This window comes from Rothia mucilaginosa (genome assembly GCF_001061665.1).
GTDB classification, from domain to species: domain Bacteria; phylum Actinomycetota; class Actinomycetes; order Actinomycetales; family Micrococcaceae; genus Rothia; species Rothia mucilaginosa_A.
In genome coordinates, this window is sequence record NZ_JVSP01000016.1 from 230687 (window position 1) to 286841 (window position 56155).

The 56155-nt window shown below is 62.0% G+C and carries 60 protein-coding genes (2 of these 60 cut by a window edge); 5 read left to right on the forward strand and 55 right to left on the reverse strand.

What is annotated here, in order from left to right; translation table 11 throughout:
• The 4 genes from ybeY to dnaJ form a co-directional block, all read right to left on the reverse strand.
• Window positions 1-224 carry the 5' portion of an rRNA maturation RNase YbeY gene (gene ybeY / locus ADJ95_RS08525; RefSeq protein WP_049334204.1) on the reverse strand. The gene continues 298 nt to the left of window position 1, outside the view, so the window shows 224 of its 522 coding nt (coding positions 1-224); its start codon is at window positions 222-224; its stop codon lies off the left edge, out of view.
• A 3-nt stretch (window positions 225-227) separates the two neighbouring features.
• Entirely contained in the window at window positions 228-1355 is a 1128-nt protein-coding gene (locus ADJ95_RS08530) for a PhoH family protein (protein WP_049334205.1), read from the reverse strand.
• An 82-nt stretch (window positions 1356-1437) separates the two neighbouring features.
• On the reverse strand, window positions 1438-2205 hold the full coding sequence (locus tag ADJ95_RS08535) for a 16S rRNA (uracil(1498)-N(3))-methyltransferase (protein ID WP_049334206.1): 768 nt from the start codon (window positions 2203-2205) through the stop codon (window positions 1438-1440).
• A gap of 153 nt (window positions 2206-2358) precedes the next feature.
• Window positions 2359-3495 (reverse strand): molecular chaperone DnaJ, encoded by a 1137-nt coding sequence (gene dnaJ / locus ADJ95_RS08540; protein WP_049334207.1) that lies wholly within the window; start codon window positions 3493-3495, stop codon window positions 2359-2361.
• A 259-nt stretch (window positions 3496-3754) separates the two neighbouring features.
• On the opposite strand from dnaJ, the gene ADJ95_RS08545 reads away from it, so the two are divergent.
• Window positions 3755-4624: a DUF3097 domain-containing protein gene (locus ADJ95_RS08545; RefSeq protein ID WP_049334208.1), complete on the forward strand. Its 870-nt coding sequence runs from the start codon at window positions 3755-3757 to the stop codon at window positions 4622-4624.
• A gap of 234 nt (window positions 4625-4858) precedes the next feature.
• Window positions 4859-5257, forward strand: coding sequence for a DUF4870 domain-containing protein (locus tag ADJ95_RS08550; RefSeq protein ID WP_049334209.1), 399 nt, complete (start codon window positions 4859-4861; stop codon window positions 5255-5257).
• Between the two features lie 803 nt (window positions 5258-6060).
• Here ADJ95_RS08550 and hemW read toward each other — a convergent pair.
• The 40 genes from hemW to ADJ95_RS09625 form a co-directional block, all read right to left on the reverse strand.
• The gene (gene hemW / locus ADJ95_RS08555) at window positions 6061-7344 is read right to left on the reverse strand and encodes a radical SAM family heme chaperone HemW (protein WP_049334210.1); all 1284 of its coding nucleotides are present in this window, start codon (window positions 7342-7344) and stop codon (window positions 6061-6063) included.
• Between the two features lie 192 nt (window positions 7345-7536).
• Window positions 7537-9378, reverse strand: a complete 1842-nt coding sequence (gene lepA, locus ADJ95_RS08560) for a translation elongation factor 4 (RefSeq protein WP_399550398.1) — start codon at window positions 9376-9378, stop codon at window positions 7537-7539.
• Between the two features lie 96 nt (window positions 9379-9474).
• Window positions 9475-10497 carry a PAC2 family protein gene (locus ADJ95_RS08565; protein ID WP_049334212.1) on the reverse strand — a complete coding sequence of 341 codons (1023 nt, stop codon included), beginning with the start codon at window positions 10495-10497 and terminating at the stop codon, window positions 9475-9477.
• Between the two features lie 636 nt (window positions 10498-11133).
• Window positions 11134-11382 carry a hypothetical protein gene (locus ADJ95_RS08570; protein ID WP_049334213.1) on the reverse strand — a complete coding sequence of 83 codons (249 nt, stop codon included), beginning with the start codon at window positions 11380-11382 and terminating at the stop codon, window positions 11134-11136.
• Window positions 11375-11959 carry a peptidoglycan recognition protein family protein gene (locus ADJ95_RS08575; protein WP_049334214.1) on the reverse strand — a complete coding sequence of 195 codons (585 nt, stop codon included), beginning with the start codon at window positions 11957-11959 and terminating at the stop codon, window positions 11375-11377. The genes ADJ95_RS08570 and ADJ95_RS08575 overlap by 8 nt, the downstream gene beginning before the upstream one ends.
• A 9-nt stretch (window positions 11960-11968) precedes the next feature.
• Entirely contained in the window at window positions 11969-13294 is a 1326-nt protein-coding gene (locus ADJ95_RS08580) for a glycosyl hydrolase family 28-related protein (protein WP_049334215.1), read from the reverse strand.
• A gap of 78 nt (window positions 13295-13372) precedes the next feature.
• Entirely contained in the window at window positions 13373-13807 is a 435-nt protein-coding gene (locus tag ADJ95_RS08585; protein WP_049334216.1) for a hypothetical protein, read from the reverse strand.
• Window positions 13797-15101: a hypothetical protein gene (locus ADJ95_RS08590; protein ID WP_152691730.1), complete on the reverse strand. Its 1305-nt coding sequence runs from the start codon at window positions 15099-15101 to the stop codon at window positions 13797-13799. The genes ADJ95_RS08585 and ADJ95_RS08590 overlap by 11 nt, the downstream gene beginning before the upstream one ends.
• Window positions 15102-15157: 56 nt before the next feature.
• Window positions 15158-16192, reverse strand: a complete 1035-nt coding sequence (locus ADJ95_RS08595) for a hypothetical protein (protein ID WP_049334218.1) — start codon at window positions 16190-16192, stop codon at window positions 15158-15160.
• A 510-nt stretch (window positions 16193-16702) separates the two neighbouring features.
• Window positions 16703-16963, reverse strand: a complete 261-nt coding sequence (locus ADJ95_RS09340; protein WP_152691731.1) for a hypothetical protein — start codon at window positions 16961-16963, stop codon at window positions 16703-16705.
• 2 nt (window positions 16964-16965) lie between these two features.
• Window positions 16966-18927 (reverse strand): hypothetical protein, encoded by a 1962-nt coding sequence (locus tag ADJ95_RS08600; protein ID WP_152691732.1) that lies wholly within the window; start codon window positions 18925-18927, stop codon window positions 16966-16968.
• A 257-nt stretch (window positions 18928-19184) separates the two neighbouring features.
• Window positions 19185-19958 carry a hypothetical protein gene (locus ADJ95_RS08605; RefSeq protein WP_049334220.1) on the reverse strand — a complete coding sequence of 258 codons (774 nt, stop codon included), beginning with the start codon at window positions 19956-19958 and terminating at the stop codon, window positions 19185-19187.
• Window positions 19958-22987: a phage tail protein gene (locus ADJ95_RS08610; RefSeq protein WP_049334221.1), complete on the reverse strand. Its 3030-nt coding sequence runs from the start codon at window positions 22985-22987 to the stop codon at window positions 19958-19960. Before ADJ95_RS08610 ends, ADJ95_RS08605 begins: the two co-directional genes overlap by 1 nt.
• Window positions 22988-22999: 12 nt before the next feature.
• A complete protein-coding gene (locus tag ADJ95_RS08615; protein ID WP_152691733.1) occupies window positions 23000-23308 on the reverse strand; it encodes a hypothetical protein in 309 nt (102 codons plus the stop codon).
• A 41-nt stretch (window positions 23309-23349) separates the two neighbouring features.
• Window positions 23350-23709, reverse strand: coding sequence for a hypothetical protein (locus ADJ95_RS08620; protein ID WP_049334223.1), 360 nt, complete (start codon window positions 23707-23709; stop codon window positions 23350-23352).
• A gap of 97 nt (window positions 23710-23806) precedes the next feature.
• Complete coding sequence (locus ADJ95_RS08625) at window positions 23807-24397, reverse strand: hypothetical protein (protein WP_049334224.1); 591 nt, start codon at window positions 24395-24397, stop codon at window positions 23807-23809.
• A gap of 44 nt (window positions 24398-24441) precedes the next feature.
• The gene (locus ADJ95_RS08630) at window positions 24442-24852 is read right to left on the reverse strand and encodes a hypothetical protein (RefSeq protein ID WP_049334225.1); all 411 of its coding nucleotides are present in this window, start codon (window positions 24850-24852) and stop codon (window positions 24442-24444) included.
• Window positions 24852-25187, reverse strand: a complete 336-nt coding sequence (locus ADJ95_RS08635) for a DUF5403 family protein (RefSeq protein ID WP_049334226.1) — start codon at window positions 25185-25187, stop codon at window positions 24852-24854. Before ADJ95_RS08635 ends, ADJ95_RS08630 begins: the two co-directional genes overlap by 1 nt.
• 1 nt (window position 25188) lies before the next feature.
• Window positions 25189-25539: a phage head completion protein gene (locus ADJ95_RS09630; RefSeq protein WP_422662557.1), complete on the reverse strand. Its 351-nt coding sequence runs from the start codon at window positions 25537-25539 to the stop codon at window positions 25189-25191.
• Complete coding sequence (locus ADJ95_RS08645; protein WP_160310632.1) at window positions 25536-26042, reverse strand: Gp19/Gp15/Gp42 family protein; 507 nt, start codon at window positions 26040-26042, stop codon at window positions 25536-25538. Before ADJ95_RS08645 ends, ADJ95_RS09630 begins: the two co-directional genes overlap by 4 nt.
• A gap of 45 nt (window positions 26043-26087) precedes the next feature.
• Complete coding sequence (locus ADJ95_RS08650; protein WP_049334229.1) at window positions 26088-27032, reverse strand: phage major capsid protein; 945 nt, start codon at window positions 27030-27032, stop codon at window positions 26088-26090.
• A 76-nt stretch (window positions 27033-27108) separates the two neighbouring features.
• Entirely contained in the window at window positions 27109-27645 is a 537-nt protein-coding gene (locus ADJ95_RS08655; RefSeq protein ID WP_049334230.1) for a hypothetical protein, read from the reverse strand.
• 213 nt (window positions 27646-27858) lie between these two features.
• Window positions 27859-29244, reverse strand: a complete 1386-nt coding sequence (locus tag ADJ95_RS08660) for a hypothetical protein (protein WP_049334231.1) — start codon at window positions 29242-29244, stop codon at window positions 27859-27861.
• A gap of 12 nt (window positions 29245-29256) precedes the next feature.
• The gene (locus ADJ95_RS08665) at window positions 29257-30513 is read right to left on the reverse strand and encodes a phage portal protein (RefSeq protein WP_049334232.1); all 1257 of its coding nucleotides are present in this window, start codon (window positions 30511-30513) and stop codon (window positions 29257-29259) included.
• On the reverse strand, window positions 30498-31952 hold the full coding sequence (locus ADJ95_RS08670; RefSeq protein ID WP_049334233.1) for a terminase TerL endonuclease subunit: 1455 nt from the start codon (window positions 31950-31952) through the stop codon (window positions 30498-30500). Before ADJ95_RS08670 ends, ADJ95_RS08665 begins: the two co-directional genes overlap by 16 nt.
• A 17-nt stretch (window positions 31953-31969) precedes the next feature.
• Window positions 31970-32302 (reverse strand): hypothetical protein, encoded by a 333-nt coding sequence (locus tag ADJ95_RS08675; protein WP_152691734.1) that lies wholly within the window; start codon window positions 32300-32302, stop codon window positions 31970-31972.
• Window positions 32303-32647: 345 nt separating this feature from the next.
• The gene (locus tag ADJ95_RS09620; RefSeq protein ID WP_080974982.1) at window positions 32648-32938 is read right to left on the reverse strand and encodes an HNH endonuclease; all 291 of its coding nucleotides are present in this window, start codon (window positions 32936-32938) and stop codon (window positions 32648-32650) included.
• A gap of 365 nt (window positions 32939-33303) precedes the next feature.
• Window positions 33304-33867, reverse strand: a complete 564-nt coding sequence (locus tag ADJ95_RS08680; protein ID WP_049334235.1) for a DUF7340 domain-containing protein — start codon at window positions 33865-33867, stop codon at window positions 33304-33306.
• 14 nt (window positions 33868-33881) lie between these two features.
• Window positions 33882-34370, reverse strand: coding sequence for a hypothetical protein (locus ADJ95_RS08685; protein ID WP_049334236.1), 489 nt, complete (start codon window positions 34368-34370; stop codon window positions 33882-33884).
• The gene (locus tag ADJ95_RS09350; protein WP_152691735.1) at window positions 34351-34794 is read right to left on the reverse strand and encodes a hypothetical protein; all 444 of its coding nucleotides are present in this window, start codon (window positions 34792-34794) and stop codon (window positions 34351-34353) included. Before ADJ95_RS09350 ends, ADJ95_RS08685 begins: the two co-directional genes overlap by 20 nt.
• Window positions 34795-35049: 255 nt before the next feature.
• Window positions 35050-37620 (reverse strand): phage/plasmid primase, P4 family, encoded by a 2571-nt coding sequence (locus ADJ95_RS08695; protein ID WP_049334238.1) that lies wholly within the window; start codon window positions 37618-37620, stop codon window positions 35050-35052.
• Between the two features lie 118 nt (window positions 37621-37738).
• Entirely contained in the window at window positions 37739-38467 is a 729-nt protein-coding gene (locus ADJ95_RS09355; RefSeq protein WP_049334239.1) for a hypothetical protein, read from the reverse strand.
• 42 nt (window positions 38468-38509) lie between these two features.
• On the reverse strand, window positions 38510-39256 hold the full coding sequence (locus ADJ95_RS08705) for a hypothetical protein (RefSeq protein WP_053088824.1): 747 nt from the start codon (window positions 39254-39256) through the stop codon (window positions 38510-38512).
• A gap of 26 nt (window positions 39257-39282) precedes the next feature.
• On the reverse strand, window positions 39283-39633 hold the full coding sequence (locus tag ADJ95_RS08710) for a hypothetical protein (RefSeq protein ID WP_049334240.1): 351 nt from the start codon (window positions 39631-39633) through the stop codon (window positions 39283-39285).
• 400 nt (window positions 39634-40033) lie between these two features.
• Window positions 40034-40276 carry a hypothetical protein gene (locus tag ADJ95_RS08715; protein ID WP_049334241.1) on the reverse strand — a complete coding sequence of 81 codons (243 nt, stop codon included), beginning with the start codon at window positions 40274-40276 and terminating at the stop codon, window positions 40034-40036.
• A gap of 2 nt (window positions 40277-40278) precedes the next feature.
• Entirely contained in the window at window positions 40279-40617 is a 339-nt protein-coding gene (locus tag ADJ95_RS08720; RefSeq protein ID WP_049334242.1) for a hypothetical protein, read from the reverse strand.
• Window positions 40601-40816: a hypothetical protein gene (locus tag ADJ95_RS08725; RefSeq protein ID WP_049334243.1), complete on the reverse strand. Its 216-nt coding sequence runs from the start codon at window positions 40814-40816 to the stop codon at window positions 40601-40603. Before ADJ95_RS08725 ends, ADJ95_RS08720 begins: the two co-directional genes overlap by 17 nt.
• Window positions 40817-40829: 13 nt before the next feature.
• The gene (locus ADJ95_RS08730) at window positions 40830-41345 is read right to left on the reverse strand and encodes a hypothetical protein (protein WP_049334244.1); all 516 of its coding nucleotides are present in this window, start codon (window positions 41343-41345) and stop codon (window positions 40830-40832) included.
• Window positions 41346-41355: 10 nt separating this feature from the next.
• Window positions 41356-41577 carry a helix-turn-helix domain-containing protein gene (locus tag ADJ95_RS08735; RefSeq protein ID WP_049334245.1) on the reverse strand — a complete coding sequence of 74 codons (222 nt, stop codon included), beginning with the start codon at window positions 41575-41577 and terminating at the stop codon, window positions 41356-41358.
• 57 nt (window positions 41578-41634) lie between these two features.
• Window positions 41635-41877 (reverse strand): helix-turn-helix domain-containing protein, encoded by a 243-nt coding sequence (locus tag ADJ95_RS09625; protein WP_080974984.1) that lies wholly within the window; start codon window positions 41875-41877, stop codon window positions 41635-41637.
• 122 nt (window positions 41878-41999) lie between these two features.
• Between ADJ95_RS09625 and ADJ95_RS08740 the strand changes: the two genes are divergently transcribed.
• The 3 genes from ADJ95_RS08740 to ADJ95_RS08750 all read left to right on the forward strand — a co-directional run bounded on the left by ADJ95_RS08740 (window position 42000) and on the right by ADJ95_RS08750 (window position 44101).
• On the forward strand, window positions 42000-42425 hold the full coding sequence (locus ADJ95_RS08740; RefSeq protein ID WP_049334246.1) for a helix-turn-helix domain-containing protein: 426 nt from the start codon (window positions 42000-42002) through the stop codon (window positions 42423-42425).
• Between the two features lie 34 nt (window positions 42426-42459).
• Entirely contained in the window at window positions 42460-42852 is a 393-nt protein-coding gene (locus ADJ95_RS08745; RefSeq protein ID WP_065424003.1) for an ImmA/IrrE family metallo-endopeptidase, read from the forward strand.
• A 151-nt stretch (window positions 42853-43003) separates the two neighbouring features.
• Complete coding sequence (locus ADJ95_RS08750; protein WP_049334248.1) at window positions 43004-44101, forward strand: tyrosine-type recombinase/integrase; 1098 nt, start codon at window positions 43004-43006, stop codon at window positions 44099-44101.
• Window positions 44102-44263: 162 nt separating this feature from the next.
• Here the strand turns inward: ADJ95_RS08750 and rpsT are convergent, their stop codons facing one another.
• The 11 genes from rpsT to gmk form a co-directional block, all read right to left on the reverse strand.
• Window positions 44264-44527 carry a 30S ribosomal protein S20 gene (gene rpsT / locus ADJ95_RS08755; RefSeq protein ID WP_005508699.1) on the reverse strand — a complete coding sequence of 88 codons (264 nt, stop codon included), beginning with the start codon at window positions 44525-44527 and terminating at the stop codon, window positions 44264-44266.
• 266 nt (window positions 44528-44793) lie between these two features.
• Window positions 44794-45429: a type II toxin-antitoxin system PemK/MazF family toxin gene (locus ADJ95_RS08760; RefSeq protein WP_049334249.1), complete on the reverse strand. Its 636-nt coding sequence runs from the start codon at window positions 45427-45429 to the stop codon at window positions 44794-44796.
• Window positions 45430-45444: 15 nt separating this feature from the next.
• Window positions 45445-46473, reverse strand: coding sequence for a DNA polymerase III subunit delta (gene holA / locus ADJ95_RS08765; RefSeq protein WP_414706038.1), 1029 nt, complete (start codon window positions 46471-46473; stop codon window positions 45445-45447).
• A 54-nt stretch (window positions 46474-46527) separates the two neighbouring features.
• Window positions 46528-48552 (reverse strand): ComEC/Rec2 family competence protein, encoded by a 2025-nt coding sequence (locus ADJ95_RS08770; protein WP_053088825.1) that lies wholly within the window; start codon window positions 48550-48552, stop codon window positions 46528-46530.
• Complete coding sequence (locus ADJ95_RS08775) at window positions 48552-49721, reverse strand: ComEA family DNA-binding protein (RefSeq protein WP_065424004.1); 1170 nt, start codon at window positions 49719-49721, stop codon at window positions 48552-48554. The genes ADJ95_RS08770 and ADJ95_RS08775 overlap by 1 nt, the downstream gene beginning before the upstream one ends.
• 420 nt (window positions 49722-50141) lie before the next feature.
• Window positions 50142-51107: a DNA-binding protein WhiA gene (gene whiA / locus ADJ95_RS08780; RefSeq protein WP_049334251.1), complete on the reverse strand. Its 966-nt coding sequence runs from the start codon at window positions 51105-51107 to the stop codon at window positions 50142-50144.
• Between the two features lie 112 nt (window positions 51108-51219).
• Window positions 51220-52272 (reverse strand): gluconeogenesis factor YvcK family protein, encoded by a 1053-nt coding sequence (locus tag ADJ95_RS08785; protein ID WP_049334252.1) that lies wholly within the window; start codon window positions 52270-52272, stop codon window positions 51220-51222.
• A 97-nt stretch (window positions 52273-52369) separates the two neighbouring features.
• On the reverse strand, window positions 52370-53281 hold the full coding sequence (gene rapZ / locus ADJ95_RS08790) for an RNase adapter RapZ (protein ID WP_049334253.1): 912 nt from the start codon (window positions 53279-53281) through the stop codon (window positions 52370-52372).
• Window positions 53282-53555: 274 nt separating this feature from the next.
• The gene (locus ADJ95_RS08795; protein ID WP_049334254.1) at window positions 53556-54977 is read right to left on the reverse strand and encodes a bifunctional phosphopantothenoylcysteine decarboxylase/phosphopantothenate synthase; all 1422 of its coding nucleotides are present in this window, start codon (window positions 54975-54977) and stop codon (window positions 53556-53558) included.
• A gap of 38 nt (window positions 54978-55015) precedes the next feature.
• On the reverse strand, window positions 55016-55474 hold the full coding sequence (rpoZ, locus tag ADJ95_RS08800; RefSeq protein WP_049334255.1) for a DNA-directed RNA polymerase subunit omega: 459 nt from the start codon (window positions 55472-55474) through the stop codon (window positions 55016-55018).
• A 212-nt stretch (window positions 55475-55686) separates the two neighbouring features.
• On the reverse strand, window positions 55687-56155 hold the 3' portion of the coding sequence (gene gmk, locus ADJ95_RS08805) for a guanylate kinase (protein ID WP_049334256.1). 89 nt of this gene lie beyond the right edge of the window; the window shows 469 of its 558 coding nt (coding positions 90-558); the start codon falls outside the window, past its right edge; its stop codon occupies window positions 55687-55689.

Genomic DNA, 56155 nt, shown 5'->3' on the forward strand with positions numbered 1-56155 from the left:
GGCAGGTCCATCCACTCGATGTGCACGCGCTCCATCTCGTCTTCGTTCACGATGGCGATGGACAGGTAGGTGTCATCGGCAAGGTGCATGCGCTTGAAAGCGTGCTCGACGAGGCGGGTGAGCACCTCGGTGTCTACCGCATCGAAGGATTCGCGGACGAACGCGTCGGTTGCCGGGTCAGCACCGGTTGCGGGTTCTTCACAGTCGAATTCGATCTCTGCCACCGTTTAGCGTCCTTCCGGGGTGGTCTGTGCGTTATCGGCGTTCTTATCAGCGTTCTTTTCGGAGCCGCCGTTGATGCCCGCGCGGTCCAGCAGCTTCTCGGCTGCGGCCTCGATGGTGGCGCGCTTGACCTTGCGGTTGCGCTTGCGTTCCATCGCCTTCTGGTCTTCGCCCCACTGGTCGTAGGCGGACACAATGTTCGACACCAGGGTGTGACGAACCACGTCAGAGGATTCCAGGATGCTGAAGTGAATATCCTCCACGCCCTGCAGAATGTTGCGCACCTGCTTCAGGCCGGATGCGGCGCCACCGGGCAGGTCAACCTGCGTAATATCGCCGGTGATGACCATCTTCGAACCGAAGCCCAGGCGGGTCAGGAACATCTTCATCTGCTCGGCGGTGGTGTTCTGCGCCTCGTCGAGGATGATGAACGCGTCGTTGAGGGTGCGGCCGCGCATGTACGCCAGCGGTGCGACCTCGATGGTGCCCGCCTCCATGAGCTTGGGGATGGTTTCGGGCTCGAGCATGTCGTGCAGCGCGTCGTAGAGCGGTCGCAGGTACGGGTCAATCTTCTCGTTGAGGGTGCCGGGCAGGAAGCCCAGACGCTCGCCGGCCTCCACGGCGGGGCGGGTGAGGATAATGCGGTTCACCTCGTGGCTCTGCAGCGCCTGCACAGCCTTCGCCATGGCCAGGTAGGTCTTACCGGTACCCGCCGGGCCGATACCGAAGATGACGGTGTTCGCGTCGATAGCGTCCACGTACTTCTTCTGGTTAATGGTCTTGGGGCGAATCGTGGTACCGCGGGTGGAGAGGATGCTCGTGGACAGCGAGTGCGCCGGGTTGCTCAGTTCCTCGCCGAGCATGCCCATGAGGCGGTGAATGACCTGAACGGTAATCTGCGTGTCGTGGCTGGAGAGCACGCGCAGCTCGTTCAGTAGCTTAGCGGCGGTGTTGACGGCTTCGGAGGGGCCGGTGATGAGCACGTCCAGGTCCTTGGGGCGCAGGCTAATCTGCTCGAAGTAGTCCTCGATGATGCTCAGGTGCGCGTCCTGCGGGCCGAGCACGGCAATCATCTCTGCGGCGCTTTTGAAGGATACGGTGCGTGCGGTCGACAGCGGTCGGGAGGTAGTCATATGGGCTCCTTGGCTAGTGATGTATTTACAAGTATAGATGTGCGTGATGCGTCACGGCCCGGCCGGGTTTAGCGGCGGCGCTCTACCAGCGGCCCAGCACCACGTTCAGGGTGCACATGGCGGCGGACCCGGCGGTGGAAGAACGCAGTACCTCGTCGCCCAGCAGCGCCAGGTGCGCGCCGGCCTCGGTGAAGAGCTGCACCTCGCGGTCGCTGATGCCGCCCTCGGGGCCGACGAGCAGGTAGATTTCTTCGGGCAAGTTCTCTGCCTCTACAAGCTTGCGTGCCAGGGCGCTCAGGCGTTCGGTGGCCTGTTCGTGCAGGATGAACACAGCAGAACCCTGCCCGATGACCTCCTCGATGAGCTCCACCAGGTCGGTGGTGCTGTACAGGTCGTACACCTCGGGAATGAGCGCGCGGCGGGACTGCTTCGCGGCGGCGGTCACTGTGTTTTGCCACTTGGTGTGCGCCTTGGCGGCGCGTTCTCCCTTCCAGCGCACAATCGAACGGTCCGCGCTCCACGGCAGCACACCGTACACGCCCAGCTCGGTGGCGGTTTCGATGGCGAGCAGGTCGCGACCGTCCTTCGCGAGCGCCTGCACCAAGTAGATGGAGGGCACGCTGCGTTCTTCGCGGAGCTGCTCCACGCGCACGATGACGCCGCGGTCGGTCAGGGAGTGCACGGTGCCCACGGCTCGGCGGCCGGTGCCGTCACCCAGGTCGATGCTCTCCCCCACTTCCATGCGCTTGACGAGGGCGTGCTTGCCCTCGGGGCCGTCCAGCTCGAAGGATGCGCCGGGGGTGAGGGTCTCGTACTCTTCGGCGCTGATGTAGAAGATGGGGGCGCTCATGGTGCTCCTTGGGTTCGGCGGTGCTTTGTGCGGGCGGTGCGGTTCGACGCGGCTGCGAGGCGCGGTCGCCGTCTCGGGGCCGTCCCCGCATAAACACGGCGGATGCGGCGCCCACCGGAAAGGCCCGGCGGGTACCGCATCCGCTACAGAGATTTACTTGAACTGATCCTTCAGGCGGGAGAACAGGCCACCGCGCTGCTTGACCTGCGAGCCTTCGTTCAGCGGCTCGTTGCGCAGGGCCGCGAACTGGCGCAGCAGCTCGCGCTGTTCCTCGGTCAGGTCGGTCGGGGTCGTCACCTGAACGCGCACGAGCAGGTCGCCGCGGCGTTCGGTGCCGAGTACGGTTGCGCCCAGGCCGTTGAGGGTAATCGTGTCGCCGCTCTGGGTGCCGGCGGGGATGCTGACTTCCTGGTCGCCGTCGAAGGTCTTCAGCGGAATGACGGTGCCCAGTGCCGCCGCGGCCATGGGGATGTTCACGGTGGTGACCAAGTTGTCGCCCTCGCGGCTGAAGTACTTGTCGCGCTTGACGTTCAGGTCGACGTACAGGTCGCCGTTGGGGCCACCGTGCAGGCCGGCCTCACCCTTGCCGCGCAGGCGGATGCGTGCCTGGTCGTGCACGCCGGCGGGAATCGTGAAGGTCAGCGGCACGTCTTCGCGCACGCGGCCCTGGCCGTGACATTCGGGGCAGGGGGTTTTGATGACGGTGCCATAGCCGTGGCAGTCGGGACATTCGACCTGCTGCATGACGGTGCCGAGGATGGACTGTACGCGGCGCTGCATGTAGCCGTGGCCGGCGCAGGTGGTGCAGGTTTCGGGCTGGGTGCCCTCGGCGGTACCTTCGCCGTTGCAGGACTTGCAGGTCACGGCGGAGCGGCGCTCGATGGTCTTCTCGACGCCGAACACGGCGTCCTGCAGGCTGATGGAGACGGTAATCAGGTCGTCCTGGCCCTGACGCACGCGGGATGCGGGGCCGCGGGCACCTGCCGCGCCGCCGGTGAACATGTTCAGCAGGTCTTCGAAACCGCCGAAGCCGCTGAATCCGCCGCCCGGGTAGCCGCCGCCTCCGGGGTAGCCTGCGCGGCCCTGTTCGTCGCCGGTGGTGTCATAGTTGCGGCGCTTTTCGGGGTCGGAGAGCACCTCGTAGGCGAGGGTGACGCGCTTGAATTCTTCGGCTGCGTCCTCGGAGGGGTTCACGTCCGGGTGCAGCTGGCGTGCCTTTTTGCGGTAGGCCTTCTTGATTTCTTCGGGGCTGGCGTCGTTCGATACGCCGAGAGTCTCGTAGTGGCTCATGTGTCTGTGTTCCTGTTCCTCTCAAGATGGTGACGGCGCTCGATGAGTGCGCCGCCAACATAGTCGTATCAATTCTATGGGATAGTGTACGCGAGCCGATACAATGGCTAGGCTGAAAGGGGCCGCTCCCGCTATCCGCTTAATCCCCGGGGCGCCTGCGGCCCGGCGGCGGTTATTGGGCGCGGCGTTTACTGCGCATCCGGCGCCGTCTTCCCGCCCACCTAACCGGTCGTGTCCGCACCATCCGAAGGAGAATACCTTGAGTACCCACCACTCCCCCTACGGCTGGGGCGCGCAGGATCTGAACGCAGACCGCCTGAGCCGCAAGGCCCCGCCCGCGCGCAAGGTTCCCCTGCAGCGGGGTTTGCTCATCGAGAGCGTGGACGGTTGGGTGGGTGAGGTGGTGCGCGCCGAACGCATCGGCGGTGCTATCTTCTTTGGTCTGGAGGACGCCAAGGGCCGCGTGAAGAATTACCCGCTCGGCACCGGCTACCTGATTGAGGGTGAGCCCGTTGAAATCATCGCTCCGGCACCGGCGAAGGCGCCCAAGCGCACGATTTCTCGGTCGGGTTCCATCGCCGTGAAGAACGCCCCCGCGCGGGTGGCGCGTGCCTCCCGCATCTGGGTTGAGGGTCTGCACGATGCCGAGCTGGTGGAGAAGGTTTGGGGCCACGACCTGCGCGTTGAGGGCATCGTGGTGGAGCCGCTGCACGGTGTGGACGACCTGGCCGGCGCGGTGCGCGAGTTTGCCCCGGGCCCGGGCCGCCGCCTGGGCATCCTGGTGGATCACCTCATTGAGGGCACGAAGGAACAGCGCATCGTTGCGGAGGCGCTGGCCGTTCCGGGTGCGGCGGGGCACGTGAAGATTGTGGGCCACCCGTTCATCGATATTTGGCAGGCGGTCAAGCCCTCGGTCCTGGGCCTGAAGGCCTGGCCGCAGGTGCCGCGCGGCGAGGACTTCAAGAAGGGCACGCTGCGCCGCCTGGGCCAGCCGCACGAGACGCAGGCGGATGTGGCGCAGGCCTGGAAGCACATCCTTTCGCGGGTGGATTCCTACGCCGATTTGGACCCGACCCTGCTGGGGCCGGTGGAGTCGCTCATCGACTTTCTCACCGAGCCCGGCGCGTAACCGCGCTGTGCGGATGTGAGTTTGCTCAGAACCTTGCAATCCAGCGCATTAACCGCCGGCGGGGCTGGCTTGAGGCGGTACAATGGTGGAGCACCGATGCGGCCGCTCCGTTGAGCCGCGGCGGTGCTTCACTACACTCAAGGGCCGTCACCATCCACACGGTTCGCCCCATTCGGGCGGATTCGCCGTTCGACGGTGACCACCACAAGATACTTCGATTGAACCAGGATTTTCGTGACTAACGACGCACGCCCGACCACCGGGCCTCAGAAAACCCGCAAGATTAGCGTGATTCAGGACCGTAACCGCGCGACTCTCGCGCATTTCGGGGGGATTCTCGGCATTCTTCCCTCCGCCGCGGTGTTCTACGTGAGCCGCCGTAACGCACCCTTCGCTGAGCAGGAAGCTTTCGAGGCCATGAACTTCACCCTCGTGCCCTCTCTGCTGATTGTTGTCTGCTTCATCCTGGGCTTTGTGCCCGGCCTGGGTAACATTGCCCTGGTGCTGGGGATGCTCGTGTGGCTGTTCATGGCGATTGCTTCGGTACGCGCCGGCATTGAGGTCAACCGCGGTGAGCCGTACAGCTACCGCGTGAACCCGCGCCTGCTCGACCGCGTGGTGAAGAGCAACTAGGTTAGAGCACCCGGTGAGCAGCTAATGCCGAACCGGTTGCGTTCACGAGCGCTGCACCGCATTTTGAATACTTAATTTGAATACTTAAGGGGCCCGCACCACTCGGTGCGGGCCCCTATCGTTTAAGTCTGCGTCTTCGGTGCCCGTCAGCTCCCCTCGCGAGTCAGCTCTCCCATCGAGTCTGCACGTTGGGCCATTAAGTCAGTTTCGTGCCGCCCGCGAACCGGCGGAGGCTATCGCGGATCCGGGAGAGGCACGTAAGGGCACCAAATAACCCCGCTGGAAATCGTCGTTAAACGATCGTGGGCCCCTGTTGCCAGGAGCCCACAACCGTATTCACTCAACTTCAGCAAAGACGAGAACACGCTGTTAGACATATACCGTCCTGCCATGAACTATTATGGCACAGCCTAACCTTCAACCACAACTTGAGAAACGCTTTTTGGAGAAAGTTTTTAGGCCTTGGCGGCGGCTTCCAAAACCCGGTGACTGAACCCTCATAAAAACCCACTAAAAAACCACAGGCCTTTGAGCTAGTCCAGCGAAAATTTCCGAATCAAACCCAAAGATTCCACACCAAAACCTACCGATACGCGGCCAAAAATCCCTCAGAAAAAATTTTTAAATTTTTTCTCGCAACATTCGCGCGGCCCGGTGCAACTCAGAGAATACGCGGGCAGGTAGCCCTTCCTCACCCCACGCGTCTCTCCTCTGGCACACCCGGCGGCACGTGGGTTCGGCGAAACGAGGCCGCCTCCCCCCGGGGTAGGTGTCAGAGGGGCGGGCGCCTCATTCCCCGAGCGTCAGTCTTCGGCAGCCTCCGAGACCTCCGGCAGCAGCTCGCGCGTCACGGCGTCACCGAGCAGGCGGCCCTTGAGGGTGAGGCGCACGTGCGCATCCGGGTCGGGCTCGGCGGAGGCGGTGAGCGCATCCGGTTCGATGAGCCCCTGGGAGACGAGCCAGCGCAGAGACGCGCCCAACTGCGCCTCGTCGTGCACGGCGAGTAGCTCGCGCATCGCCAGGCCCTCGCGCACACGAATCATGAGCATGATGGTCTCGAAGGCGCGGGTCGAGGCGTCCAGCACCTCGCGCGCGGCCGCCGGGGACTCCCCCGCACGCACCTTCTGCGCGTACGGCACCGGGTGCTTCACGTTCCACCAGCGGGTACCGTTCACGTGCGAGTGCGCGCCGGGACCGATGCCCCACCAGTCCTGGTTGCGCCAGTAAGCGAGGTTGTGGTCGCTGCGGGTGTCCTCACTACGCGAGTAGTTGGAGACCTCGTACCACTGGTAGCCGGCTTCGGTGAGCAGCTCCTCGGCGAGCAGGTACATGTCCGCCATGAGGTCTTCATCGGGCATGGTGTACTCGCCGCGGCGAATCTGCGCGGCAAGCTTGGTGCCGTCCTCCACAATCAGCGAGTACGCCGAAATGTGGTCGGGCTCGTAGGAGATCGCGGCGCGAACGCTGCGTTCCCACTGCTGCAGGCTCTCCCCCGGCGAACCGTAAATCAGGTCCACGGACACCTGCAGGCCAACCTCCTTAGCCCAGGCGACGACCTTCGGCACGTTCGACGGCGTGTGGGTGCGGTCGAGTACCTTCAGCACCTCGGGGACGACGGACTGCATGCCGAAGGATACGCGGGTGAAGCCGCCGTCCTTGAGGGTCTGCAGGTCCTCGCGGGTGACGGAGTCGGGGTTCGCTTCGGTGGTGACTTCTGCGCCTTCGACGAGGCCGAAGACGTCGATGGCTGTCTGCAGGATGCGCACGAGGTCGCTGGCGGGCAGTTTGGTGGGGGTGCCGCCTCCGAAGAAGACGGTGTGCATGGGGCGTTTTGCGACGCCGGATGCTTCAAGGGTGCGGGCGGCGAAGAGGATTTCTGCGATGGCGTCGTCGGCGTAGGTGCCGAGGCCGATGCCGTCGCCGAAGTCTTCGGTGGCGTAGGTGTTGAAGTCGCAGTAGCCGCAGCGTACAGAGCAGAAGGGGATGTGTACGTAGAGGCTGAAGTCGCGGGTTTCGCATCCTGCCGCGCTGGTGGCGGGGATGCGCCCGTCGCGGGGTGCGGGGTCGCCGGTGGGCTGGGCGGGCATTCTGCCTCCTGAAACTAGGTGTACGAGTAGTGAATCAAATAGGGGCACCGCGCATGCGGCTACGCGGGTAGCATCAAGGCGGGCGGCATCAACAGACAGCGTGCAGAGAACCCGGCGGTACACGAGGCACCAGCCGGGTTCTCCACACAAACAGGTCGGCACACAGCCGGAAAAGCTACGAAGCGGCGAAGGCTACTTCTTCTTTTCCTTCTCCTCGCCCGAAGACAGAGCCGCAATGAAGGCCTCCTGCGGGACCTCCACGCGACCGACCATCTTCATGCGCTTCTTGCCTTCCTTCTGCTTCTCCAGCAGCTTACGCTTACGCGAAATATCGCCACCGTAACACTTCGAAAGAACGTCCTTACGCATCGCGCGGATATTCTCGCGGGCAATAATGCGCGAACCGATAGCCGCCTGAATCGGCACCTCAAACTGCTGGCGAGGAATCAGCTCGCGCAGCTTCGAGGTCATCATCAGGCCGTACGAGTACGCCTTATCGCGGTGAGTAATGGCGCTGAACGCATCCACCTTCTCGCCCTGCAGCAGGATGTCGACCTTCACCAGGTCAGCCTCTTCCTCACCGTCGAACTTCCAGTCCAGCGACGCGTAACCGCGGGTGCGGGACTTCAGCTGATCGAAGAAGTCGAACACAATCTCCGCCAGGGGCAGGCGGTAACGCATCTCCACGCGGTCCTTGGAGAGGTAATCCATGCCGCCCATCTGGCCGCGGCGGGACTGGCACAGCTCCATGATCGCGCCAATGTACTCGCTCGGGGCAATAATCGTACACGCCACCATGGGCTCGCGAATCGTCGCGACCTTGCCCTCGGGGAATTCGCTCGGGTTGGTCACGCGCTTAGCGTTGCCGGCCTCATCCACCACGTCGTAAATAACGTTCGGTGCGGTCGAAATCAGGTCCAGGTTGAACTCGCGTTCCAGGCGTTCACGCACAATCTCCAGGTGCAGCAGACCCAGGAAGCCACAGCGGAAACCGAAGCCCAGAGCGGCAGAAGTCTCCGGCTCGTAAATCAGCGCGGCATCGTTGAGCTTCAGCTTATCCAGCGCGTCACGCAGCGCCGGGTAGTCCGAACCGTCAATCGGGAACAGGCCAGAGAACACCATCGGCTTGGGATCCTCGTAACCACCCAGGGACTCCTGCGCAGGCTTCGCGGCGGAGGTGACGGTATCGCCCACACGGGACTGACGGACGTCCTTCACACCGGTGATGAGGTAACCTACCTCGCCCACGCCCAGACCCTTCGAGGGCACGGGCTCAGGGGAAATCACGCCGATTTCGAGCAGGTCGTGCTCAGTACCGGTGGACATCATCTTAATCTTCTGACGCGGCTGCAGGCTACCGTCCACAACACGTACGTAGGTGACCACGCCGCGGTAGGAGTCGTACACCGAGTCAAAAATCATGGCACGGGCCGGGGCGGATGCGTCACCCTGCGGGGCGGGAATCGCCTCCACAATGCGGTCCAGCAGAGCCTCAACGCCCTCACCGGTCTTACCCGATACGCGCAGAACCTCGTCCGGCTCGCAACCAATCAGGTTCGCCAGCTCCTCAGCGTACTTATCGGGCTGAGCTGCGGGAAGGTCAATCTTGTTCAGCACCGGGATGATGGTCAGGTCGTTCTCCATCGCCAGGTACAGGTTCGCCAGGGTCTGAGCCTCAATACCCTGGGCGGCGTCCACGAGCAGAAGCGCACCCTCACACGCGGCCAGGGAGCGGGACACCTCGTAGGTGAAGTCCACGTGGCCGGGGGTGTCAATCATGTTTAGCGCGTAGGAGGTGCCGTCAACGTCCCAGGGCATGCGCACGGCCTGAGACTTAATGGTGATGCCGCGTTCACGTTCAATGTCCATGCGGTCCAGGTACTGCGCCTTCATATCGCGCGGGGCAACCACGCCGGTGGCCTGCAGCATGCGGTCCGCGAGGGTGGACTTACCGTGGTCAATGTGGGCGATAATGCAGAAGTTGCGAATAATCGCGGGGTCGGTCGCCGCCGGAACGGGCGGGTTCTTCGACATGGGTGCCAATCACATCATCCTTTCGAGATGCTGGCTGCGGGTATGGGCATAGTTGTCTATCATTTTCCCATACCCGCGGCCGATGCGCGAACGGGCCTAGCGTTCCGAAGAATCCTCCGCGACTCCCGCACCACCGTCTGCCGGGTTTTCGGCCTCGGATGCGCCGCTGAGGGAATCCAGGTAGCCCTCAATATCCTCGGCAATCACCTCGCCGGAGACAGTGCGCAGAGTCGAATCCATCTTCTGCTCAATCTCACGCACCAGCTCAACCTTCTCGTAGTCCTTCGCCATTTCTTCGGCTAGCTCCGCCTCCCACTCATCAGCGTGGGTGCGCAGGCGGTCGTACTCCTCAGACTCGACCTTGATACCGAGGATGACCTCCAGCGCCTCGATCAGGCTCACGACCGCGCGCGGGTTCTGCTGGTCAAAGCTCAGATACCCCGGGATGCTCATACGCAGCATGACCGAGGAGGACAGGCCGTGCTCGGCGGCGAGCGCAGACATCGCCATCGTCACCGAGGTAGAACCGGTGTAGTCCTCGTGCAGAATACCGGGGATTGCCGCCAGCTTCTCGTCGTGAGTGGTCAGCGTGTACGGGTACGGGCGGGTGTGCGCCACCTGATCTTCAAAGGTCTCAACGAAGATGGCGTGATCCACGTGGAGCTTCTTCACGTACTTGAAGAAGCGGGTCATGAACCGCCGCATGCACAGGCTGGGGGCGGGGCCGGTCACCACGAGCAGGCGCAGGCGGCGCTCCGGGATGGTGACCATGTTGTAGAACATCTTGGGCCACACCAGGACCGTGGATTCGGAGTCGTCGCTGTTCTGCAGCTGCGGGGCAACGGAACCGTAGTCGTAGAAGTCGTCCATATCGAAGCCGGGGCTCTCATCGCACGGGTCGAACGCGCGGTGAATCACGTCGAGGGCGTCCTCACCGTTGCCCGGGGGTTCCTTCGCGGAGTTGAAGCCGACCAGCATGACGGTCGTGTAGTTGTCCTCCTCGGAGGATTCGCCCAGGCCCAGCTTGCCGAGCAGTCCCTTCTTCGCGGACTGTTCTGTGGAGGCGGGCTTGGCGAAAGCGTCAAAGAGTCGGGCGGGCGGGAAGTTCGGCTGGCTCATCGTTGTCCTTAGCTCGTGGTTGGTTCACCGGGTACATGGGGCGTATGGAAAGTTGCCGGTCAACCGTCGGTGGTTGTGTGGTGTGTATCGGCGGCGCTCACTCCCCCGGTGCCGTTCGTAGCGCTGTGTACGGCGCTACATGCAGGCGCGGGTGGTGTGCGCTACCGCTGATAGTTCCCACTATACGGGCTCCCGCGCGGCCCGCAAGCGGTTTCGTCACTGGCCGGGCGCCTCCCCGAATCTGTGCGTCATAAAACCACGGCGTGCGGGTATAGCAAAAGGCACCCCGCCACTTAGCAGGATGCCTTTCACAAAAGTTATGAGGAGTTAGCCGGTGACGCCCCCGACGGTCTTCTAGACCGAAGCATAAAGCCGCGGCCGCCCAAGCATTATTGCCACACGAATAAGTGAGGCTCAGGGTTACAGAGGAATCGTCTAACTCCTTGAACCCAAGTATACACGATAAAGAAACCCCCTGCGTTCCCCTTAGAGGAGGGGGAACACAGGGGGTCTCTGCCCTTAAACCAGAGAGGTACTCACGTACCCCGCAAGTTTTAGAAAGCCTTGTTTACCAGACGGGCTAACTTCCTTGATATTCCGCGGAACTCAAGGGGTAAAACCCTGCCTAGTCGCTATTTACTCGCCACTTTCAATAGAGCCGCCAGGCTCCGCAGATGCATCGCCGGCGGCGGCTTCATACAGGGCCGGGTCAGTGTTGAAGAACGCGAGCGCAGTCGTGAGGATGGTAGTCACAGCGCCGGTCACGGTGGTCGCCTGTTCATTCGTCCAAACACCGAAAACAACCAGTACCGCAGACAGCGCAGGCGCAACGAGATAAATACTCTTACGGAGTGCCGCGCGCTGACGAGGCGTCATGTTACGCATTGTTGTCAATCTCCTTGCCGAGCTCGTCTACTGCGTTCTGCAGCTTCTCCCAGGATGCACGCAGAGCCGAGACCTCCGCCTTGTCCAGGGGGGCGGGGACATTCTCAACGCCGCGCTCGATCTTGCCCTCCTTGATTGCGTTGACGCGGTCGATGAGGCGGTCGAGCTGGTCGTACCAGCGGCCGGGGCAGGCAGTATTGAAGAAGTCCTTATGGCCGTGCACGTAGAAGGACTTCCCGTAGTAGGTCTCCAGATCAGCGATTACCTGGGCGACGGTCTCGAAGTCTTCGTTGCTCATCTCGGGGCGGCACTCGATACCAATCGAGCGCTGGTTTGCCGCCCAGTTACCTGCATGCCAGGCGATGTCCTTGATTTCGACGAGCTGGGCGCAGCGGCCTGCCTCCACCACAAAATGGGCGGAGGTGCCGGGGCCACCGGCAAAGAAATCACACACGTCTTCGAAACGCTGACCGTCATTACCCCAGTGGTGGATGACGATGGTATCGATGTCGTCGATGGTGCGGTTTGCTTCGGTGAACGAAGTGGCGTTGTATTCGGTGATGTCGGTGTACTGCACAATGTCTCCTTAATTAATGGTGTTGGTGTTGATTTCCAGCTTCACAGCCACGCCCATGTCGGTGGCGCGGTGAGGGGTGGGGATGTCGACGGCCATGTTTGAGGTGCCGCTGATGTCGTGTGCCCACTTCTCGATGGCGAAGCCGTAGTGGGGGTTCTTGCCCTTGTACTCTGCCTGCGCAATGTTTGAGCTTAGGATGAGGTGGTGTGCCCAGTTCGTGACGAAGTAATCCGCCGCCTCCCCTGCCTTTGCCTCGCCGCTGACGCAGTCGTGCCAGGAGCTGGAGGCGCTGCGGCATCCGGTGACCTGCGAGGAATGCCCAACCAGCACGAAGCCGTGGCCACCATTCTCCTGAGCAGTGCACGAGGCGAGCATGTTGCGGCCACCGCGGACGAAGAAGCCAGCGCCGGCGGCAGTGAAGCGGTGCATATTAGAGGTGTCCCAGATGCCGCCGGGGCGCCCCTCTGCCCCGTGAATCGAGCGGCGGTTGTACCAGGACTTGCAACCCATCAGAGTGGTATTGGTCGCGTAAACCTCGAAGCCAGCATTAGTGCCGCCAGCAATATTCGCGCCCGATACATCGACAGCGTCGAGGATATTGTCTGCTGCACCAATTTCACGGCGGCCAGCCGTCACAGAGGTGATGTGCTCCGGTGACTTGCCAACCACCACGCCAGCACCCAGAGTGCGGCGGACACGGACATTCCGCAGCTGGCAACCCTGGTCATCCAGACCCAGAACAGCCACACCGAACGCAACATCCCAGATGAGGACATTCTCGATACGGTGAGCGCCGTCCGGCTCCGGAGGGCTATCACCCAGCTCAGTGTTCAGAAGGATGCCGCCGATATTCGGGTGCATACCATCCTGGCCAGGGCGCGGGGTCGCCGACGAAACGTGCGACGGGCGAGGGTGAGAAGACTTAATCCACAAATCCGAGACACCCATCAGCAGATTGTCCTTGCCGATACGCGGGGTGAGCCAGGTGCCAGCGTGGATAATTGCGGTCTTCTGCTCCGAGCCAGCGCCGGTATCCGCAAAGATGATGGTCGACTCGCGACCAGCACCCTGCAGATGCACGCCACCCAACAACTCAATGAACGGCGCGGACACCTTATAGCTACCCGCAGGCAGGTGGACGGTGCCGCCGCCAGCCTCATGGACACGGCGGATAGCCGCGTTAATCACCGCAGTTGAGTCGGTTGCGCCGGTCGGGTCAGCGCCCGCCTCCACCACGTTCACAGTGCGGTGAGCAGGCACAGGCGCCTGCTGCGGCTGTTTCTGAGCCTCCGCAACCTCTGGTGTCTGCTCGATAACTTCGACAAGATACCTCATCGTTACTCCTTTTAATTAAGGAGAAGCAGGCACCCCCCGATAGTGGGGGCACCTGCCTCAACATTTTGTACCCGCAGGCTAGGTAGCCGGCGGATTATTTGCTTGGTCTTGCGCAGCGAGCTTCGAAGTCCACAGCTCACGACTCACCCATTCCTCCACCTCGCCCGGTAGAGGCGGCGGAGGCGGAGGTGAACCGGAGGCAATATGGGCGTTGAGCCGGTTGATGTGCGAAATCGCGATGCTCATGACCCACCGTGCCTTGTCTGCGGTAGAGTGTGCCTCTGCCTCGCGTGCGCGAACCTCAGCCTCCAACGCGCGGCGGGCGCCCGTCTCCTCGCTCAGGTGCTTCTCCAGGTCACCAATGCGGCGCTCCAGAGCCTCGATTAGCACCTTGTTTGATTCGTGCTTGGCCTGCTGCCGCCCCGTGATGAACGCGAAGACAGCGGGGATTAGGGTACCGAGGATTACGCCACCGAGCGCCCAGACCTCCGGCGGGAAAATATCAGACTTCACCCTGCCTCCACGAAGCGACCAGGGCATCCATCGGCGTGCGCATCAGACGATGGCCAGTCTCATTGGGGTGTCCACCATCATCCGTCAGCGCGCCGTGGTCCACTCTGAAAATTTCTGAGTCCCTCGCGCTCATCACGGTATCGGCGACCTCGACGTACCCTGCCAGGGGGTGCCCCTCCTGCCCTGCACGGAGAGCTCCGCTAGCGCCGGGGGCGGCTGGCGCCCCGGCTATAAGGGGTGCGCCGTCACGTACCCAGGCGTTGAACGCGCGACGCAAAGGTGCTGACGCGACTGGGGTCTGCCCCTCCAAGGTCGCCCATTTGTCTGTGGACGTCGAGGACGGCGAGATAGTGGTCTGCCAGATTTTCAGAGCGGGATTCTCCTTCAGCATCCACTTCCAGGTCTCGACAGCGTTTGCCATGACCTTTACCTCCGTCCCGCCGGTAGCCTGCGCCAAGTTCAGGTCGTTGAATCCCCACGCCGTGGTCATGTGAGTGAATCCCTCCAGCGAGGGAATCGTAGACCAGTGGGGACCAGTCCTGCCGCCAGCGGGGAATGAGGAAGCCCATAGACCAATGTTTGCAGACGGGATACCCGCGGACTTAGCCGCTGCGGAGCTGTACGTGTACTGGTGCGCGATAGATGGGTAGGCGCCAACCTGGGTTCGTGCCGGCGACCCAGATTCAGTGATGGAGTCACCACCAATCAGCCAGGAGATGGTCGCGGGATCGGCAAGGCCCGTAATTTTGTGCGGCATTGCTGGGCGGTAGCCTGCACCGCCGTCAAATGCACGCGAGTTTGCGATTCGCGGTGCGCCAGTAGCTACCTGGTTGCCGTCCAGAATTTCCGCGCCGTACCAGCCGCCAGGTGCGGCAGGGTGCGCTAGTCCGTCTGACCGCGCCCCGTAGTAGGTCAGGACCTCGATGCGGTCCCCTGCTGAGACAGTCAGAGGAATATCGTCCGTGACCAGCTGCGCGGGGCCTGTGAGGGTGGCAGTGGTGGCACCGCCGAAGGTCGCGACCATTCGGGAGGACGGGTCACCCTGCCGCTGGACTGAAGCCGCTACGTCCATCGTCACACCATCGGGGAGGTTGCCGCCGTAGGTCAGCTGCAACGCCTTAGCGTTGGCGTAGACATTGTGCTCAGAGAAGTACGTCTTGGGCGTGGCACGGCCGGTATTGACACGGCCGGTGCGCCAGGTGTCGCCAGCGATGACGCGACGGACAAGCTCTACAGGTTCCGCCGGCTGAGCCGGCTCTGTCTGGATGGAGGTGTCAGGCGGACCAAATACCATCCGTCCGGTAGTGTCCCACACCCGTAGGCTCACCCCGCCGGTAGTGTAGAGTTCGGTCACTGTGCGGTCACCACCAAATCATCAATGGCAAAGCCAGAGCCGGCGGTAGCCTGCACGCCCACGGCGCCGGCCAGAAGGTGGGCTGAGTCGGTGCCGGTACGGGTGAATTGGGTGCGGTCATTGGCGGTGCCGGTGAGAGTTAGATTGGCTCCCTTAAGGGTGAAGGTGAATTTGGTGCCATCGCTTGCCTCGCCGATGGAGACATTCAAGCCGACGATGGTGTTGCCGGCGGTCTTCGAGAGACGCTGCACACGCATTAGGTTAGGCATGATATTCAGGATGATTTTACCGTCCGCGGTATCACGCAAAGTGATGTTCGCGGATCCCGTCGTAGGACGTGCCGCGAGGGTGAACTCGACCTTCAGGTCAGCCAGACCAGCGGCCAGGGTAGCCGTACCGGCGGCCGCGTCACCTGCCACTGCCTTGCCGCCGGTAACGACCATGCCGGGGGTGCCCTCCCAGCGAGCCGGGGAGCCGCCAAGCGCGGCAGAGGTCATCTGGCCGACCAGCGAGCCGGATCCAGTGAAGGTATCGGAGGTGAAAATATCACCCGGGGCCAGGGGCGGGGTAGCCGTGGTGGTCGCCTGAACAGGTGAGCCGGTAGCAATATTGCCGGCACTGTCCTTTACACGGTGCGTGAAACTGTACGCGGTGGTGGGTGACAGTCCCGCCGCCGTGTAGCTGGGGGAGCTCTGCCAAGGCGACCACGCGCCGGAGCCCACGCGGAAACTGTAGCCTGCGACGGTGCGGTCATCACGGGCACCAGACACAGTCAGCATGGCAGAGGTGTTAGAGGGGGTAACCGATAAGGTGCCGGCGGTAGGTGCTGCCGTGTCGGGGGTCTGCGGCTCAGTGGTCAGTGCGGTCTTTCCCGGGTTCTTGGCTTCCCAGGCGCGAGCTTCTGCCAGGGTCGGAAAAATAGGAATGCCAACCTGAGATACGTTCTTCGCAATCATGTCAGCAATTTCAGCCTTCAGTACAGACGGAGCGTGTCCGTCAGGCAGCAGGCCGCGAATAATGTTGTTAGTCATTTTTCTCCAATCGGTAAGTTCCGTTGCTGAGGTTGGTGAGCGCCCACCCCGTGGGGAGGGCGATTTGGTAGGTTCCGTCTGTGGTATGGATGACGGATGCTGAAGCCGGGAGCTCGTATGCCCCGTCCTCGCCAGTAGTGATGTCGAGGGGCGGCTCAGGAGTAGGCGGCTCAGGAGTAGGCGGCTCAGGAGTAGGCGGCTCAGGAGTAGGCGGCTCAGGAGTAGGCGGCTCAGGAGTAGGCGGCTCAGGAGTAGGCTCCACACCTACCACAATCACCGGCAAAGAATGACGACGCCCACCAATAATCAACACCGGCTTCCACAAACCAGCCGACAACCGCACAGGCTCAACCACTCCATCAACAACCGGAACCTCAACAACGCCAGGAACAAGCACAACTCCCCCACGACGCTCAGCGCTGCCCTGCCAGATATACCGGACAACACCACACACCGGGGTAGAATCAGCATCCCGCCCAAACGGCAAAGCAACAGTCCCTAAACCAACTCTCACTTGACCACCTCCCACTCACCATCAACGCCAGCATGGACATCGACAGGCTCACCCAGACCGTTATGCACAGACCAGGCGCCAGCACCGTCATGAGCCACGAACACCTCATCACGCGCCTTCATCTTGCCGTCCAGCTCTGCCAGCTTCGCATCAATCACCATCAACGCCGCACCAGCATCTACAGCCACACGCGCCGGGGAGTCCTCCCCCGCATACGGGATGCCAGCATGCGGCGTCTTCCCACCAAAATCTGCCATTTTTACTGCACCTTTCCAGGCAGCGCCGCGTAGACCTGCCTATACGTTTTGCCATGGTTAATGTCACGATTCGTAGCGTAAGCCCTCGCCATATCGCCGTAGGTTTTACCCGCTACACCAGAAGTCACAGCCTTTACCTGCAATTCGACACTGTAAGTGGGGACCTTGCCTGCCCATGACTCCCTGTACCCGGTGATGAGTGCCTCAACACCCCACCGGCCAGCCTCCAGCGCGACCGTGTCCCCAATCTGTTTCCGCGGATCCCAGAGCATATCGAGCCCATCGAGGGTGATACGCTCGACACCTAGCTCTTCAGTGAGAGCACCTATGATACGGCGGGCGTCCTCATCATGAAGCCACCAGCCGACATCCAACGTGAAAGGCGGCGCACCCGGCGGCGCCTTTCGAACCAGACGCTTCAACGTGTAATCCGTCCACGTGACCAAGGTACGGCAGCGGAGAATCGGGACAGGACGTGCACGGTTACCAAAGCGCAGCTCATCTGCTCCCAGCGACGGGGTGCACAGGTAGTACTTTTCCGGGCCACCGCTAGTCTTCTTCTGCACACGGAGCGTCAACTTTGCAGTACGTTGCCCAAGCTTTTCCAGCCTGCCAGAGATATCCTCATGATTGGTTGCATTACCTGTCCACCGATACCCAGGAGGGTCCTCCTGATTCTCGAAGCTGATAGCCCACCAGCTACCAGCCCCATTGTTGAAGTCCTTATAGTCAAAAATATTCTTCTTTGACTGCGCTACGGGGCGGAAATTAGTGTCTAGACCGAGTACATCGACGTTGTCTGGCCACTGAGCAAAGATTTCTAAATCTTTGTTCGCAGGAATCTCTGTAAGGTTGTCAGGTTCCCATGCAGTTATCACCGCGTCCACACCATTACCTTGCAAAGTCGGGGTCTTGCCCTTAAGCGTGACGGTAGATCTCACGCCGTCACGGGCAGTCTTCCAGGACCCACCAAATACACGCTCCGAAACCTGGTCAGTGGCAGTGACAGCTCCGGCCGCAAGACGATCACGTGCCGCCATGTTCAGGCGGCCTTCTTCATCTACCCAGACGGTAGACAGGGTCGCCTGACACCATGACTCCACAATCGACTCACAGGTGACGTTCTCAAAACCTCGCGTGGCGGGGACACGTACCTGCTCCAGCGCGGACGGTTGCAGTCGCGGGGTGGGTCGCGCCATCATCCCGACGCGGCGACCACCGTCCAGCCAATCGCGGAGATAATCGACCTTCACACCCAGCACCATATTTGCAGTCACCGATGCCACGTCAGCCGACGTAGTGACCCTGGTGGACTCGACCAGCTCCGAATCGGCCTCTGCTGCGGACAGCCATCGACGCACACCGCGCGAGTTAAGCTTGACCGCCATGACGGGGCGCTCACCAACTGCTGGCCACGACGACATCGTGCCAGTCGCAGACGACCACCCACCAAACTTCTTACTCTCCGCATCGTAGCTCACAATGAAACGCGCCCCATCAGTAAAAGTCACCTCTACTGAGGCGTTTACTTTTGCGTTCCAGATGCGGGCGTAGATCATGACGTCCCTGCCGTTACGCCCAATAGATGAGTCAGCTTCCGTAGTCTGCTTGCTACGTCCCGAGAGCCCGTCAGGGGAGCCGTACTCCGCGCCGGGCGTGGTCATTTTGCCGACTGCCGCCGCGGCGCCGTACTGGTGGCTATTCTGAACCACAGTATCCTCAGTCACCGGCGGGAGCACACCATAACCTGCCTGTTCAATCGCCCTGTATGCAACCCATGCGGTGCGACCATAAGACTGCCGCTCAACCATCGGCGGGATACTGATAATCTCCTGCAGGCCAGCCTGCAGGTTGTCGCTAATCTGAGTGGTCACAGTATCCGAGGTGAGCGAGTACGTAGACGCACCCAGGTAGCCCCAGAATCGCGGGAACTCAAAACCATTTACCATGGCGATGATACGCACATGGGCACCCTGCGCAGGGACCCACCGAGACTCCCCCACCGGGGCCAGCGGGTGTTCTACCACAGCAGTCTCCGGAGCCCACACAATAGAGCCAGTCCGAGAGTAAACATTATCTCCGGCAGCAACCAGAGAGGAAGGCAGACCGCCAGAGGTGTTACCCTCCCACGACGCCGACAAGTGAGGACGCTCCACGCCATCCACAAAAATGCGGAGCGTCGCGTCAATCACCGGCCCCGGCTCATACTTACCCTTGAGCATCAGCCAACCTCCTTAATCGTGAGCGACATCGTGCGCCACGTATCCTGCGTCCAGAACTCGTGCTCCGTGTACGTGGTCGTTGCCTCCTCGACGATTACCGAGTCAGCGCCCGCCCCAACATCCCAGCGCGGGCACGAATCCAGCCAGACCACCTGCGGGAGACATAGAGTCGTATATCCTGACGCGGTAATCTTCAGACCAACCGCGGCGGCAGGAAACACGGGGATAGTCACCTGCAACCGGTGCATCACCTGACGCTGAGCCCGCTCAACACGAGCGTTACCCACCGGGCGGCCAGCAGCGTTCACAGGCTGGAGTGTCAGCACCGTATCCCCTGCAGCGTCCACAGACACAGTCACAGGTGACCCAGCAGGCACCGGCACAGACTGGGCGATAACAACCTCGCCGCCGCCAACACATGACGCCGCCGCGGGGCCACCCACACCATCCGCAAAACCGCCATTAGCGATACCAGCCAGCATTGACTCGGCAGGCGTGAGCACGTTCGTCACCGCCGCCTCGTCAGAGATGAAACGCCACGGACCGGAGCCGAACGCGCCTGCGACCAGCTGCGCCAACCCAGTAACCTCTCGGTTCGTGCCGGATACATCGAGCGACCATTCGCGCCGCCGCGCCCATGCCGGGGTTGTGACAAACGCCCAGCGGCGCGACGGCGCCGACTGCACCTCATACCGAGTCGGGTTAGTGACCTTAACCGGGGTTGGCCACAGAATCTTGTGCATACGCCCCAGCTCGCCGATGTATCCAGCCATTAGTAGACCCTTTCAGCTCGTCGGGACATCTGCAGGAAGGCACGCTCGTCTACAGCGCCCAGGCGAGACAGCACATCTACCAGCTGGGATAGCACCTCAGCGTTCTGTGCGGTAGCGCCTTCGCCCGGCTGGTCGGTAGCTGCAACAGATACCGGCTCAGGAGTCGTAAGGGTGCTCAGTCCAGCGACGCTAGCCACTGAGAAGTCCGCGCCACCGAGCGCGTAGCCGGCAGCATCCGCAACCTCATCACGACCCGCACGGATAGCACCAGCGAAATCACCAATCAGCGCCTTACCACTATGGGTGGTGTAGCCGCGCCCCGAGAACGGACCAATCTTAGCCGGCGAGTGCGGGAAGAAATCGCCAATGGCCTTCATGATGCCGCCGACCGCATCCTTCGCTCCGCCAATCATGCTTTTAATGCCGTCGATAAAACCGCCAATCAAGGCCTTACCGGAGTCCAGCAGTAGCCCGCCGAGGTTGCCCAGACCGTCCTTAATTTTGCCAGGCATCGACTTCACAAATTCGACAGCCGACCCTACGCCGTCACCAATGGCTTTGGTGATGCCATTCCACGCGCCAACAACAAAATCGCCAATGCCATTCCAGAGGTTAGTCCAGATGTCCACCAGCATTTTCGCGAGGTTCTCGAAGATGTGCATGACGACATCAAACGCACCTGTGATGGTGTTGACGATGAAATCGAGGATGCCCTTCAGTACGTTGAGGAGGCCATTCCATGCGCCCTCCCAGTCACCACGCAGGGCGGACAGGAACACATTCAGGATGCCCGTGATGATGTTGATCGCGTCAGAAATTACCTTCCCGATGAACCCAAATATGTCAGAGACAGTTTTGCCGATGAACTCGAACGCGGGTGAGAACGTTTGGATAAGGAAGGCCACAATCGGCGCGAGGAACGAGATAATCTGGGCCGCAATCTCGACGATAGTCGTCACCAACGGTACGAGCGCGCCAATCACCGTTGTCACCATGCCAATGAACGCCTGGCCAATCTGGACGAGCACGGGGATGACCGCGGCGATAATCGGCTGGACCATCGTGACGAGACCCTGGAAAATCTGCGCCAGCGAATTGCGGAAAGGCTCACTGGATGCGAGCGCGGTCACAAAAGCGGCCACGAGCAGGCCGATGCCTGCGACCACCGCGAGCACCGGGGCCGACAGGCCCGCGAGGACGCCAGCGACAGCACCGATGACGGGGAGAATCGCACCAATCACGGACGCAATGGTGCCGACGATGGACACGACGGTGCCAATAATCGGCGCCAACGGAGCCAAGGCACCCACCACAGCGAGGATAGTCGCCGCCAACTGCGGGTTATTACGCATGAACTCAGCCAGCGCCTTCACCACGTCAGCCACAACCGGCAAAATAATCTTCAGCGCCTCAGAAAGACCCTTAGCGAGCACCTCAACCACCGGAGCCAGCGACGACTTAAAATCTGCGAACGCCGGGGCGAGTCCCTGCACAATCTGAGTAACCAGAGGCGCCATGATAGGCAGAATCTCACCAATAGCACCCAGCAGAGCACCCACAGCAGGTGCCGCAGCCGAGAACGCCGGAGCAAGCTCAATAGCAGCCTTTACCAGACCGTCGAACATCTTGTGCACGCCGTCAGCGATGGCAGGGTTGCGGAGAGCCTGGGCGATGCCGTCAAGCAGGATGCTGACGACCGCGCCCGCCTTCTCCATCGACCGTGAGATAGTCGGCGCGAGCTGTTCAAACGCGCCTGCCAGCGAGGACAAGCCAGGGGTGAGGTTCTTCATGCCGGCGAACGCGCCCTCAAACACGGTGGTGAGCGCGCCCTGCATGAGCGGGCCGTTCACCGCCTTATTGATTGCGTCAAACGCCGCAGCTAGACCCTGCAGGCCGCCACCGCCGGCGGCTTCAGCCGCCTTAGCAACACCGTTGATGACGCCTGCGACATCGACTAGGATTCCGCCAAAAAGCTTCGCGTTCGTGATGCCGCGGTCGATAATCTCGTTGATACGACCAGTCTCTTGAGCCTGGGTAACCCAGCTCAGGAACGCGTTCGAGACCTCGGTGAACGCGGCCGCCATGCGAGGCAGATACTCACCACCGACCGCGCCGAGACGAACCATCGCCTCCATAAAAGGCGCCGCGCCCTCAGACGCGATAGCGAACGAGTCGTGAAGCGGCTTGAACAGCTGAGCCATGCCACCAACCGCGACGATGCCATTTGACATACCACGGAAGAATTCAGACCAGAAAACGCCGGTAATCTTGCCGAGCTTCACATACTCGTCCAAAAAAGGCTTGATGCCATTCTCTAGAAGGTCCTTAAGCCCTACCTTTCCAGCAGACCAGAAATCCTCATTGTGCAAGTAACGCGCGGTACTGAGGGCGTCTTCAAGCCAGCCAAAGCCACCGTTGTAACCACCTTGGAGCTCACCAATAGCGAGCAAGATATTCTGCAGACCATCAGCGCTAGACGCCAGACCCACCAGGAAGCCGCTCATAATGCCCGGCAAAGCAAGACCAGCACCAGAAATCTGCGCCATCGAAACAGCCACCATAGCCGCATTACCAGCCATAGCACTCATTGCCGCACTCATAGCCGCAATCTTCGTCGCCGCCGCACCAGCAGAAACCGCAATACGGTCAAAATTCGAGGCAACTTCCTTAGCATGCCCAAACCCAACCGACGCGACATTACCGCCAGCCAGCGACGCCAAACCAGCCTTCGCCGCATCCAAACCCTGCAACACCACACGCACCTCAGCAGTACGAGGACGCGTCAACACACCCAACGCAGCAGACGCCTTACGAGTCTGCGCATCCACCGTCACATGGGTCTTAAAATCCTTAGCAATACCCGCCAGGCGAGCCTTCGTCTGAACAAGAGACGCCTGATCAACACGCGCCTCAACATCAACAGCAGTCCGCAACTGCCCCTTTAACGCGGCCAAATCCTTCTTCAGATCAGCCTTGAACTTCGACGTATCCGGGAAAACACGGATAGACATCTTGCCAATCGACGCCATCGACTAAACCCCCTAACGGTATTTCGCTGGAACCATCCGAGACAGGTCCATCTTTTCCACTGGCTGACGCATATCAACGCCGACGCGTTCTTTCTTCTTCTTGACAGGCTGCGGAGGGTTCACACGCTGTGAAGCCGTCAACCGCTTGCCCTTCACCTGCGTATTCACACCATTGACCACACCAGCCAGCAGATAAGCCTCATTGCCCCACCCGAACAGGTCAGAGTTCCCAAGCTCCAAAGCACGGAACAGAGACCGCTCCTCGTACTGCACCCGACCCAGCAGGGCCTGGACCGGGCGCAGATCCTCAACCCAAACCATCTCGAACGGGTTCACACCGAACAGGGCGAGGAAATCACCAACTAGCTCTTGGTGCTCTGAGAAGAACTGGTCGAGCGCATGCCTTTTCCCAGCTCCTCCACAAAGGCAGACACAGTCTGAATCGCAGGCAACAGATTGGCAGCGTTATAAAACTCTTTGCGGAACGTCTCCACGTCAACGATGAACGTGTCATTCACGACTGCCTTCACCAGCAGCTTCATGTCCTGGTTAGTGAAGTCATCAACATCAATATCAAGCCCCTGCAGCGCTTCCACCGCTTCTAGGGCATCAACCGGGTCAATCTCATTGAGCGGGCGGAAATACTTAGCACCCGGCAGCTTCTTAAAAGGAACCTTCGGCGCCTTACGGTCAGCGGGCATCTTCTTACGAGCAGTAGTCATAACAGGGTTCTCCTATAGGGGGGGGGGTAGAAGTGTAGCCGCCCCTCCCCTACCAAAAAAAGGGGCGAGGCGGCTACAACAACCAAATATTCAGTTACTAAGCGGCCACATCGGAGGCACGAACAGCAGGCGCAGCGGCAGACTGACGCTTCACCGGGTAAAACACCTTGTGCAGTCGGTCCTGGCTATCCGGCTCCGCAGTCACCTTGAGCGCCACCTCAGTGTACTTCTCCAGGTCAAACGTCGGAAGACCAACACTTAGAGTCGTCGAATAGAAGCCGATACCAGCCAGGTATGCGCCGTCCTCCACGACATTGAGCAGCGCGTAAGTCTGGCCGCCGGTACGAGAAGTGGTCACATAGCCGTCTTCTTCGGCGATACCATTCGTCTTAACCGCTTCGAAGAATCCCTTCGAAAGGGCAACGCTCTTGATGGTGCCGGTAATCTTGCCACCAGTTCGAGTGTCCTTACGGTCCCAAGTTCGCTTGTTCGAGTCCTTATCGTCGTCCTCTTCGAACTCCGGCAGACTTTCAGACGAGGTGTCACCGAGCCACTTCCAAGCGCCCCAATCCTCACCGGTGAACTCAAAGGTGTTCAGCTTAGGGAACTCGGTGCCAACGGGCGCGTAGTAAATGTGACCGATGTTCGCGATGCTGGTCGCATCAAGCGCTTCAGTAAGCTTCGACATCAGCTCACTCCTTCCATAAAAATGTCTATAAACAAAAACCGGGGCTAACCGGCATTAGGAGATTGGCGGAAAACCACCTGAACCGCCGCAGCGTACTGAAACAGGCGGGATGCCTCGTACTTGTGCTGAACCAGGTGCGGCTGCTGAACCTCCGTACAGCGGCTCACCCACCCCAACTCAGTCACCTCATGCACACTATCGAACAGGCGGCTAAAAGCGTCAGCACACAACTGCTGAGCATCCACTCGACGCTCAGCCAACGCATTCAATGTCACCGTAGCCACTGCCGACAGTGACGGGTTATCCAGGTTGTCGCTAAAATGCGTCGGTGCTGACTGCTCAACAATCAACGCCGGTAGCCGCCTCAACAGGTCAGTAGGAGCCTGAAAGAACAGCGCCCCACCAATCCCCTGCAGATGGTGTTCAACGAGTCCGAGCGTGTCAATGGTCTTCATTAGAGTGCCCTCGCATTCTGTAGAGCGCGCGTGAACACGAACTTGCCGGGTTCCCACCCGCCGTCCTTCGTCACGTGCCCCCACTCGATGATGTGGGCTTGCGGGTCCGTAGTGAAGATGAGGTAGTCCATCACACCGCGCTTAGTCGGCTCACGAACGAACCCGAAGGACTCACGGTACGCGCCGGTGACGCGCCCTTCTGGGGTTGCGTACACGCGGGCAACCTCAGCGTCCACCAGCGCCTTGCCCTTGCGGGCAAGCGCAGCGAACTTTGGGTCACGGGACGCGTGCCGTGCCGCGATGAGCTCGATATCGGCTCTTGCATGGAATGACACGCTACTTCACCTCCGCAGACGGGTCCACCATCAACACCTTGTAGTGTGAGGTCGTCGCAGACATCGACGAGAGGATAGCTTCGCCTCTCTGCTCGAACACGCGGCCGTCCCATTCGATACGTGAGTACGGTCCGCCAGGCCATGGTGCCTGACCATGCTCCTGGTGGAAGTACTTCACCCGGTAAACAGTCTGAACACCATCAGCAAGCCCCGCAGCCTCTTTAGAGGAGACTGGTTGCACGTTGCATCGCACCGTGACGGGGGGTGCGGGTTCTTCCGGCCCATACGGGCCAACCGATGGCTGTACGGGGGTTACCGTGACTGTGTGTACGCCTTTGCGGAGCCTGCTCACGGCAAACCACCACCGGTGATGTACCGCTTCTCAGAGAACGAGTCCTGGGCAGGCCAACCGTACTGGAATTGACGGTCAGGAGGCAGGGAGATGTTAGGTCCCCAGCTCCGGTACCGTGCCGCAGCGTAACCATCAGTCGCAGGGGCGACGGTCCGGAACCTGCCGGTACCTGTCGCCTGTGCGAGGTTCTTCCAATCCTTCTCCAGGATGTCCAGAAGACCGGACGCGACCATGTAATTCAACTGGTACGAGTAACCGTCTTCCGTCTCAGACTTATAAATTCCGCCGTCATCCGCGCGAAGCACCCGAGCCACAGCCTCAGCCTCAATATTCCTGACAAGGTCGAAAACGACCTCATCAAGAACCAGCTCATCCAGGCTCTTATAGCGGACACGAATCAGGTTTTCCGCCTTGGAGAGCAGGGAGGCAATGTAGGATTCTTCGTCACCGCGGAACTCCCTGCGGAGCGCAGCCTTCACGTCATCAGCAGTCGCAATAGTCAATGAATCACTCACCATGCACGCCTCCCCTCTCTACCAGCGCCCCGATTACTTCGGGTCAGCAACCTTGTCTTCGTAGGCAACGAACGCGGACTTGTCGGTGATGACCCAGCCGAACTGAGCCTCCACCAGCATTGCCTCCATGTTGTTCTGCCACAGGTTGACCTGGGTGCCGCCGTCGTTGATGGTCGCCTGGTCGGTGCGGCGGATAGAAATCTTCTCCGCAAAGCCGTACTTGAGTGCGGACCAGTCGCCACCGAAGGCACGAACCTTGGTGTCGGCGGATGCGCCGACCTTGCCGGAGACAGCACGACCGTAGGCGACGGGCAGACCCAGCAGGTTACCCAGGTTATCCTTCAGGTTCACGCTATCGGAGTAGATGGGGCGGCCGAGCGTGTCAGTTGCACCGTAGATGCGGGACTTGAACGACTTATCTGCTGCGAAGCCGTCCAGGTCAAAGTCAAAGTTCTCGTTCAGGTTCACCAGATCCGCACCAGCCAGAAGCTCAGAGGTCAGACCGCCCTTATCCTTAGCAGTCGCACCCAGCTCAATACGGTTGGTGGTCTGGTTGACGTATTCAACGCCAACAATGGTCTGGCCGTTGATTGCGTTCTTGCCGTGCAGGATAGCGAGGTCGAACGCGCGGGTGATAGCCGCAGCTGCTTCCTTCTCCAGAAGCTTCAGGTAGCCGGCGGCGTCAGCCTGACGCGCCTCCATCGACCAGTACATCAGCGCCGCAACCTTGATGGGCTTGATGGTCTTTGCGGTCACGCCCATGCTGGTCACGGGCTTCGCCTGACCCTCACCGACCACGCCAGCCTGCGGCTGGGAGGTCTGCACGGCGATAGTGGTGCCGGTAATCGGGATGGGGGTGGTGCCGGCAAGCTTCTGGACGACGGAGCCTTCAGAGACTCGGCCGATGATGTTGCGGGCGAACGACTGCGGCAGGACACCGCCAGTCTTAAAAGTTTCAAGAGTCGCAGTTGCGCTCATAATTGGGTCTCCAATCAAGTTTTGGGTATAGAAAAAGCCCTCACCGTCTCGGTAAGGGCTCAAATATTAGGGGCGTTTAGCCGAAGATAATCTCTGCTACCTCTTCATAGGCATCACGTGCAGGTGCCGCGTGCTGTGCGGGGTTCGGCGCCATGCCTCGGCTCTTCGGTGCCGCTGCGAGGACCGCCTCGGTCTTCTCGTTCGCGGCATCACTGATGAGCTTCTGCAGAGTCGCGAGGTTCGTCTCGATTTCCTCGCTGGTCGCACCCGGCACGAAGGGTGCGAAGTCCTGGGACAGGCCGACTGCGGCGAGCGCCTTGACGCGTGCCAGCTCAGCCTGCAGGGACGCAATCTGGGCCGCTGAATCATCCTGCGGCTCAGAAGATTTTTCGGCCTCGACGGGCTCAGACTCGGGTTCCTGCTCGGGCTCTTCAGCAGCAGCAGGTTCAGGTGCCTCTGCCTGCTTCGCCTTCACAGCCGCCAGCTCAGCCTTCAAATTCTGAACCAGCTTCCACGCACGCTCGGGGTCGAAGGTCTCGCCGTCACGCTCCCACGGGGGCGTAGCTTCAGTGTGCTCTTCGGCCTTTACTTCAGTGACAGGTGCTTCGCTCATCTTTTAGTTCCTTTCGGGTATAGCAAAAGGCACCCCGCCACCTTAGCAGGATGCCTTTCACAAAAGTTATAAGGAGTTAGCCGGTGACGCCCCCGACGGTCTTCTAGACCGAAGCATAAAGCCGCGGCCGCCCAAGCGTTATTGCCACACCAATAGGTAATAGGTGAGGCTCAGGGTTACAGAGGAATCGTCTAACTCCTTACCCATAGCATATCAGCTATTCTTGTTATTTTCAAGATGAATTTGGGTTAGATGTTGCCCTCCAGAGTGCATAACATACAAATTTTTAATAGGGGCTTGAGGATTTCGTAAATTGTATGTTCGCATTTGCCTCATCAGTTTTTCGTCCAAACGCCTAACCCCAAGGTCGACAACAAAATTCTCTTTCTGCACACCATGCAAGCGAGCTTTCTTCACAGCGTCAGATATTCGATTTTTAATCGTCGAGTACTTATTCTTTGAGGATTTCAGCTCACTAACCAGTTCTCCATTGTTCAGCCAAACGAAATCGTTGCTGGGCTTCATGCCGCCGCCCTTCTCAGGTGTCGGTCGTTCAATCCACCGAGCCTTATTCCCCAACGCCTCAAACCTCAGCAAGAACAACAGCTCATGACCGTACAGCTTCTCGCCATCAGGAATCTCAGAAGCAAGCGCCCCATAATACTTCGGGTCAACTTGCTCTTCTTGACCATCAAGCCGTTCAGCCTCCTGCCAAGCCTCAGCCTCACGCGATAGCACTGTCGAGATCTTGACTGGCTCATACCCCTCTGGGTCTGCCTCGTACTTACGGTCTTCCTTCTCGACCGTCTCCCGATAAAACTTCGCCAGCCTCTGCTGCTCAGCCCGCCCCGACCAATTCTCAGGGTCAAAAACGGGCACCACAATGCAGTCGCAGTGCTCATGGAACGCGCGCGGGTTCTTCTTCCGCAGTTCTGTCCGTGCTTTCCGAGAGAGAAAACCGCCCTCACGGGACTTCTCCCCCACCGGCGCGGCAACATACTTCGCCGCATCCGCAGACGAATACACAGGGCCACGCGAGGCCAACATAATGCAGAACCCGCACGAATACTTGCCCTGCAAAACACGAGCCCACCCCACCGGGCGAACCTCCCCGCCGCCCGCCGGGGCATCATCCTCCGACTCATCGCCACCAGTGAGCGGGGAGGTGGAACGTTCCAGCTCCTCCTGCTCCTCCCTGGTCGCATAATTGCCGAACTCGGGGTCGAGCACCGCACGCATCATCTGACGATGCCCCGCCATCACCACATGACGGCGAGCCGCCGCCGCCAACTGCTCCGCAGAAGCCCCCACGTTCTCGCGAAGAAGCTTCCTGAGCGCGGAAGCATGATACGGCTCCACCGGAGGGTGATACGCCTCCACACCATGCTCAGCCGCTGACGCATCCAGAAAAGCGTTCGCCGCCTGCGCCGCCAACCGGCGATGCTTCACAACCAGCGACCGCATACCAGGCTCCGCAGCCTTCACCGCCGCCGGGTCAGACAAATCAATCAACCCCAGCGCCGCAAGGAAAGCCTCCACAAACGCGTCAGCCACAGCGGCTAACGCCTGAGCATACGCCGCAGCGAGATCATCAAGCATGCGGCGCCTCCTTTAGTAGACGGGGTCCCCCACCGACACCGCCAAACGACGGTCCAACGCACGGTCACGCTTCAACTGCTCCGGCGACAAGCCCATGAACTCGCGGACAGTCTCAGACGAGACGACGCCCTGCGCCTGCGCCTGCAACATCAATGCGTTGCGAGAGCTGAGCGAAATCACTGCGGGGTCACGCCAACGCGCTTCAAGGGTTTCAAGCCCCTCAGTGTCCACCCCGGCAACCGCCAGGACGCACCGCGCCAAATCTTCCACCGCGTCACCAAAAATCGACTGCTTCAGCTCCGCCTTCGTAATCAAACGGTCTTTCGCGCTTCGCATCGCCTCCGCAGACGCGGGATTCGACTCCGTCGAGACACCCAGCATGAACGGCGGGATGCCCGTCTGCGACGCGACCTGCAACGCATAGGTCTTGAACGTATTCAACAACTGAGTCAGGTCTGCACCCGGCACCGAGCCGGTCTGCGCACCGGACGGACCCACCAAGAAACGCCCAAAATAGGCTTCCAATCGGGTCTGCCGCTGGTTACCGTCCTCATCAACGAACATTTCCTCCACACCATCGCCGAAAAGGTAGCGAACAGGCATGGACAGGAGCTCCTGAGCCACCTGCAGATTCGTCAGAGTACGAGCCGCCGCATCACACAGCTTATGAATCTCTTCAATCTCGCTTCGACCCTCTTCACCCAGGCGAATCTGATTCACAAAGGGGATAACGGGGATTCCGTCGAAGCCATGCTCGTCAATGTGGGTGAGTACTTCGAAACCATCACGCAGAGCGAAGAAACGAGTCACGCCAGGCTCATAAACAGCCCGGTACATGTCCAAACCATCACGATAAGTCTGGGTAGCCTGGACCAGGCGGCCCGTAGCGTCCCTCCGCAACTCAAACTCATCACCCTTATGCACGGAAATGTGCGGGATAGAGGGGTCAGAGCCGCCGCCAACGACCATGAACGCCGCACCAGAGACAAGAGCCTCCGTCAGCGCCAGCGTCAGCTTCGTGCGGAAGTTGTTCGCCTGCAAAATGCGATTCAACTGTTCGGGTGCCTCATCCTGACCGCCATGACGCGAAATCGAGAACCCATCAAGCACCAACGACTCGACCAGCACATCCACAGCCAGCTTCGGCCAGCCAACCTGCATCTCCAGCACACGGACATCAGGCGGTAGGGACACGCCGATAGCATCCAGGCGGTGCTCACCGTTGTAGTAGCTCTCCCACTTACCCGGGTTCTTTACAATACGGCCCATCCGGCACCGCCTCCCTTCTTGTCCTTCTCAGTTAGCCCATGGAGCGCAAGAGTGCACGCCACCAAAGGCGAAATATCTTCAACTCGATCATCGCGAGTCCAATACCACAGCTCACTGCCGCCCTTAGAACGTCGACAAGCCTGCACAGCCGCATCTAGCTCCTCCTGACCGGTATGCCTCACCTGAGCGCGACCCAGCGCCTCATAAAACGCGCCGCACGCCTGCATATAGGTGCGGTGGTCAAGACCAGTAGTCATCCGCTTCAGCTTTGGAGACTTCGCAATCACCTCAGTCGACTGCGAAGCACCCGTATAAACCATCGCCGCAGGTTTCCACTTACGCTTCAGCTCCTCCAGACGTGCCGGAACCCAATCCGTACCAACACGCCTATCAACAACCTCAATATGGACGTTCCCATCAGCCCGGCGAGACGCTGCGGCAATCGTCGCCACGTCACGCAAAGGCGTAACGTCCACACCGAACGCGACCTCAACACCGGAACGGGACTCTGTATCGAGGCACTGCGCCCAAAAATCAGCCGGAATCGCCGAAGAAGAGCCGACCTTCGACCAGATGCCGAGGCGTTCACGCTTGAAATGCTCATCGCTCATCGCGCGGCGCTCCGAATCCACATACTCAGCCGAGATGCGCCGACCGAGCGCCGGATTTGCCAGCGCCCAGTTCGCCGGGTCAGCCGGATCAGCATCCTCAACCGTCGACCACTCGTAAAACGCCAGCTTCGTCTCCTCAGCAGGCGAGAGCGCCCTATCACGGATGCTTTTCAGCACCTCAGAGTCAGGCATACCAGCAGACGAGGCGTACCAGATCTGCGGAGACTCATTCAAACTCTTTGATGCCAGCGTCGGCAGCATCGAAGCCTGCACAGACCGCGGCAAATCGTAAGCCTCGTCAAAAACAACCAGGTCTGCGGTGAAACCACGCGCCGAACCACGGCTACGCGCCTTAAACAGGACACGGTTACCGCTCGCAGTCGTCAAAGACATGCCGCTGTTGCCGGTTTTGATGCCCGACATCTTCCCCTGCGGGTCACCCGCGTAGCCAGCCATGTACTCGACCAGCTCGGACCCGCGAATCAACGACTCCAAACGCTGCTGATGCTCAACAGCCGTACCGAATAGGTGCGCCGAGTGAAGAATCAGCCGCTCACCGAACAAAAACATGCCAGCAAGCTCACGCGCCTCAAGAATCGAGCCTTTACCATTCTGTCGAGGAACAATAAGGCCAACCTCGAACGCCTTCCAGCGCCCGTCAACACGCTCACCAAGCGCGCCACGGAGCACATGCTGCTGCCAAGGGTCCAAATGCAAGCCCGCAACAGCCGCCAAGTCCACCGCATCATCACCTGCTGAGGTGAAATATAGCGGGGTCACGTCGATGCGTGGAGTCTGAGACCCCATCAGCTGAGCAGTCTCAGCCACAGAGCCTCACCTCCACCCTAAACAGCCTGCGCCTCTTCGATGCGGCGCTTCCTACGAGCCGCCAGCTCATCCAGCTTGCTCACCTTCGGCTGTACCGTCTCCTTCAACCGGGCAATTTCAGCAATGTCATCACGTTCAGCGGCCATGAGCCCTGCAATATCACGCGGCGCAGCAACCATGAGCGCGGCACGGGTTCGGTGAAGACGCCAACGCGCGGACTCAAGGGGATCCTCGTGCGTCGGCACCGGCACCTCACGGACAGCCCCATAAGCTCCGACCTGCTCAATGACGACCACATCACTGTGTCCAACGGCTTGGACAACAGGAGCAGAATCAGGAGCACCAATCACGGGTTCCGGCGGCCGCTCCGCAGCCTTACGATCACGCGCCGCTTTCGACGCGGCACGCTCCGCCGCCCGACATTCCGGGCAAGGGACCTCACCATGACGGCGGTGACGCTTCGCCGCCGCCGTAGTCCCGCAAGGGGCTAGACTGCGGCCTTTTTTCTCAGCCACAGAACCCCCTCTCAACGGGAATTTTTGGGTTTCAGAGCCCGCGGGGGGATGTCACTATGACCGAAGGGGGAAACTTGACCCCATAGGGGGTAACCCCCGGGGGTACGTTTCCCATTTCGTCATCATCTGAAAACCAATTCCGTTTCGTTGTCGTCGTATCAAAAAAACTGTTTGAACCGCTCACCATGCTTGCGTGGTCTTTGGTGCTCGCACTTGGTGTGCGAGTCGTTTGCGTCCGCGCCTGCTGTTGCATCGTCGGTGTGCTGGTGCTAGGTCGCCGAGCAGGTTGCCGCCGTTGGCGATGGCGTCGAGGTGGTCGGCGGTGAAAGCGAGCGGGTGTGTGTAGGGCAGGCTCATGTCGATTGGTTTGCCGCAGAGGTGGCAGGGCCAGCCTCCGTCGCTGGTTGCTTTGCGCAGTTCGGCTGCGCGTTTGCGGTATGTGCGGTCACTGTATTTGGTCGCAGTCGTCACAGTCGCACCTGCTTCCGATGATGGCGCGAACTTGCGCCTTGGAGATGATGAGGTCAAAGCGGCAACTGAAGTCGAAGATGGGTTGGCCCCAGCTGATGTCGACGTCCCATTCTGCGGGGAATCATTCGCGGAGTGTCTTGAAGATTTGCTCTTCTTCTTCGTCGGTGAAGTCTCTGTAACACATGGGGTGTCTCCTTCCTGTAGCGGGTACAGGTGGAGCCCCTGTCCGTGGCGGGCAGGGGCTCCGTCTGAAGTGACTACACGCTGCTAACCATTGAGTGTCGTCTTCTGTGATCCGCCGCGTCATGGGTGCCCGCTAATTGTTTTTGGGCACCATGAAGCTGGGCCACAGTGTACACAAGTTTTCAGGTGGTTGCAATGAGTGCGGTGCGGATGGTGTCGATGCCGTGCCAGGTGGTTTTGCAGGCGGTGCATTCGGCGGTTTCGGCGCGTAGGTGGAAGTGGATTGCTTCGCTTACTCGTTGTTCGCCTTCGCTGGTTTCGGTGATGACCCATTCGGCGCCGCAGTTGGGGCAGGGGATGCGGATTGGGATGGTGGTTTCGTCGAGTGCTTTGATGGCTTCGCGCCAGCCGGTGAGTTTGGTGGTGGCGTAGTCGGTATCGACGTGGCGCGCCCAGTTGGTGAGTTTGCTGGGCAGTGGGGCGCCTTTGGGGAGTTGGTGGGTTGCGGGCAGGTCGTACCTGATTTGGTGTTCGATGGCAGCTTTGATGAGGAGGGCGTGGTCGTTGCAGGGACTGGTTGATTTGAATCCGCCGCCGCCGGGACCAGCATTGGGGCGTTCGGTGATGGCGTGTTCGAGTTGTACCAGGAGTGGTAGGGCTCGGGTGTAGGTGGTGGTTCCGTGCCAGGTGTGGGTGGCGAGGTGGTCGTTGGTGAATTCGTGGAGGAGTGAGTCCAGGGAGAGCATGGTGTTTCTGGTCCTTAGTGTTGTGGGTGGGTTGGTGGTTCGGGCTGGTGGTGGAGGGGTGTGATGACGATGAGCAGGCCGGGGGCTTCTTTGTCGAAGCCGCCGTGGTGCAGGTGGGGTCCGTCGAGGTGTTCGTGGTTGTCGTCTGGGAGGAGCCCCGCTTGGACGTAGGCGTCGATGAGGGCTTTAGCGGTTGGGTAGAGGTTGGCGGGGTCGTAGCGGCCTCGGCGGTTCTTCCAGATCCAGATGTCGATTTGGGCGTGGGTGAGGGTGGGGATTTGGTGGCTGGGGTGCTCGTTCTTCCATTGGTGGATGTCGTGGTTGGCTGCGTGTTTCCACTCGTCTGCGTTCTTGCGGTAGGTGCGCCAGTGGGTGCCGTTACTGCGGTTGATGGAGAGGAGGGTTTTCCCTTCAAGGGGTATCCAGCGGAGGATTGGTTTGCTGTGGGGGGTCTTTTTGAGGGTGATGGTTGCGGGCGGGGTTTCAGAAGGGTGGAGTGTCATTGGTGGTGGTGTCCTTTCGTTGGTTGAGCATTGGGGTGTAGCCGGGGGCGGTGTAGTGGCAGATGTGGTGGGGGGCGACGGTGATGCCGGCGGCTGGTGGTGCGTGCAGTTCGTTGAGGTGGAGTGCGGTGTCGGTGGTTTCGACCTGGTAGGCGCGGCGTCCTTGGGCGAGGGTGGCGCGGATGGTTGCGGGGTTGGTGGTGGTTGTGGGGTCTGCTTGGGTGGGCATTGCGGTGGTGGGTCCGGTGAGGCCGGTGAGGATGAGTGCTCCGCAGCGGGTGCAGGTGTTGATGTGTGCTTGGCGGGCTTGGCGGGGGTTGGGTTGGGTGTTTTGTTCATGTCGGATCCATTCGGGGGTGCCTGGTGGTGGTGTTGGGAGTTGGTCGAGGAGGTCGGGCTGTTTCTTGGTGGTTTTTCGTGCCATGGTGGTCTTTCGGGGTGCGTGAAAAAGTTGTGTCACCGGGTGTTTTGCCTTGTCAGTCGGTTTTCGGTGACACAGGTGACACAAGGTTCTATATGCATGGCTGTAACGGGCGTGTGTGCGCGCGTATGTGTTTGTCATCTACTTATAAAAGTTGTGTCACCTGTGTCACCCATTTCTACTCTGACTAGGGAAAACCCGGGTGACACAAGGGTTAAAAGTTGTGTCACCTTGTGTCACCTTGTGTCACCCAAGTGCCTACCAGATGTCAGAATCTTTGAGCTGCAAACCACCAAACACACGCCCGCCGCCGTGTGTCGCGCGCGGTGCGTCTCGACCGACCAGCACCCCGTGCACCTTCAACTGGGAGGCGAACGCCCTGCCCTTGACCGGCTCCAGCCCCTCTTCGGCGCACCAGATGTGGTATGCCTGGCGTAGGTCGGTGACCGCCACGGTGTAGTGCCGGTTGCCGGGGTAGAGGTCGCATCGGGCGGTGAGGAACTGGCCGACCGTGTCCTGGCTACTCTTGTAGGCTTCGGTGGCGGCGCGGACTGCCTCGGGTGGCTGTAGCCCGTCACGGAAGTATGCGACCGCGCCTTGGATGATCCAGGCGAGCACTGCCGCCGCGTCGGTACGCAGCTTCTCCGGTAGGAGCTCGTCGCGTTCTTCGGCTGGGACTGTGTGGACGAATGGGACGAGGTTCATGCGTCGCCAGACGGACTCGCCGCCGTCTTCAACGGCGGGCTGGTGGTTGCCCATTAGGTGTAGGTGGTGGGTGGGGGTGAATTCGAAGAAGTCTTTGTTCATGAAGCGGGCGGTGATGCGGTCGCCGCCGGTGAGTGCCTTGAGCTTGGCTTCGTCGAGGGTGTCGGTTGCGTTGGTTTCAGAGCCGACGACGAAGCGCTTGCCGTTGAGGCGTGCGAGCTCGGTGGCGTGTTCCTGGAAGGGTTTCTTCATGAGGAATCCGGCGGGTAGGGTTGCGGCGTAGTCGCCGAGTGCGCCGGTGATGGCGTCGTAGTAGACGGACTTGCCGTTGCCGCCGGTGCCGTAGGCGAAGGCGAAGACGTGCTCACGCTGCAGGCCGGTCGCACTGTAGCCGGCGAGCCTCTGCATGTAGCCGGTGAGCGCTTGGTCGTGGTTGAAGGTGGTTGCGAGGAACCTCTCCCAGGTGGGGCTGGTGCCTGCGGGTGCCACGGTGGTCTGCTTGGTGTGCATGCGGGTTGGTGCGTGCGGCATGAGTTCTCCTGTTCTGAGGTTGATGATTCCGGTGGGGGTGTTGAGTTCGTCGAGGTGGGTGTCGAAGGCTGAGGCGGGTACCGCGATGGTCGGCTGGACTTTGAGCAGGCCCAGCAGGGCGGTGGAGCCGCGGTGGGAGCGGGCGTAGCGGATGAGCGCGTGCGCTTCCTTATCCGGCTTGCCTTCGTCGGTGACGGGTGATTTGAGGGCGGCGGCAAAGTTCAGCAGTGCGAGTTTGGTGTCGCCGCCGGTGTCGGGCTGTTCTTCCCAGCGGGTGCCGGTCCAGTGGAAGAAGCGGCCGCGGTCGATGTTGTAGCGGATGTGGTTGTTGAAGAGGTGGGTGAAGGCGCGGATGAGTCCTAGTTCGGTCCAGTCGGTGATGGTCGCGCCGTCACTGCTGGCGGCGGTGGGTTCTTCTGCTGTGGCGGCTGGTTCGGGTGCCGGCTCCCTCACCGCCGGCTCCCCCACCGTCTGCTCCCCTGCCGTCTGCTCCCCCGCCGCCAGTGTTTCTGTGGTGGTGGGTGGCGGTGTGGGTGGTGCCGCGGGGCGGGTGGGTAGGATGTCGGTTAGTTTCACGGTGATGGGTGCTTTCTCACCAAATCCGGCGGCTGCGAGGGCGCGGGCGGCGGCGGTGTCGTCACCGCCATGGTTGAGCAGTGAGTAGGCGCGGAATTTGGTGATGGGTTCTTCAACAGGGAAGTCGGGGACGGAGGAGGAGAAGACGTAGAGGCGGTCGCGGTCGTCAGCGTGGCCGGTGGATGCGGAGTGCCCGTCGCGGGGGTGTTTGCCGGGTCGAGTCCAGAAGCGCTCGCCGCTAGAGAGGGTGGAGTGGAGTGTCCAGCCGTGGGGGGTGAGGATGTCTGCCCAGTCGGTTTTTGCTTCATAGTCGTCTCCGGGCTTCACGCCGCCCTCAGCCGGTGTCTCGGCGGCGGGGCGGGTAGTGGTGGGCTTGGGTTGGCTAAAGAGCGTTACGGGGCGTTCTGGGGTTTCGTCGAGGGTGTCGGTGATTGCCTTGTGGAACACGGCGCGCTCGGTTTCGGTGATGGTGGGTGCGGTTTCGGGGCCGCCGGCGAGTACCTGCCAGGGGTTGCCGGTCTTGTGATGTGAGCCGGGGGTGGGTGCGGCGATGAAGTAGCCGCCTTCGCCGCGGGTCTCTGCCAGGACTTCACCGGCGGCGTTGCGTGCGAGTTTGGTGTTGCCGGGTACCTTGGCGCCCGCTTCGAGGCGGTAGATCCAGTGGAAGCCGCCGGAGGGTGAGAGTTCGAGCCAGCCGCTGTTGAGTCGCTCCCAGAGCTGGGCGTGGCCGCGTTCGGTCATGGTGGCGGCGATCTTGGGGAGGTCGGCTGCGGCGCGTCCCTCAATTTCGGTCATTTCGAGGCGGTCACTGGCGGCGCCGGTGACGATGGCGATGCCGAGGTTGCGCCGGTTGCCGTCCTTGTACCATTCGTTGATTTCGGCGAGGGGGGCGGGTGCGGTCTGGTATGCCTTCCAGGGTAGGGCGGGGGCTTTGGTGCCGTCGGGGCGGGTGGGGATGATAGAGAGGCGGTGGTTGCGTAGGTGGAGGGCGGTTTCGAGGGTGACGGGGGTTCCCATAGCGTGTCCTTCAGGTTGGCTGGCTGGTTTGGTTGGGGTGGGTGTGCCCCGCGCGGTTTGGTGTGTGGAAGTCCGCGCGGGGCACTATTGGGTTACCGGTGAAGGTGGATGTGCGGCGCTATGCGGCGGTGGCGCGGATGGTGGCGACGGTTTCGGTGGTGACGGGCAGGCCGGTTCCGGCGAGGGTTGCGGCGATCTGCTCGTCAGTCTGGCCGGTGGCGATGAGGGCGGTGACTGCCTGGCGTACTGCGTCGGGTACGGCGGGGACGGGTGCCGGGGTTGCAGGTGCCGGTACAGGCTGTGCCGCAGGTGCGGGTGCTACAGGCTGTGCAGGTGCAGCAGGAGCAGGAGCCGGTGCCGGTGCGGGCTGTGCGACCGGCTGTGCGGGTGCCTGGTTGGTGAACATGCCACCAGCCGGTGCCGGCGGCACGTAGGAAGCACTGTAGATCTTGCGGGGGTTCGCCGGGTTCTTGCTGTTCGGGTCAAAACCAGAGAAGGCGACGGTCAGCTGACCGCCAATGTCGATGGTGCCTGCGCCTGCCTGGTGCACTGCCTGACGGATAGCGGAGAGGATGGAGCCGGAGCGGCCGTCCTCAACAACCCAGAGGGTGCGCTTGCCAGTGTCATTAGCGTCCTGCGGGTCACGCTCAGCGGTGTCCAAGGTGACTGCGACCTGCATCTTCGGGCGGGTGCGCTCCTTATCCCAGTAGGCAAGCTCATTGGAACCGTATTCAGTTGCCTGGCGTGCGTCGCTCACCTCGGTGATGGTGCCGGTGTGGGTGTCGCCGGGGTTGGTGAACTTCCAGGAGTGGGAGGCGCGGGGTGCGAAGAAATCGAAAGCGGACATTATGGTTTTCCTTTCAAAAGGGGGTTGATAAAAAATTGGGGGTTAGATGGTGGCGTTCTGCTTCGCCTTATCGGCAGGGCACCAGGGGCAGAACCTCTCATTGCAGAGCGGGTACATCGCCAAGGTAGCGTCCTTGCCGAGTGCGTTGATGAGGCTGACTAGCTGGTTTGCCTTAGCGAGCGCAGCTTCTGCAATCTCGGGCTGGTAGGGTTCCCACCAGAAGTAGGCGTCGCCGAGCTCACCGTCCCTCGGGAGGAACGCGATCATGACCTGTTGAACTTCGTAGCCGGCGTTGACCCAGCCTGCCCCGTAGAGGTGCGCCTGCACCCGGTACTGGTTGGAGGGGCCGTGCAGCTTGTACTTCTTGAGCATGGCGGGGCCGACGAATTTCCAGTCGATGACCGTCTTGTCGTTGACGCTGAACAGGTCGGTGGAGCCGGTAATGTCTACGCCGCCAATCTGCCCGACGGTGACGCGATTTTCGACGAGGTACCCTTCGTCCTTGTGGGCTCCGAACCATTCCTCCATTTGGGCGTGGCAGGCTGTTCCTACAGTGGGTTTCCAGGCGATGCCGCGGTCGGGTTCGGTGTCTCCGGCGAGCTTGTGGATGAGCCTGCGGGTGCAGTCCATGCCGATCTCGGACGGGCCGATGCGTTTCTGGAGGCTGCGGGGGTGGGCGGTGATGGAATCAGTAATAACGTTCATGATTCCTCCGACGGTGATGTCGGCGGTGTAGGCGTCTGCCTGCCCTGCCCCTGCGGGGGGTTTGGCGATGGTGGGGTTAACCAACGTGTGTCCTTCCTAGTGGGTGGTGGTTAGCGGATGGTGAGGCGTGCGGTGGTGTCGTCGGCGTATTCGTCCTTGAGGTTGGGGGCGAGTGCCTTGAGGTTGACCTTCTGCACGGTCGTGTAGAACTGCGGGAACGCCTCGGGGCTGTAGGTTGCGGTGAACTTCTTCTCGTTGAAGCGGCGGGGGTGGGAGACGGTGAGGATCGCGTCACCTGCCTCGTACTTGCCGGCGGGCAGGGCCTTGAGGGTCGCTTCGATCTTGGCGGCTTCTTCCTTCAGGGCGGCGATGTCTGCCTGGATGTTGACGAGTTCGAGGGCGAGTGCCTGCAGCTGCTCGTCGGTGATGGTTGCGCCGGTGAGGGTAGTGTGGGTGGTCATTTCGTTACCTTTCTTGGGGGTGGGGTTGAGGCGTTGGCGGCGGGCGGCGAGCCAGCCGGTGAGTGCCTCGTGGTTGTGGACGTCACGCGCTGTGGTGAGCGTGGTGACGGGTACTGGGGGCGCCATCATGGCGCGGGTGGATAGGTGCGGGATGTATGGTTCGCGGCCTTCTGCTTTTGCACGCCTCTGTTCGCGTTTGATGCAGGTTTTGCAGTCGGGGTTGGTTTGGTAGGCGGGTTGCCCGCAGGCGGCGCAGACGTTTTTGCGGGGTGTGGGGATGCCTCGGGGGTCTCCTGCCCTGCACCAGCGTGCGTGCCTGTTGCCGCAGGCTGGGCAGTTTGGGTTGCGGTCGAGTGCGTCTTCTCCGCAGCGCCCGCAGAGTTTCTTGACAGCCATCGCGTTACCGCCTCTTGGCCACGGTGATGATGCTGATGGTGCAGGCGAGCACGGACAGGGCGAGTGCAGCGTTCACCTTGGCGTCGAGTGCCTCGTTGGCTTCGTTGAGGGCGTTGACGGTGGCGGTGAGGCGGGCGGCCTGGGTGCGCCAGCCTGCCACGTCCTGGCGGATGGTGCGGCGTAGTTCTTGGTGGCGTTCGCGGGCTTCGGAGATACGGGTCTCAACGCCAGAGATGCTGGACGGCATGGTTATTTTTTCCTTCCTTCGTAGGGGTTGTTCCAGTCGATGCTGGAGCGCTTCAAGCGGGGCGGGGTGAGCTGCTCTTTGTTGGGGATGATGTGCCGGTACTCGCGCTTCGCGCGGCGGGCTTTCTCGGCGCGGTAGAGTGCATGGTCGAGAGTGCTTCTTGTGAAGCAGTAGCCGGTGTCTTTGCTCCATGCGGCGGGGGTGAGTGTGCGCCGGTAGACGCGGTTGGTGATGGTGAGCGGCTTGACGCCAAGGAATACGGCGGCTTCAGCCGCGCTGTAGAGGGGCTTCTCCCCCTCCCAGTCGTCCGGGTGCGGGAGGTCTTTAGCGATGTGTCCCATCGGTGTCTCCTGTGGTGTGGTCGTGGATTGCGGCGCCGAGCAGGATGGCCGGCCCGACAGGGATGAGCGAGACAACGAACACAACGGCCCGGAGACCGATGTCTTCTTGTGCGGTGGCGATGCCGGCAATGATGACGGTGGCGGCGACGAGCGCCCAGACGGTTGCTTTCGCGGTGCGGATAGTGCGGTCGGTGGTCATGACGGTCGGCCCTTTATTTAGCGATGACGATCAGAAACAGGATTAGGTACGCCAGCATGGTGGTGGCAGAGAGCCCGATAAGGAGCCGACCGAACCACATGAGGTCGTCGCGGACCTCATCGACAGCGGCGCGCGTAAGGTTTAGCTCTCGGTTCAGGTTCGTCTGCTTCCCGTGCACCTTGTTGGTGTAGGCGATGAGCTGGGCGATTGCTTCCTGGTGTTCCTTGCTGGAGTCCTGGAGGATGCCGACGGCGCACTCAACTTCGGCTGCCTTACGCTCGTTCTCGACGACGCACCGCATGGTGTCGGCGACGTTCTGCCGGGTGTGGGTGTTCTTCTCGTCGAGGATGGTGTACCAGTGGTCAAGTCGGCTGCCGAGGTCGCAGGTCTCGTCTTGTAGGCATGCGATGGAGTTGTCGAGGCTGTCGATGTCGTCGATGATGCCTTGGTGGTTATTGACGATGGTTTGAATCGCGGTGTGGCGGCGCTGGCGGCCGGCGGCGCGGTCGCGCTTGGTCTTGGCGGTCATTGTGTAGTCCTTAGTTGGTGGTGTGGGTGACGGGTAGGGACTGGAGCCAGTCCATGACGGCGGTTGAGGTGTAGTAGATCCTGCCGCCGCGCTGACCCTTACTGGTGCGGATGAAGGCGGGGCCAGTGCGGGCGTTGCGCCAGTCAGCGAGGGTCTGCTCTTTCACGCCGAGCGCTTCGGCAAGCTCCTCGGGTGACCAGAGCGCTAGGTGGTCATTAGGGATGGTTAGCATCTTCGTGTTCCTATCTATACCGGTATGTTCATATTTAAGAACAACAGGGTAAAAAAATTAATTAGCTACAGTGAGTTCAGGGAGGTGCTCACGGTAGAACCACTCTGGTTCAACGCCGAGTATTGTTGCAATATCCCAGAGCTCGGTGGCTCGAATGGGGGCGTTGTGGTTTTCGAGGGCTGAGAGTCGAGCTCGGCTGATTCCTGCTCGGTTGGCTACGTCAGTTCGAGTTAGTTTGGTCTTGGCGAGTGCGAGTGATAGGTTTTCCGCTAGGATTTCGCCAATCTGTCGGGTGCTCATATCCACCGTCCTTTCGTGGTGATGCAACAATCATATGTTCATATTTATAAACAAGTCAAGCCAAAAATGAAAAATTTTTAGAAAATATGGATTTTTTTAGATTTTGCATGTAATGTAAGGGCATGGCAGAGAATAAGAAGAAGGTCGGAAATCGCCGCGGCACCGGCCCCGCGAACCGTTTTAGTCAGCTCCTTAACGCTGAGCTCCGCGCTGTTGTTGCATACCGCCGTATGACCCTGCGCGACCTCGAAGAGGCAGCATGCGTCAGTAAAGCAAGGCTCTCTATGGCTCTAAATCAAGATGCCTCGCCGCTCAACACTAATGAGTTTGAACAGATCTGCAGGGCTCTAGATGTAGACCCTGCTGATATATGTGCACGCGCTGAGGCGACCCGTAAGAAGGAACTAGCCGCTGAAACTGCCGTTGCCTCGGACAAAGAACTGGCTGCGCAGATTTTGGCGCGCGCCGAGGCGGCAACCAAGGCAGGCTACACGCTCGCCGCACATCCTGCAGATGACATCATCACCGAAGACCCCGCCAGCGCCTAACCCCACCAACCGCTCCCCTATTCACTAACTTCTCATGACTCACCGAACCCCATATAGTCCAGATGCCCACGCCGCGAGCTTGGGTATCCGCATCATCGACGCCCAACCACCTGCCGGAACCCTCGCCCTCTGGGACGAGCAGACCCGCACCATCATCACCACGCCAGGGCTCCTGTACCGGCAACGACGCTGCGTCCTTGCTCATGAGCTCGCCCACGCCACCCAGGGCGACACTCACTCTCCCCTCGACACTATCGCCGCACTCAAGCGCGAACGGCGCGCCGACCAGATCGCCGCAGAATGGCTCCTCACTCCCGACGCGGTCGCAACAGCCCTGGCGGTCTCACCTGATTCGCTCTCTGCCGCCGCCGCAGAACTCGAAGTTACCGACCGCATCCTTGAGGCCTGGCTGAGGGCACAAAAATAGAGCGGCAACCTTGTCCCAGAGTCGTTACTCTGAGGTAAGATTGCCGCTCTTCGCGTGGTTACGTAAGGAAGAAAAACGTGGTTCCACACCATCTGGTGCGGGCACGAGTATAGGTGCGAAAACGCGCCTATGCAACAAGGAAGGACATAACGTGGTTCGCGACCCGCTCCCCATCGGCACGCACGGGGTTATCAACCTGACTCGCATCCGCCCGAAGGTGTGGCGTGCTCGGACCAACTATCGGGACGCCCGCGGCGTGCGCCGCAATGTGACCGCCCAGGCTCCCACTAAAGCCGCAGCCGAGCACAAGCTCAAGACCAAGTTGGCGGCACTGCCCGCCGCTGGTGCCGCACTCAGCGGCTCCACCACCCTCAAGGTCGCGCTCGACCGCTGGCTGGAAGGGCTCGACGGGCTCGCCACCAACACGATGCGTAATTACAGTCTGTGGGCGGGGCAGGCCTCCACCACGCTAGGCTCCCTGCAGCTGAGGGAGCTGACCGCCGGAGCACTCGACGCCTACCTGTCCACCATCAAGGCTCCCACCGCGCGCTACAACCAGCGGCTCGTTCTGAAGATGGCGCTGGACGAAGCGACACGCCTCGGCGCGATTCCTCATAACCCTATCCTGGCGACCCGCACCGTCAAGGGCAAACGGAAGGAAGTCCGCGCCCTCACCCTCGAACAGGTCGGCCAGCTGCGCAGACTGGTCGCCGCCCTGCCCACAACCCGCACCTACTCGGGGTACCTGCCCGATCTGGTCGATATTCTGCTGGGTACTGGGTGCCGGTGGGGTGAAGGGGCGGGCTTACGCTGGCAGGACGTAGACCTGGGCGCGGGGACGGTCACGGTAGCCGGCACGCTCATCCAGAAGGGCGGCTGGCAGGCTGACACAAAGACGCACGAGCCCCGCACCCTGCAGGTGCCGCCCTTTGTGCTCGATGTGCTCCGCAGACGGCACTCAGAAGCCCGTGACGGCGCTGTGCACGTGTTCGAGCAGGGTGGGGCACCACTTGCCTACAATTCGTCGAGAAACTACCTCCAGCGGGCGCTGGCGGGCTCTGAGCTGGAGTGGGTGACCTGGCACGTGCTCCGCAAGACCACGGCGACGTTCCTTGATGAGCGTCTCGGGTTGGCTGAGGCGTCTGCGCAGCTTGGTCACGCCTCGGAGGCGCAGACGTTATCGGCGTATGTGGCGCGTGACCGGCAGGCGGTCTTTGCTGACGTGCTGGAGGGGCTGGCGGGGGCGTAATTTGGTCGCCATTTACTCGCCACTTTGAAACCAGTAAACCCCGAAAATGAACCAGTATTAAACCCTGGATAAAAAAGAAGAACCCCCGCATCTCCCCTAGTCAGCTAGAGGAAATACGGGGGTTCATATAGTTTGCACACCTGTTACGTGTGCGCTCTCACATTAGAAAGCCTTGTTTACCAGCGCAGCAAGACCGGACTTCTTGTTTGCAGCGGTCTTCTTGTGCAGAACACCCTTGGAAACAGCCTTGTCCAGCTTACGGTTCACAAAACGCAGAGCCTCAACAGCAGCTTCCTTGTTCTGTGCCTCAACAGCAGCCTTGACCTTGCGGGTCGCGGTCTTCAGCTCGGACTTTACAGCGTTGTTACGCAGGCGAGCCTTCTCGTTGGTGAGGATACGCTTCTTCTGAGACTTAATGTTAGCCACAATTAAACTTTCTGTTTTGTCTTATTGGTCGGTGAGGGCGACGCTGGCCGATCATCGACTGAGCGGCGTGGGGATGCCTATGGCAACCGGCCAGCAGTGCCCGATGACCATCGGACACTCAACCACACATAATACCAGATGAACAGCCTCCACGACAGACCCCCGCGGAGAGAAAAATACTGTGAAAACCGCTACACGCGAACTCCACATCTAACGCCGGTCACCCGAGCAGGTTCCCGGCATAAAACCGGCGTAAAGCACAGGTGCTAGCCGTTACGGCGAGTCCACGCACGCTCAATCAGGCGGAACGTATCCTCCGGCATAATCGCACCCTCACGGCGCATCGCATCCGGGCGAACACGAATCACACGGTTCAGCTTCACCTCAGAGGCGCGGCCCTGCGGATCCCACGGACCCGAACCAATATCAAGGTAGTTCGAATCAGCGTGCTCACGGTTATTGTGGTCCTTGCTGGTCATCATCAGCGCCAGCAGGTACTCACCGTCACGACCCACCAAAAGCACCGGGCGGTCCTTACCCTGCGAGTGGTCCTCCTCGAAGGGAACCCACGTCCACACGATTTCACCCGGGTCAGCGTCGCCGTCCAGGGAGGGCGAGTACTCAAAGTTGATCATGTCGCGGTAATCGCCCGGGTAGTCCGAACCGTCGGATGCGACGGTCGCAGCCGGTGCGGAAGGCTTAGGTGCCGAGGACTGTGCCGAGGAAGGCTTCGGGGCGCTCGGCTTGGACGATGACTGCGAGGACGCGCGGCGTTCCTCGCCCTTCGATTCGTGCGAGCCGTCGGTGCCCTTAGAGGAGGCCGCCTCGTTGAGCATGTCCTCCGCCGCCTTCTGCAGGTGGGGCAGCAGGGCAAAGAAAATTTTCTTCAGGAATTCAAGCATGCGCACCATTATGCACTAGTCGCGGGCGGGCAGTGCAATCGCCAGCACCGCGCGCTCCACGGCGTACACTGCATCCAGCGACTCGCCCTTAAGCTGGGCGTCAGCATCGGCCAGAAGCTGCACGATATGCGCCAGCTGCGCGCCGGTAAAGCGGCGGCCGTCGCGCTGAGCCTGTTCCACCTGCCACGGCGCCATGCCCACCTCGCGCGCCAGCTCGTTAGCGCTCATACGCACGTGGTGCACGCGGGCAATATTGCGGATACGCATGGCGAGCGCGCCGAGCATCGGAATCGGCTCCGTGCCGGTGGCGAGGGAGTGGCGGAGCAGACGCAGAGCCTCCGGGGCGTTACCGGAGATCGCGGCGTCACTCACGCGGAAGGCGGTGACCTCGGTGCGGCCGCCGTAATAGAGGTTCACGGATTCCTCGGTGATTTCGCCGGGGATATCGGCGAGCAGCTGCTGGCAGGCGGCGGCCAGCTCGGCGGTGTCCGATGCGGCAGCGGTCAGCAGGGCCAGCGCTCCCCCGGTGATGGGTCGGCGGGCGGCCGAGAACTCGCTGGCCAGGAACTCGCCCTTCTCACGGTCGGTTTTGAGCGCCTTGCAGTTGACGAGCACAAACTGGGAGCGCACCAGGTCGATGAGCTTCTTGCCTCGGTTACCGCCCGAGTGGTTCAGAATCAGCATGATGTCCGGCTCGGGAGCCTTCAGGTAGGCCAGGGTATCGGTGAGGAAGTCCTCGCTCATGGAGGCGACGTTCTCCACCTCAATGATTTTGGCCGAACCGAAGAGTGAGGGGGACGCCTGCAGGGTCAGCTCCCCCGCCGTGTAGGTTGCGGCGTTCATCTGCACGCGGTCCACCTCGGGGTGCGCCTCGCGGAAGAGCTCGCGCAGACGTGCCGCGGCGCGGGAGGCGAAGTACTCCTCGGGGCCGTAGAGCATGACGGCCGGCGCGGGCGTGACGGTACGCCAGGCGATGTCGAGGGCCGGGCCACCGCGGCGGCTGTATCCTCCTCGGCCACGCTGGGGTGTACGCTGACCTGCCACGCTCATCACTCGCCTTCTGTTGGGTTTATCTCGCGGGGTTCCGCTGAGTATCCATCATAGCCTCTCCGCGCCGGTTGCCTCCTTTCTGCCGGTGATATTTTCGTCGGTACCTCGCGTGCCGGTGCTCCGCGCGACGACCCGCAGGTAGCGGCGGTGGGTTACGGTGCGGTAGCGGCGCGCATCCGCCCACCAGAGCAGTGCGCTGAGCCCCGCAACGACCGCGATGCTCAGGAGCACCGCAGGGAGGTCGTTCCCCGGCTCCCAGGGGTTTCCGGGGGCTTGGGCCGCGGTGACGGCGATGCGTTCGATGCCCGCAGCCGCGAGACCCCCGACGCGCAGGCAGAGGTCGGCCAGGGGCGTCATGCCCGTCGCGAGGAATCCCAGGGCAGCCAGCCCGGCGAGCATGCTCACCGGGGCGAGGGGTGCCGCCGCGAGGTTGGCCGGGACCGCGTAGAGCGGCACCTTACCGCTCATCGCCAGAATCAGCGGGGTGCACCACAGGGAGGCCACGATGGGGGTTGCAAGCGCGTGAGCCCAGAATCCCGGCAGGGCCCGCATGAAAAGGCGTGCCAGGGGCGGGCCCAGCAGGATGAGCGCGGCGGTGGCCGTGACGGAGAGGGCGAATCCGGCATCCAGGGCGCGATGAGGTGCCAAGAGCAGGCAGGCCAGCACGGTAACCTGCAGCGCGGCCAGCGATTGGCGACCCGAGCCGCGCAGCAGGGCGTAGGCACCGAGCAGACCCATGGCGAGGGAACGTACGACCGATCCCTCGTTCTCCAGGAGCGTGGCGTAGGCGAGCACCGCCGCGATGCCGCAGAGCACCACGGCTCGGCGCGGGACGCTCAAAAGGCTCAGCCTGCGTACGAGCGGAGGGAGGGTGGCGCTCGGTGCCGGGTCGGTGGAGGTGACCGTCGCGTGCCTAGTGCCGTCGTGCCTCCTCGGACGGGTGCGTGCACCACCCCGCCCGGCGATACCGTGCCGCAACTCTCCCAGCCTCCTCAGCCGCTCGGCCCAGAAGCGGTAGTGCAGGTAGCCGGTGGCGATGCGGTAGGGCCGCACGTGTAGCATCAGGCGGTAGGCGGCAGCAAACATGAGGGCGATGTTCGCCCCGGAAACCGCCGTCAGGTGGCTGAGCCCGCTGAGCTTGTACTCTTCACGGATTGTGGCGCTCATGAGGGAGTCGTCACCGTAGGCCGTGCCCAGAACGATAGCCGCCGAGTCTGCCCCGAGAACCTCCCGGCCGTGGGCTCGTAGCCGCTCCTTAAGGCCGGTCAGCATGCCTCGGGGGTCTGCGCCACCGGGGTTACCGCTCGTTGAGCTGTTGTTCTGTGCGAAGAGCGTTCCGCGCAGGCGAGCCGTCGCGGTGAACGGGCCCTCGCCGAACTCCACGGTGCCGATAGCCGTCACCCTCGTTCCGGGTGGCAACTGCCGACTCCCCGAGCCTCCCTTCGCGTCTTGGCGAGCCTTGCCGGAGGTCGTGCGCGCGTACACCCGCACCCGCTCGTTGACCGCGGCCCGCACGGCGCGGCCCTGCACCTCCTCCAGCCTGATGACCGTCAGGGTGGTGCGCGGATCGATAGGGCGCACCTGTTCCACGACGCCGCTCAGGCGAATGGACCGACCCTGAGCCTGGTGCAGGGTGGCGCGGGAGGCATCCACCCCCGTGGCGCAGAGCAGCACCGCCTGCGCGACGATGACGCAGGCAACCAGCACCCCCTGGCCCGCAAGGCGGAAGAGGAAGGGCCCCCGTGCCTTCGCGAGGCGCGAATCCGCCCCACCTCTCGGCGCCAGCAAGGCTATAGCCAGGCACCCCAGCACCCCAATCAGAACGCACGCCGCCGGGTGGAGTACCGACCATGTTCCACGGTTTAGGGCCAACGCGGTGAACCCCCAGAGGGTAAGCGTGGCCGGGATGAGACGCAGGTCCAGGTGGATGAGGCTCCCCTGGGCTCTCAGCTCCTCGCTGCCTCGGCGTTCTGCCCACCGCTCGGCCTGCACCGCCCAGCCGTGCCGAAGGCTGCCGTATAGGCCACGCAGTCGATTGCCTCCGCGGGCCGGGGTACGCGAAGTACGAGCCATCAGACCGTCACCAGCGGACGCAGGGTCTCGAGCAGGGTCGGGCCGATGCCGGGCACCGCATCCAGCTCATCCACGCTGCGGAAGCCGCCGTGGGCCTCACGCCAGGTGATGATGCGCTGGGCCATGGCCGGGCCGATGCGCGGCAGGCTCTGCAACTGCTCGGCGGTCGCGGTGTTGATGTTGACCGGGGCTGAGGCGGCGGGAGTACCCGTGCCACCGGAGGGGGTGAGGGTGCGCTGAGGCTGTGAGCCTCCTCCCTGGGATGTGCCCTGAGCCCCTCCCTGCGCGGTGTTGGGTTGAATCGGCGCCGGCGCGGCGGTTTCCCCTCGGCGCGGAACGTAGAGCTGCATGCCGTCGGTCAGCTCGCCGGCGAGGTTCACCCGATCCAGGTCTGCATCGGTGGCGGCCCCGGACGCGGCGGCGATGGCGTCCACGGCGCGGCCGTTCGCCGGGAGGGTGTACACGCCGGGGTTATTGACGGCCCCGGCCACGTGCACCCGCACCTCGGTCGCCTGACTGGGCTGGGGCGTCGGATGCGCACTTTCCGCCACCTGCCCGCTCACCTGCGCGGTGCCCGAAACCGGTGCGGGCACCTGGGCTACCGGCTCGCTGCGGGGTGCCGCCGAGAACTGCGAGACTCCCCAGATGACGGCCGCCAGAACGATGAGCGCCACGAGTACCAGGGCGCGCGGCGAGATGCCCCAGCGCGTCCTGCGGGTGGTGCCGGGCGCTTCATCCTCTTCCCAGTCCTCCCAGTCGTCCCACTCTTCCAGGGCTTCTGGCTCTTCCAGAGCGCCCGATCCATCGGGGGCCTCCGGGCCATCCTCGGCGCGGGATGCGCTGACCAGGCGCACGGTGTCTTCCCGGTCGCAGTCCAGAATTGCCTCGGCGCGCCCCGAAGGATTGGGCCCGACGGGCCCACCGCTTTCGGGGTTCGCGGGTTCCGGGGCGCGCCCGGGCGTGCGGTACAGGCCGTTCATGAGTTCGCGCGCTGTGCGCGGCGGCACCCCGGTCGGCGTGGTGACGCCCGGTGAATCTGCCACGTGGTACCCGTATTCGGCGGGGACGTCTTCGTCGGCGAACTCGTTGAAAGCCCGCTCGGACGAGGAATCTTCCCGCGGCGGGAGATTCTGAAAGGAAGTGCGGTGGTTGGGGGTCATGCTCGTCATACCCCCACACTAGGCTTGCGCGCGCGGCTATTCCGGAGCGCAGAAAAGCCTGTGGATAACGCTCCTTCCCCGGCGGGAAAAGGCGCTATCCACAGGCTTCTTTTTGAAAAAATCTACCCTTTTATTCAAATATGCACGGCGTGCACACGTAACACGGGGGCCAAAACATAACGGCTAAGTCGCGGGTTTTCGGCGTTCTTAAAACCTTCCGCACCCACAAAATAGTTCGGAGTCCTCACGAGTTCCTGGATATCCACGGAAGCCCCCGTGAGAGCACGGTTTCCGTTACGGCGCTCCCAGGCAATTACCCGGTCAGGCAATTACCCGGTATCCACGCTGGCTCCGGCACCCACAAAATAGTTCAACACCCGTGAAATCGTCCGGCGGCTCTACCCGCTCGCGGCCGCAGCCAGCCACGCCCTAGTCCTCGCGCGGTAGCTCGGTACCGGGAATACCTAGCTCGGCGGCGCGCTTATCGGCCATGACCAGCAGGCGGCGAATACGGCCCGCAATCGCGTCCTTCGTCATGGGCGGCTCGGCCAGGCGACCCAACTCGTCCAGAGAGGCGTGCTTGTTCACCACGCGTAGCTCCCCCGCGTAACGCAGGTGTTCGGGGGCCTGATCGCCCAGAATTTCGAGGGCGCGCTCCACGCGGGCGCTGGCCGCCACGGCGGCCTGGGCGCTACGGCGCAGGTTAGCGTCATCAAAGTTGGCCAGTCGGTTGGCGGTCGCGCGCACCTCCTTGCGGGTGCGGGCCTCACGCCAGGTGGTGAGGGTGCCGGTCGCGCCCATGCGCTCGAGCAGTTGCGCAATGGTCTCGCCGTCGCGCACCACCACGCGGTCGGTACCACGCACCTCGCGGGCCTTCGCAATGATGTCGAGGCGACGGGCGGCACCCACGAGAGCCAGGGCGGCCTCGGGGCCGGGGCAGGTAAACTCCAGTGCGGAGGAACGGCCCGGCTCGGTCAGGGAGCCGTGCGCCAGGAATGCGCCGCGCATGACGGCCTCCGCATCCTGCAGGGAACCGTTGACCACGGCCGGCGGCAGGCCGCGCACGGGGCGACCGCGCACATCCAGCAGACCGGTCTGACGGGCCAGGGCCTCGCCGCCCTGATCCACGCGCACCACGTAGCGGCCACCGCGGCGCAGGCCGCCACCGGTGACGCTGGTGAGCTCGGAGTCGTGACCGTAAATCTCAGAGATGATGCGGCGCATGCGGTGGGCGGTGGGCTCGTGATCTACCTCAGATTCCACCACGATTCGCCCCGAGACAATGTGCAGACCGCCGGTGAAGCGCAGAATCGTTGAAATCTCGGCCTTGCGGGCAGAGATTTTCGGCGCGTCATAGCTGGCGAGTTCGTCTTTGACGAGGGTGGTCAATGCCATAGGTTGGTGTCCTTCTGGGCGGGTAGTCGGCACGGGTGGCCGGAAAAGTTCAGTCTGGTAAAGTTCGGGCTAAAATTCGGTGCGCCGCTTCTTGAGTGCGCTAAGAAAACCTCTAAGCGCTCAGCTCGAAGGTTTCGTTGTACGCGGAGGCGAGCTTCAGCGGATCGTGCACATCCGGCCGGGTGCTCGAACGCAGGTGCGCCCACACGACCTTCGCACCCATCGAGGCGGCCTCGCGCTCGAGTCCCGCGCGGTGGTCGGTCTGCATGTCGGCGTCGGCAATCACGGCGTCCAGGTGCAGCTTGGATGCGTACTGGCGCAGAAGCTCCAGGTGGGTTGCCGGGGTAAACCCCACGGTCTCCTTGTCGTCGGAGAGGTTCATGACCACGCATCGGCGCGCCTCCGTGCGAATAATCGCCTCGCGCTGGGCGTCCAGCAGCAGGTGCGGCAGAACCGAGGTGCGCCACGAGCCGGGGCCGAGCACAATCCAGTCGGATTCCTCAATAGCGGAGAGCGCCTCCGGGCAGGGACGCGCATGCTCCGGGGACAGGCCAATATCGTGCACGCGCTCCTCCTTGGAGAGGTTCACCTGCCCCACAACCTTGACCCGCTCGATTCCGCCACCGGAGTGCTCGCGCAGCACGGTACCGTAAATCACCATGGGGTCCAGAGCCATGGGGAGCACGCGGCCGCGGGCGTTCAGCAGGGCGCCCGCCCAGTCCAGGCCGGCCACCGGGTCGTCCAGCAGCTGCCAGAGCGTCGCGATGAGCAGGTTGCCGAGCGCATGGTAGTCCAGGGGAAACTCCCCCTCGTAGCCTTCGGGCGCGGCGAAACGGTGTTGCATGACGTCACGCCAGGTGCGGCCCCAATCGGTGTCGTCGCAGAGCGCCGAGAGCGCCATGCGCAAATCTCCGGGAGGAAGAATACCCATCTCCTCACGCAGGCGACCCGAGGAGCCGCCGTCGTCCGCCACGGTTACCACGGCCGTCAGGTCGGGGGTCACGTGGCGCAGAGCCGAAAGCGATCCGTACAGGCCGTGCCCGCCGCCCATGGCCGTCACCTTCGGTGAACGGTGCGTGGTCTTCAGCAGACGCAGAGCCTGGGTTGGGAGCGCGGGTAGGCGGGGAATCCCCTGAGTGTCATAACTGGTTGAATGAGTGTTCATAGTCTGTATCTCACATACCCGGAAGCGGCCGGCCCTCCGCTCGGTGTGCGAAGGGCGACCGGTAGCTGATTATGGGTTGCCGGTCAGTACTGCGGGGCTATTCGCGGCCCTTGTCGCGGTGCTGCACGTTCACGTTGACATCGGGGAAGGCGGAGAGGCGGCGGGCCAGCTCCTCGGTCACGGCCACCGAGCGGTGCTTACCACCGGTGCAACCAATCGCGATGGTGGCGTAGTACTTACCCTCGCGGCGGTAGCCCTCCAGCACGGGACGCAGGGCGGCCAGGTAGTTGCTGATGAACTCCTCGGTGCCGGCGTGCTCCAGCACGTAGTCGCGCACGGGGGCGTCCTGGCCGGTCAGCGGGCGCAGTTCGGGTACCCAGTGCGGGTTCGGAATAAAGCGCATGTCGGCCATGTAGTTGGCGTCCGAAGGCGCACCGTACTTAAAGCCGAAGCTCATGACGGTCAGGTTCAGCTTCTTGTCCGCACCCTCGGCGAACATCTCGCGCACGGTGCGGGCCAGCTCGTGAACGTTCATGCCGGTCGTATCAATCGTGCGGTCCGAGGCCAGGCGCAGGCCCTCGAAGAGGGTGCGCTCGGCGCGGATGCCGTCGAGCACGCGACCCTCACCCTGCAGCGGGTGCGGGCGGCGCTGAGCCTCGTAACGGGCGATGATGGTCTCGTCCTTGGCATCCAGGAAGAGCATGGAGAAGTCAATATCGGACTTGCGCAACGTCTCGATGGCGGCCGGCAAATCAGAGAACAGCGCGCGGGCGCGCACGTCAATACCGAGAGCCACCTTCGGCACGCGAGCGCCGTCGCGGGTCACCAGCTCGGCCAGGGAACCGAGCATCTGCGGGGGGATGTTATCGATAACGTACCAGCCTTCGTCCTCGAGCACGTTAGCGACGGTGCTACGGCCCGCACCGGAGATGCCGGTAATCACCAGAATCTGCGGGCGCTCATCGCTCTGGACGGAATGTGCGGCGGCATGGTGCTGATTGTCTGCCATGGTGTCTCTTCCCCTTTGACGCGAACTACTCTATAAGCCATGATACAAGACCTTGATTAGACGGTCCGGGCCCGTGCTCACATATTTCAGGACATGACAAAAAAGAGTCGCCCCTCCTCATCTCCCCCGAGCGTTAACGCGAAACGACCCGCCGCAAAGAATGCGACGGGTCGAATGTTCCGCTCGTGAAAAGCGCCGTAAAAATGTTATGAAAACGTTGTGAAGAGCGCTACGAATGTGCTGCGGATGCGTCTGCCGCGGGAACGGCCGCGGGCTAGGAGCAGTCCGGGCCGAAGAAGCCGCTCACGTACTCCAGCAGGCGCACCGAAACGTCCTTCTTCGAGCCGATCAGCACCGGCTCCTCATCGGTCAGCGCAGAGAGCAGGGTAATCGTGTTCTCGTCCGTACCGAAGCCCAGGTTCACGCCCACCGTGTTCACGGCCAGGAAGTCGGCGCCCTTGCGCTGCATCTTCTCGCGGCCCAGCTCCAGCGGGGTCTTTTCTGCCGAGCCGGTCTCCGCGGCGAAACCCACAATAATCTGCGGGCCCATGCAGGTCTGACCGGCCTCCCGAGCCTGAGCGCGACGCACCACAACCTCACGCAGGATATCGGGGTTGCGCACCAGGTTGATGACCGGCGCATCCTCGGAATCGGCGCTCTTCTTAATCTTGAACTCGGCGAACTCGGCGGGCCTGAAATCGGCCACCGCCGCGGACATCACCAGAACGTCCGCGGATGCGCTCGCCTCCAGGACGACCTCGCGCAGCTCCAGGGCGCGCTCAACGCGGGTCACCCGCACGCCCTCGGGGGCGGGCACCTCGATATTTGCGGCAATCAGGTGCACGTGCGCGCCCAGGTCGCGGGCCGCCTCGGCCAGGGCCACGCCCTGCTTGCCGGTCGAGCGGTTACCCAGGTAGCGCACGGGGTCGAGGGGCTCGCGGGTGCCGCCGGCGGTAATCACCACGGTGCGGCCGGCCAGCGGACCGGATGCGGCGGGCACCTCCCGGGCCGCGCCCTCGACGGCCTCGGGGCCGCCATGACCGTCGATGCTCACCGAGCCCAGGGTCGCCAGGCGTGCGGCGGCCGCGCGCTCCTGCTCCGTATCGGCGTACAGGGGGTGGGTCGGGGCGTAGCCGGGCGTGTACACCGGGTGCGTGGAACGCTTCGGGAACCGCGCAATAACCTCCTGCGCCAGGCGGAAGATGTCCTCGGGTTCGGGCATGCGGCCGGGGCCGGAGTCCGGGCCCGTCAGACGGCCAATCGCCGGCTCAATCACGTGGTAGCCCCACGAACGCAGGGTCTGCACGTTCGCGCGGGTCGCCGGGTTCTCCCACATCTGCGTGTGCATGGCCGGGGCCAGAATCACGGGCGCGTGCGTGGTCAGCACGGTCGCCGACAACAAATCGTCCGCGCGGCCGGCGGCCAGGCGGGCCAGCAGGTCAGCGGTGGCCGGGGCAATCACCACGGCGTCGGCCTGCTCGGCCTGGCGCACGTGGTTCACCTCGGGCACGCGCTCGAACACGTCGGTCGAAACGGGGTTGCCGCTCAGCGCCTCCAGGGTGGGTACCCCCACGAACTTGGTCGCGTTCGGGGTGGGCATGGCGATAACCTCGTCACCATTCTTCGCAAAAAGGCGAAGGAGCATCGCCGCCTTGTACGCGGCGATGCCCCCTCCCATACCAACGATAATGCGCATGGTACGTCAGATAATCCTTAAACTAGCCGGTCGGCTCGTTACTCGGCGTGGTCGTCGAGGATGACCTCTTCAATCGCGATGACCTCGTCGCTACCGGCGGGAATGTACTCTTCCTCGATAGCGTCGGGGTACTCGGTGACGCTGAAGTCAATCAGAGCGTTCGGCTCTTCAGCGATCGGGTAACCGTCCTCGTTGAACTTGGTGCCGGGCTGGTGCTCAGCCTCAACGCGGTCGGTAATGATTTCGCGCATAGCAACCGACAGGGACTTCTCAGTCGAGTCAGCGTCGACCAGCGGGCCGATGTGAGGGTTCTTGGAATCCTGCAGGTTAGCGTAGTACGCGTTGATCTGGCGGGCGCGGCGGGCACCGAAAATCACCAGGCCGTACTTGGACTCTGCCTTCTCGATCAGCGAGTCTGCGCTGGGGCGCACGATGCCCTCGGGAGTAACGCCGTCAACGAAGTTGTAGTCCTCGTGTTCCTTGATTTCGTTTGCCACTAAAAACTCCAAAAATCTTGATGGATGTACGTACCGAACGCCCTTCGCGGGGTGCCCACGCTCGGATTCGGGCGGGCGCGGGAAGGGCTCGGTCAAAACTAAAGAACTATTCTACCCTCTCGGCGGCTAAAAAGCACGTACCGGATGGTGGAGAAGACGCAAAGGGGCGGGTCACGCTATTTTTGCGTGACCCGCCCCTCACGGCGGGAGACCTACGCGGCGCCAATCAGCTCGGCAATTTCCCGAGCCGCACGCTCCACGCTGTCGTTCACCACCGTCACGTCAAATTCCTTCTCGGCGGCTAGCTCAACCTTCGCGGTTTCCAGACGGCGAGCCTGCTCCTGCTCACTCTCGGTACCGCGGCCCTTCAGACGCGACACCAGCTCATCCCAGCTCGGCGGGGCCAGGAAAATCAGGCGGGCGTCAGGCATGGTCTCACGAATCTGGCGAGCGCCCTGCAGGTCAATCTCCAGAATCACCGGGTGACCGGCGTCCAGAGCCTCCTGCACCTTAGCGCGCGGGGTGCCGTACTTGTTCTTTCCGTGCACCACCGCGTACTCCAGCATCTGGCCGTCGGCAATCATCTGATCAAACTCGTCCATAGAGACAAAGTAGTAGTGAACGCCGTCGACCTCACCGGGGCGAGGATCGCGAGTGGTTGCGGACACCGAGAACCACACC

What these genes read in the sequence shown, in the direction of transcription:
- ADJ95_RS08530 (WP_049334205.1), bottom strand. Translation starts at nt 1,355, where the DNA reads ATGACTACCTCCCGACCGCTGTCGACCGCACGCACCGTATCCTTCAAA.
- ADJ95_RS08535 (WP_049334206.1), bottom strand. Translation starts at nt 2,205, where the DNA reads ATGAGCGCCCCCATCTTCTACATCAGCGCCGAAGAGTACGAGACCCTC.
- dnaJ (WP_049334207.1), bottom strand. Translation starts at nt 3,495, where the DNA reads ATGAGCCACTACGAGACTCTCGGCGTATCGAACGACGCCAGCCCCGAA.
- hemW (WP_049334210.1), bottom strand. Translation starts at nt 7,344, where the DNA reads ATGCCCGCCCAGCCCACCGGCGACCCCGCACCCCGCGACGGGCGCATC.
- lepA (WP_399550398.1), bottom strand. Translation starts at nt 9,378, where the DNA reads ATGTCGAAGAACCCGCCCGTTCCGGCGGCGACCGACCCCGCGATTATT.
- ADJ95_RS08565 (WP_049334212.1), bottom strand. Translation starts at nt 10,497, where the DNA reads ATGAGCCAGCCGAACTTCCCGCCCGCCCGACTCTTTGACGCTTTCGCC.
- ADJ95_RS08570 (WP_049334213.1), bottom strand. Translation starts at nt 11,382, where the DNA reads ATGCGTAACATGACGCCTCGTCAGCGCGCGGCACTCCGTAAGAGTATT.
- ADJ95_RS08580 (WP_049334215.1), bottom strand. Translation starts at nt 13,294, where the DNA reads ATGAGGTATCTTGTCGAAGTTATCGAGCAGACACCAGAGGTTGCGGAG.
- ADJ95_RS08590 (WP_152691730.1), bottom strand. Translation starts at nt 15,101, where the DNA reads ATGGTATTTGGTCCGCCTGACACCTCCATCCAGACAGAGCCGGCTCAG.
- ADJ95_RS08595 (WP_049334218.1), bottom strand. Translation starts at nt 16,192, where the DNA reads ATGACTAACAACATTATTCGCGGCCTGCTGCCTGACGGACACGCTCCG.
- ADJ95_RS09340 (WP_152691731.1), bottom strand. Translation starts at nt 16,963, where the DNA reads ATGGCAGATTTTGGTGGGAAGACGCCGCATGCTGGCATCCCGTATGCG.
- ADJ95_RS08605 (WP_049334220.1), bottom strand. Translation starts at nt 19,958, where the DNA reads ATGGCTGGATACATCGGCGAGCTGGGGCGTATGCACAAGATTCTGTGG.
- ADJ95_RS08610 (WP_049334221.1), bottom strand. Translation starts at nt 22,987, where the DNA reads ATGGCGTCGATTGGCAAGATGTCTATCCGTGTTTTCCCGGATACGTCG.
- ADJ95_RS08615 (WP_152691733.1), bottom strand. Translation starts at nt 23,308, where the DNA reads ATGGTTTGGGTTGAGGATCTGCGCCCGGTCCAGGCCCTGCTGGGTCGG.
- ADJ95_RS08620 (WP_049334223.1), bottom strand. Translation starts at nt 23,709, where the DNA reads ATGACTACTGCTCGTAAGAAGATGCCCGCTGACCGTAAGGCGCCGAAG.
- ADJ95_RS08625 (WP_049334224.1), bottom strand. Translation starts at nt 24,397, where the DNA reads ATGTCGAAGCTTACTGAAGCGCTTGATGCGACCAGCATCGCGAACATC.
- ADJ95_RS08630 (WP_049334225.1), bottom strand. Translation starts at nt 24,852, where the DNA reads ATGAAGACCATTGACACGCTCGGACTCGTTGAACACCATCTGCAGGGG.
- ADJ95_RS08650 (WP_049334229.1), bottom strand. Translation starts at nt 27,032, where the DNA reads ATGAGCGCAACTGCGACTCTTGAAACTTTTAAGACTGGCGGTGTCCTG.
- ADJ95_RS08655 (WP_049334230.1), bottom strand. Translation starts at nt 27,645, where the DNA reads ATGAGCGAAGCACCTGTCACTGAAGTAAAGGCCGAAGAGCACACTGAA.
- ADJ95_RS08660 (WP_049334231.1), bottom strand. Translation starts at nt 29,244, where the DNA reads ATGCTTGATGATCTCGCTGCGGCGTATGCTCAGGCGTTAGCCGCTGTG.
- ADJ95_RS08665 (WP_049334232.1), bottom strand. Translation starts at nt 30,513, where the DNA reads ATGGGCCGTATTGTAAAGAACCCGGGTAAGTGGGAGAGCTACTACAAC.
- ADJ95_RS08680 (WP_049334235.1), bottom strand. Translation starts at nt 33,867, where the DNA reads ATGCTCTCCCTGGACTCACTCCTCCACGAATTCACCAACGACCACCTC.
- ADJ95_RS08685 (WP_049334236.1), bottom strand. Translation starts at nt 34,370, where the DNA reads ATGACACTCCACCCTTCTGAAACCCCGCCCGCAACCATCACCCTCAAA.
- ADJ95_RS09350 (WP_152691735.1), bottom strand. Translation starts at nt 34,794, where the DNA reads ATGGCACGAAAAACCACCAAGAAACAGCCCGACCTCCTCGACCAACTC.
- ADJ95_RS08695 (WP_049334238.1), bottom strand. Translation starts at nt 37,620, where the DNA reads ATGGGAACCCCCGTCACCCTCGAAACCGCCCTCCACCTACGCAACCAC.
- ADJ95_RS09355 (WP_049334239.1), bottom strand. Translation starts at nt 38,467, where the DNA reads ATGTCCGCTTTCGATTTCTTCGCACCCCGCGCCTCCCACTCCTGGAAG.
- ADJ95_RS08710 (WP_049334240.1), bottom strand. Translation starts at nt 39,633, where the DNA reads ATGACCACCCACACTACCCTCACCGGCGCAACCATCACCGACGAGCAG.
- ADJ95_RS08715 (WP_049334241.1), bottom strand. Translation starts at nt 40,276, where the DNA reads ATGCCGTCCAGCATCTCTGGCGTTGAGACCCGTATCTCCGAAGCCCGC.
- ADJ95_RS08720 (WP_049334242.1), bottom strand. Translation starts at nt 40,617, where the DNA reads ATGGGACACATCGCTAAAGACCTCCCGCACCCGGACGACTGGGAGGGG.
- ADJ95_RS08725 (WP_049334243.1), bottom strand. Translation starts at nt 40,816, where the DNA reads ATGACCACCGACCGCACTATCCGCACCGCGAAAGCAACCGTCTGGGCG.
- ADJ95_RS08730 (WP_049334244.1), bottom strand. Translation starts at nt 41,345, where the DNA reads ATGACCGCCAAGACCAAGCGCGACCGCGCCGCCGGCCGCCAGCGCCGC.
- ADJ95_RS08735 (WP_049334245.1), bottom strand. Translation starts at nt 41,577, where the DNA reads ATGCTAACCATCCCTAATGACCACCTAGCGCTCTGGTCACCCGAGGAG.
- ADJ95_RS09625 (WP_080974984.1), bottom strand. Translation starts at nt 41,877, where the DNA reads ATGAGCACCCGACAGATTGGCGAAATCCTAGCGGAAAACCTATCACTC.
- ADJ95_RS08740 (WP_049334246.1), top strand. Translation starts at nt 42,000, where the DNA reads ATGGCAGAGAATAAGAAGAAGGTCGGAAATCGCCGCGGCACCGGCCCC.
- ADJ95_RS08745 (WP_065424003.1), top strand. Translation starts at nt 42,460, where the DNA reads ATGACTCACCGAACCCCATATAGTCCAGATGCCCACGCCGCGAGCTTG.
- ADJ95_RS08760 (WP_049334249.1), bottom strand. Translation starts at nt 45,429, where the DNA reads ATGCTTGAATTCCTGAAGAAAATTTTCTTTGCCCTGCTGCCCCACCTG.
- ADJ95_RS08770 (WP_053088825.1), bottom strand. Translation starts at nt 48,552, where the DNA reads ATGGCTCGTACTTCGCGTACCCCGGCCCGCGGAGGCAATCGACTGCGT.
- ADJ95_RS08775 (WP_065424004.1), bottom strand. Translation starts at nt 49,721, where the DNA reads ATGACGAGCATGACCCCCAACCACCGCACTTCCTTTCAGAATCTCCCG.
- whiA (WP_049334251.1), bottom strand. Translation starts at nt 51,107, where the DNA reads ATGGCATTGACCACCCTCGTCAAAGACGAACTCGCCAGCTATGACGCG.
- ADJ95_RS08785 (WP_049334252.1), bottom strand. Translation starts at nt 52,272, where the DNA reads ATGAACACTCATTCAACCAGTTATGACACTCAGGGGATTCCCCGCCTA.
- rapZ (WP_049334253.1), bottom strand. Translation starts at nt 53,281, where the DNA reads ATGGCAGACAATCAGCACCATGCCGCCGCACATTCCGTCCAGAGCGAT.
- ADJ95_RS08795 (WP_049334254.1), bottom strand. Translation starts at nt 54,977, where the DNA reads ATGCGCATTATCGTTGGTATGGGAGGGGGCATCGCCGCGTACAAGGCG.